61 protein-coding genes, 1 tRNA gene and 1 riboswitch (2 of these 63 running past the window's edge) are annotated in these 53,417 nt (G+C 68.9%); of the genes, 22 read left to right on the forward strand and 40 right to left on the reverse strand.

The window, feature by feature from the left end; genetic code table 11:
* From ICG51_RS01030 to ICG51_RS01040, 3 genes are all read right to left on the reverse strand, one after another.
* Positions 1-152 carry the start of an FMN-binding glutamate synthase family protein gene (locus ICG51_RS01030; RefSeq protein ID WP_190281142.1) on the reverse strand. Its footprint begins 1,489 nt before the window's first position, so the window shows 152 of its 1,641 coding nt (coding positions 1-152); the start codon lies at positions 150-152; its stop codon lies beyond the left edge, outside the window.
* 21 nt (positions 153-173) lie between these two features.
* Positions 174-260, reverse strand: a tRNA-Leu gene (locus ICG51_RS01035).
* 54 nt (positions 261-314) lie between these two features.
* Positions 315-1,178 (reverse strand): hypothetical protein, encoded by an 864-nt coding sequence (locus tag ICG51_RS01040; RefSeq protein WP_190281143.1) that lies wholly within the window; start codon positions 1,176-1,178, stop codon positions 315-317.
* 128 nt (positions 1,179-1,306) lie between these two features.
* Between ICG51_RS01040 and ICG51_RS01045 the strand changes: the two genes are divergently transcribed.
* A complete protein-coding gene (locus ICG51_RS01045) occupies positions 1,307-1,462 on the forward strand; it encodes a hypothetical protein (RefSeq protein WP_190281144.1) in 156 nt (51 codons plus the stop codon).
* Positions 1,463-1,483: 21 nt separating this feature from the next.
* On the opposite strand, the gene ICG51_RS01050 is transcribed toward ICG51_RS01045, so the two are convergent.
* The gene (locus ICG51_RS01050; RefSeq protein WP_190281145.1) at positions 1,484-2,110 is read right to left on the reverse strand and encodes a TetR/AcrR family transcriptional regulator; all 627 of its coding nucleotides are present in this window, start codon (positions 2,108-2,110) and stop codon (positions 1,484-1,486) included.
* An 11-nt stretch (positions 2,111-2,121) separates the two neighbouring features.
* On the reverse strand, positions 2,122-2,379 hold the full coding sequence (locus ICG51_RS01055) for an acyl-CoA-binding protein (protein WP_190281146.1): 258 nt from the start codon (positions 2,377-2,379) through the stop codon (positions 2,122-2,124).
* Between the two features lie 145 nt (positions 2,380-2,524).
* Between ICG51_RS01055 and ICG51_RS01060 the strand changes: the two genes are divergently transcribed.
* Positions 2,525-4,513: an SDR family oxidoreductase gene (locus ICG51_RS01060; protein ID WP_190281147.1), complete on the forward strand. Its 1,989-nt coding sequence runs from the start codon at positions 2,525-2,527 to the stop codon at positions 4,511-4,513.
* Positions 4,514-4,667: 154 nt separating this feature from the next.
* Here the strand turns inward: ICG51_RS01060 and ICG51_RS01065 are convergent, their stop codons facing one another.
* The gene (locus ICG51_RS01065) at positions 4,668-6,398 is read right to left on the reverse strand and encodes a M1 family metallopeptidase (protein ID WP_190281148.1); all 1,731 of its coding nucleotides are present in this window, start codon (positions 6,396-6,398) and stop codon (positions 4,668-4,670) included.
* Between the two features lie 200 nt (positions 6,399-6,598).
* Here ICG51_RS01065 and ICG51_RS01070 point away from each other — a divergent pair, with 200 nt between their 5' ends.
* Entirely contained in the window at positions 6,599-7,813 is a 1,215-nt protein-coding gene (locus ICG51_RS01070) for a hypothetical protein (RefSeq protein ID WP_190281149.1), read from the forward strand.
* Positions 7,814-7,903: 90 nt separating this feature from the next.
* Here the strand turns inward: ICG51_RS01070 and ICG51_RS01075 are convergent, their stop codons facing one another.
* A complete protein-coding gene (locus ICG51_RS01075; RefSeq protein ID WP_190281150.1) occupies positions 7,904-8,170 on the reverse strand; it encodes a DksA/TraR family C4-type zinc finger protein in 267 nt (88 codons plus the stop codon).
* A gap of 195 nt (positions 8,171-8,365) precedes the next feature.
* Between ICG51_RS01075 and ICG51_RS01080 the strand changes: the two genes are divergently transcribed.
* Positions 8,366-9,358, forward strand: coding sequence for a diguanylate cyclase (locus ICG51_RS01080; protein WP_223809654.1), 993 nt, complete (start codon positions 8,366-8,368; stop codon positions 9,356-9,358).
* An 81-nt stretch (positions 9,359-9,439) separates the two neighbouring features.
* Positions 9,440-9,985 carry a peroxiredoxin gene (locus ICG51_RS01085; RefSeq protein ID WP_190281152.1) on the forward strand — a complete coding sequence of 182 codons (546 nt, stop codon included), beginning with the start codon at positions 9,440-9,442 and terminating at the stop codon, positions 9,983-9,985.
* A gap of 40 nt (positions 9,986-10,025) precedes the next feature.
* On the opposite strand, the gene ICG51_RS01090 is transcribed toward ICG51_RS01085, so the two are convergent.
* The 6 genes from ICG51_RS01090 to ICG51_RS01115 form a co-directional block, all read right to left on the reverse strand.
* Positions 10,026-10,511 (reverse strand): YciI family protein, encoded by a 486-nt coding sequence (locus ICG51_RS01090; protein WP_190281153.1) that lies wholly within the window; start codon positions 10,509-10,511, stop codon positions 10,026-10,028.
* A 28-nt stretch (positions 10,512-10,539) separates the two neighbouring features.
* Positions 10,540-11,124 carry a DUF6151 family protein gene (locus ICG51_RS01095; protein ID WP_190281154.1) on the reverse strand — a complete coding sequence of 195 codons (585 nt, stop codon included), beginning with the start codon at positions 11,122-11,124 and terminating at the stop codon, positions 10,540-10,542.
* A 94-nt stretch (positions 11,125-11,218) separates the two neighbouring features.
* Positions 11,219-13,279 (reverse strand): M13 family metallopeptidase, encoded by a 2,061-nt coding sequence (locus ICG51_RS01100; RefSeq protein WP_190281155.1) that lies wholly within the window; start codon positions 13,277-13,279, stop codon positions 11,219-11,221.
* Positions 13,280-13,389: 110 nt separating this feature from the next.
* The gene (locus ICG51_RS01105) at positions 13,390-13,734 is read right to left on the reverse strand and encodes a RidA family protein (RefSeq protein ID WP_190281156.1); all 345 of its coding nucleotides are present in this window, start codon (positions 13,732-13,734) and stop codon (positions 13,390-13,392) included.
* A 74-nt stretch (positions 13,735-13,808) separates the two neighbouring features.
* A complete protein-coding gene (locus tag ICG51_RS01110; RefSeq protein WP_190281157.1) occupies positions 13,809-14,054 on the reverse strand; it encodes a helix-turn-helix transcriptional regulator in 246 nt (81 codons plus the stop codon).
* Entirely contained in the window at positions 14,054-14,539 is a 486-nt protein-coding gene (locus tag ICG51_RS01115) for a DUF2975 domain-containing protein (RefSeq protein ID WP_190281158.1), read from the reverse strand. Before ICG51_RS01115 ends, ICG51_RS01110 begins: the two co-directional genes overlap by 1 nt.
* A 99-nt stretch (positions 14,540-14,638) precedes the next feature.
* Here ICG51_RS01115 and ICG51_RS01120 point away from each other — a divergent pair, with 99 nt between their 5' ends.
* Together ICG51_RS01120 and ICG51_RS01125 are read left to right on the forward strand one after the other, a co-directional pair.
* Positions 14,639-15,559: an ABC transporter ATP-binding protein gene (locus ICG51_RS01120; RefSeq protein WP_190281159.1), complete on the forward strand. Its 921-nt coding sequence runs from the start codon at positions 14,639-14,641 to the stop codon at positions 15,557-15,559.
* 11 nt (positions 15,560-15,570) lie between these two features.
* Complete coding sequence (locus ICG51_RS01125; protein ID WP_223809482.1) at positions 15,571-16,335, forward strand: ABC transporter permease; 765 nt, start codon at positions 15,571-15,573, stop codon at positions 16,333-16,335.
* A 25-nt stretch (positions 16,336-16,360) separates the two neighbouring features.
* On the opposite strand, the gene ICG51_RS01130 is transcribed toward ICG51_RS01125, so the two are convergent.
* Positions 16,361-17,275, reverse strand: coding sequence for a M14 family metallocarboxypeptidase (locus tag ICG51_RS01130; RefSeq protein WP_190281160.1), 915 nt, complete (start codon positions 17,273-17,275; stop codon positions 16,361-16,363).
* 116 nt (positions 17,276-17,391) lie between these two features.
* On the opposite strand from ICG51_RS01130, the gene ICG51_RS01135 reads away from it, so the two are divergent.
* Positions 17,392-18,522 carry an NAD(P)/FAD-dependent oxidoreductase gene (locus tag ICG51_RS01135; protein WP_223809483.1) on the forward strand — a complete coding sequence of 377 codons (1,131 nt, stop codon included), beginning with the start codon at positions 17,392-17,394 and terminating at the stop codon, positions 18,520-18,522.
* 15 nt (positions 18,523-18,537) lie between these two features.
* Here ICG51_RS01135 and ICG51_RS01140 read toward each other — a convergent pair whose 3' ends face one another.
* From ICG51_RS01140 to ICG51_RS01150, 3 genes are all read right to left on the reverse strand, one after another.
* On the reverse strand, positions 18,538-18,771 hold the full coding sequence (locus ICG51_RS01140; protein WP_190281161.1) for a hypothetical protein: 234 nt from the start codon (positions 18,769-18,771) through the stop codon (positions 18,538-18,540).
* A 95-nt stretch (positions 18,772-18,866) separates the two neighbouring features.
* Positions 18,867-19,406 (reverse strand): cytochrome b, encoded by a 540-nt coding sequence (locus ICG51_RS01145; RefSeq protein ID WP_190281162.1) that lies wholly within the window; start codon positions 19,404-19,406, stop codon positions 18,867-18,869.
* Between the two features lie 63 nt (positions 19,407-19,469).
* Positions 19,470-20,378, reverse strand: a complete 909-nt coding sequence (locus ICG51_RS01150; RefSeq protein WP_190281163.1) for an acyltransferase — start codon at positions 20,376-20,378, stop codon at positions 19,470-19,472.
* A gap of 79 nt (positions 20,379-20,457) precedes the next feature.
* On the opposite strand from ICG51_RS01150, the gene ICG51_RS01155 reads away from it, so the two are divergent.
* Positions 20,458-21,309 (forward strand): MnmC family methyltransferase, encoded by an 852-nt coding sequence (locus ICG51_RS01155; RefSeq protein ID WP_190281164.1) that lies wholly within the window; start codon positions 20,458-20,460, stop codon positions 21,307-21,309.
* Between the two features lie 109 nt (positions 21,310-21,418).
* A complete protein-coding gene (locus ICG51_RS01160; RefSeq protein ID WP_190281165.1) occupies positions 21,419-22,240 on the forward strand; it encodes a hypothetical protein in 822 nt (273 codons plus the stop codon).
* A gap of 17 nt (positions 22,241-22,257) precedes the next feature.
* Here the strand turns inward: ICG51_RS01160 and ICG51_RS01165 are convergent, their stop codons facing one another.
* The 6 genes from ICG51_RS01165 to deoC all read right to left on the reverse strand — a co-directional run bounded on the left by ICG51_RS01165 (position 22,258) and on the right by deoC (position 26,455).
* Positions 22,258-22,872: an FmdE family protein gene (locus tag ICG51_RS01165; protein ID WP_190281166.1), complete on the reverse strand. Its 615-nt coding sequence runs from the start codon at positions 22,870-22,872 to the stop codon at positions 22,258-22,260.
* 18 nt (positions 22,873-22,890) lie between these two features.
* Positions 22,891-23,157: a DUF2249 domain-containing protein gene (locus ICG51_RS01170; protein WP_190281167.1), complete on the reverse strand. Its 267-nt coding sequence runs from the start codon at positions 23,155-23,157 to the stop codon at positions 22,891-22,893.
* A gap of 137 nt (positions 23,158-23,294) precedes the next feature.
* The gene (locus tag ICG51_RS01175) at positions 23,295-23,741 is read right to left on the reverse strand and encodes a hypothetical protein (protein ID WP_190281168.1); all 447 of its coding nucleotides are present in this window, start codon (positions 23,739-23,741) and stop codon (positions 23,295-23,297) included.
* Between the two features lie 59 nt (positions 23,742-23,800).
* Entirely contained in the window at positions 23,801-24,505 is a 705-nt protein-coding gene (gene deoD, locus ICG51_RS01180) for a purine-nucleoside phosphorylase (protein ID WP_190281169.1), read from the reverse strand.
* A 3-nt stretch (positions 24,506-24,508) separates the two neighbouring features.
* Positions 24,509-25,714 carry a phosphopentomutase gene (locus tag ICG51_RS01185; RefSeq protein WP_190281170.1) on the reverse strand — a complete coding sequence of 402 codons (1,206 nt, stop codon included), beginning with the start codon at positions 25,712-25,714 and terminating at the stop codon, positions 24,509-24,511.
* Positions 25,715-25,717: 3 nt separating this feature from the next.
* Positions 25,718-26,455, reverse strand: a complete 738-nt coding sequence (gene deoC / locus ICG51_RS01190; protein ID WP_190281171.1) for a deoxyribose-phosphate aldolase — start codon at positions 26,453-26,455, stop codon at positions 25,718-25,720.
* Between the two features lie 138 nt (positions 26,456-26,593).
* On the opposite strand from deoC, the gene ICG51_RS01195 reads away from it, so the two are divergent.
* Positions 26,594-27,436 carry a sensor domain-containing diguanylate cyclase gene (locus ICG51_RS01195; protein WP_190281172.1) on the forward strand — a complete coding sequence of 281 codons (843 nt, stop codon included), beginning with the start codon at positions 26,594-26,596 and terminating at the stop codon, positions 27,434-27,436.
* Positions 27,437-27,465: 29 nt separating this feature from the next.
* Here the strand turns inward: ICG51_RS01195 and ICG51_RS01200 are convergent, their stop codons facing one another.
* Complete coding sequence (locus ICG51_RS01200) at positions 27,466-28,194, reverse strand: hypothetical protein (protein WP_190281173.1); 729 nt, start codon at positions 28,192-28,194, stop codon at positions 27,466-27,468.
* 156 nt (positions 28,195-28,350) lie between these two features.
* On the opposite strand from ICG51_RS01200, the gene ICG51_RS01205 reads away from it, so the two are divergent.
* Positions 28,351-29,877 (forward strand): hypothetical protein, encoded by a 1,527-nt coding sequence (locus tag ICG51_RS01205; protein WP_190281174.1) that lies wholly within the window; start codon positions 28,351-28,353, stop codon positions 29,875-29,877.
* Positions 29,878-29,898: 21 nt separating this feature from the next.
* Here ICG51_RS01205 and ICG51_RS01210 read toward each other — a convergent pair whose 3' ends face one another.
* Positions 29,899-30,171 (reverse strand): hypothetical protein, encoded by a 273-nt coding sequence (locus ICG51_RS01210; RefSeq protein ID WP_190281175.1) that lies wholly within the window; start codon positions 30,169-30,171, stop codon positions 29,899-29,901.
* A gap of 422 nt (positions 30,172-30,593) precedes the next feature.
* Between ICG51_RS01210 and ICG51_RS01215 the strand changes: the two genes are divergently transcribed.
* Together ICG51_RS01215 and ICG51_RS01220 are read left to right on the forward strand one after the other, a co-directional pair.
* Entirely contained in the window at positions 30,594-30,827 is a 234-nt protein-coding gene (locus ICG51_RS01215; protein WP_223809484.1) for a hypothetical protein, read from the forward strand.
* Between the two features lie 14 nt (positions 30,828-30,841).
* Positions 30,842-31,042: a hypothetical protein gene (locus tag ICG51_RS01220; RefSeq protein WP_190281177.1), complete on the forward strand. Its 201-nt coding sequence runs from the start codon at positions 30,842-30,844 to the stop codon at positions 31,040-31,042.
* An 18-nt stretch (positions 31,043-31,060) separates the two neighbouring features.
* Here ICG51_RS01220 and ICG51_RS01225 read toward each other — a convergent pair whose 3' ends face one another.
* The 3 genes from ICG51_RS01225 to ICG51_RS01235 form a co-directional block, all read right to left on the reverse strand.
* Positions 31,061-31,603 carry a hypothetical protein gene (locus tag ICG51_RS01225; RefSeq protein WP_190281178.1) on the reverse strand — a complete coding sequence of 181 codons (543 nt, stop codon included), beginning with the start codon at positions 31,601-31,603 and terminating at the stop codon, positions 31,061-31,063.
* Positions 31,604-31,722: 119 nt separating this feature from the next.
* Positions 31,723-32,964: an MFS transporter gene (locus tag ICG51_RS01230; protein ID WP_190281179.1), complete on the reverse strand. Its 1,242-nt coding sequence runs from the start codon at positions 32,962-32,964 to the stop codon at positions 31,723-31,725.
* Between the two features lie 363 nt (positions 32,965-33,327).
* Positions 33,328-35,403: a GGDEF domain-containing protein gene (locus ICG51_RS01235; RefSeq protein ID WP_190281180.1), complete on the reverse strand. Its 2,076-nt coding sequence runs from the start codon at positions 35,401-35,403 to the stop codon at positions 33,328-33,330.
* A gap of 156 nt (positions 35,404-35,559) precedes the next feature.
* Here ICG51_RS01235 and ICG51_RS01240 point away from each other — a divergent pair, with 156 nt between their 5' ends.
* The 4 genes from ICG51_RS01240 to ICG51_RS01255 all read left to right on the forward strand — a co-directional run bounded on the left by ICG51_RS01240 (position 35,560) and on the right by ICG51_RS01255 (position 40,224).
* Positions 35,560-36,957, forward strand: coding sequence for a GGDEF domain-containing protein (locus ICG51_RS01240; RefSeq protein WP_190281181.1), 1,398 nt, complete (start codon positions 35,560-35,562; stop codon positions 36,955-36,957).
* A gap of 98 nt (positions 36,958-37,055) precedes the next feature.
* A complete protein-coding gene (locus tag ICG51_RS01245; RefSeq protein ID WP_190281182.1) occupies positions 37,056-38,300 on the forward strand; it encodes an efflux RND transporter periplasmic adaptor subunit in 1,245 nt (414 codons plus the stop codon).
* A gap of 3 nt (positions 38,301-38,303) precedes the next feature.
* The gene (locus ICG51_RS01250) at positions 38,304-39,506 is read left to right on the forward strand and encodes an FtsX-like permease family protein (protein WP_190281183.1); all 1,203 of its coding nucleotides are present in this window, start codon (positions 38,304-38,306) and stop codon (positions 39,504-39,506) included.
* Positions 39,499-40,224, forward strand: a complete 726-nt coding sequence (locus ICG51_RS01255; RefSeq protein WP_190281184.1) for an ABC transporter ATP-binding protein — start codon at positions 39,499-39,501, stop codon at positions 40,222-40,224. Before ICG51_RS01250 ends, ICG51_RS01255 begins: the two co-directional genes overlap by 8 nt.
* Here the strand turns inward: ICG51_RS01255 and ICG51_RS01260 are convergent.
* The 3 genes from ICG51_RS01260 to ICG51_RS01270 form a co-directional block, all read right to left on the reverse strand.
* Complete coding sequence (locus ICG51_RS01260; RefSeq protein WP_190281185.1) at positions 40,221-40,799, reverse strand: TMEM165/GDT1 family protein; 579 nt, start codon at positions 40,797-40,799, stop codon at positions 40,221-40,223. The genes ICG51_RS01255 and ICG51_RS01260 overlap by 4 nt on opposite strands.
* Positions 40,800-40,804: 5 nt before the next feature.
* Positions 40,805-40,977, reverse strand: a riboswitch (yybP-ykoY riboswitch).
* 103 nt (positions 40,978-41,080) lie between these two features.
* Positions 41,081-41,809, reverse strand: a complete 729-nt coding sequence (locus ICG51_RS01265; protein ID WP_190281186.1) for a hypothetical protein — start codon at positions 41,807-41,809, stop codon at positions 41,081-41,083.
* Between the two features lie 132 nt (positions 41,810-41,941).
* Entirely contained in the window at positions 41,942-43,051 is a 1,110-nt protein-coding gene (locus tag ICG51_RS01270) for an FUSC family protein (RefSeq protein ID WP_190281187.1), read from the reverse strand.
* Positions 43,052-43,344: 293 nt separating this feature from the next.
* Between ICG51_RS01270 and ICG51_RS01275 the strand changes: the two genes are divergently transcribed.
* Positions 43,345-43,824 (forward strand): VOC family protein, encoded by a 480-nt coding sequence (locus ICG51_RS01275; protein ID WP_190281188.1) that lies wholly within the window; start codon positions 43,345-43,347, stop codon positions 43,822-43,824.
* Between the two features lie 59 nt (positions 43,825-43,883).
* Here ICG51_RS01275 and ICG51_RS01280 read toward each other — a convergent pair whose 3' ends face one another.
* From ICG51_RS01280 to ICG51_RS01295, 4 genes are all read right to left on the reverse strand, one after another.
* The gene (locus ICG51_RS01280; RefSeq protein ID WP_190282300.1) at positions 43,884-44,714 is read right to left on the reverse strand and encodes an alpha/beta hydrolase-fold protein; all 831 of its coding nucleotides are present in this window, start codon (positions 44,712-44,714) and stop codon (positions 43,884-43,886) included.
* A gap of 81 nt (positions 44,715-44,795) precedes the next feature.
* Positions 44,796-45,161, reverse strand: coding sequence for a DUF6164 family protein (locus ICG51_RS01285; protein WP_190281189.1), 366 nt, complete (start codon positions 45,159-45,161; stop codon positions 44,796-44,798).
* Between the two features lie 73 nt (positions 45,162-45,234).
* The gene (locus tag ICG51_RS01290) at positions 45,235-46,134 is read right to left on the reverse strand and encodes an amidohydrolase family protein (RefSeq protein ID WP_190281190.1); all 900 of its coding nucleotides are present in this window, start codon (positions 46,132-46,134) and stop codon (positions 45,235-45,237) included.
* A gap of 106 nt (positions 46,135-46,240) precedes the next feature.
* Entirely contained in the window at positions 46,241-46,672 is a 432-nt protein-coding gene (locus ICG51_RS01295; protein WP_190281191.1) for a DUF4920 domain-containing protein, read from the reverse strand.
* Between the two features lie 143 nt (positions 46,673-46,815).
* Here ICG51_RS01295 and ICG51_RS01300 point away from each other — a divergent pair, with 143 nt between their 5' ends.
* Entirely contained in the window at positions 46,816-47,724 is a 909-nt protein-coding gene (locus ICG51_RS01300; RefSeq protein ID WP_223809485.1) for an SDR family oxidoreductase, read from the forward strand.
* Positions 47,725-47,811: 87 nt separating this feature from the next.
* Here the strand turns inward: ICG51_RS01300 and ICG51_RS01305 are convergent, their stop codons facing one another.
* The gene (locus tag ICG51_RS01305) at positions 47,812-48,858 is read right to left on the reverse strand and encodes a YihY/virulence factor BrkB family protein (RefSeq protein ID WP_190281192.1); all 1,047 of its coding nucleotides are present in this window, start codon (positions 48,856-48,858) and stop codon (positions 47,812-47,814) included.
* 72 nt (positions 48,859-48,930) lie between these two features.
* The gene (locus ICG51_RS01310) at positions 48,931-49,788 is read right to left on the reverse strand and encodes a PA4780 family RIO1-like protein kinase (protein ID WP_190281193.1); all 858 of its coding nucleotides are present in this window, start codon (positions 49,786-49,788) and stop codon (positions 48,931-48,933) included.
* Between the two features lie 89 nt (positions 49,789-49,877).
* On the opposite strand from ICG51_RS01310, the gene ICG51_RS01315 reads away from it, so the two are divergent.
* Together ICG51_RS01315 and ICG51_RS01320 are read left to right on the forward strand one after the other, a co-directional pair.
* On the forward strand, positions 49,878-50,600 hold the full coding sequence (locus ICG51_RS01315; RefSeq protein ID WP_190281194.1) for an rRNA pseudouridine synthase: 723 nt from the start codon (positions 49,878-49,880) through the stop codon (positions 50,598-50,600).
* Positions 50,601-50,858: 258 nt separating this feature from the next.
* A complete protein-coding gene (locus tag ICG51_RS01320; protein ID WP_190281195.1) occupies positions 50,859-51,521 on the forward strand; it encodes a glutathione S-transferase family protein in 663 nt (220 codons plus the stop codon).
* Between the two features lie 53 nt (positions 51,522-51,574).
* On the opposite strand, the gene ICG51_RS01325 is transcribed toward ICG51_RS01320, so the two are convergent.
* The 3 genes from ICG51_RS01325 to ICG51_RS01335 all read right to left on the reverse strand — a co-directional run.
* Positions 51,575-52,105 (reverse strand): riboflavin biosynthesis protein RibA, encoded by a 531-nt coding sequence (locus tag ICG51_RS01325; protein ID WP_190281196.1) that lies wholly within the window; start codon positions 52,103-52,105, stop codon positions 51,575-51,577.
* A gap of 253 nt (positions 52,106-52,358) precedes the next feature.
* A complete protein-coding gene (locus ICG51_RS01330) occupies positions 52,359-52,943 on the reverse strand; it encodes a helix-turn-helix transcriptional regulator (RefSeq protein WP_223809486.1) in 585 nt (194 codons plus the stop codon).
* A protein-coding gene (locus ICG51_RS01335) for a cytochrome b/b6 domain-containing protein (protein ID WP_190281197.1) crosses the window boundary here: on the reverse strand, positions 52,933-53,417 show its 3' portion. 271 nt of this gene lie beyond the right edge of the window; the window shows 485 of its 756 coding nt (coding positions 272-756); its start codon lies beyond the right edge, outside the window — the gene reads right to left on this strand; it ends in the stop codon at positions 52,933-52,935. Before ICG51_RS01335 ends, ICG51_RS01330 begins: the two co-directional genes overlap by 11 nt.

Genomic DNA, 53,417 nt, shown 5'->3' on the forward strand with positions numbered 1-53,417 from the left:
GTGCTCTTGCGTTGCAGCAGATCGGCGGTGCCGAGCGCCGCCAACGCGCCGAATCCCGCCACGCCCCACCACCAGTGCGGATCAGTGGTGGCCAGCAGCAGTGCCAGCAGGGCCAGGACAATGCTGGCCAGGTAGGCGGAGTATCGGATCACGGCGCTCCTTCGTCGTCAGGCTGGTGCCCGGAGTCGGGGTCGAACCGACATGGCCTTGCGGCCGAGGGATTTTAAGTCCCTTGCGTTTACCAGTTTCGCCATCCGGGCGGCACGGCAAAGCTTACGCGATCGTGCGGGCGGCTTCGTCGCCGCTGGTCCGGCCTATTCCAGTTGCGACTGCGCAAAGGCCGCGTCCAGCGCTTCCATCGCGTCCAGCGGCTTGGCCTGCGCGGCCTTTTCGTAGGCAGCAGCGGCAGCATCCTCGTTGCGGCGTTCGTCCAGCAACAGCAGCACGTTGCCGTGCTCGATATGGGCGATCGGCGAGGCGGGCGTCAGCTTCAGCGCTTCCCTGATGTGCTTTTCCGCCTCGGAGGCCTTGGCGCCGTAAGTCAGGCCGCCGATCATCGCGCCAATCTTGCCGATGATCTCGGCGTGGTACAGCGCCAGCGCGGTGTGTGCCTCGGCGTGCCTGGGCGCCAGCTCCAGCGCGGCGTCCAGCGAGGCGCGCACCTTGCCGGCGATGCCCTGTTTCAGCGCCTTGGCGATCGACAGGCCCTGGCTGTACCGACCCAGCGCGAACGCATGGCGGTAGTGGCTGTTGGCCTCGCCCGGCAGCGCCTTGATCGCCGCCTCCGCCAGCGCAGCCGCGCGCTCGAAGCGCTTCAGCTTCTCGTCCTCGTCATCGACCAGGTAAGTGGCGTGGATGCCGATGGCCTTCGCCGCCACCGAGGCGCCCACCGGCCCCAGCGCTTCGCCGGCCTCGAACGCGGCCTTGAAGTCGCCGCGATGGAAGGCTCGCCACGCTTCCTGCAGCGCCGTGGCGAGGGCGTCGGCATCGAGCTTCGGCGCGGCCTTGCCGGCCGCCTTCAGCAGCGCCGCGGCGCGCTTGGCATCGGGAAACGGCTCGCAGTCGCCGGCATGGAGCTTCGGCCAGGCCTTCTTCAGCGCGTCGCCGGCATGGGTAAAGCCCTTGGCGTCGAATGGAAATGCAGCCCAGGCGGAAGCGGCGGATTTCTTGCTGGCCATGCGCGATGCCCTGGTTGAGGTCCGGCGGCCAGCATCCCGCCAGCCGCGGGTCCTGACAAGGGGGCGATAGTGTGTTTGCTCGACCGCGCCGGCCCAGCCTGCGCACATCCGCCGCCCCGGAACACGCCATGCCAGCACGCCGGAAGCCCCCTTCCCGCCGCGCCCCAGCGGTGTTCTTCACGCCGACGCCGCGCCATCTGTGGCTGGCCGCGCTGGGCCTGCTGGCGACCGTGCGTCGGCTGTTGCCAACGACCGGCGCGCATCGCGGCAGGCCGCGCAAGTAGCGCGGCCCCGCGCCACCGCGCTCAGTCGAGGTAGGCGCTGGTCAGGGTGTTGAGGTGCACGCGCTCCGCGTCGCGCAGGAACGGCGCGATCAACATCATCACCTGCACGATTCCGTCGCGGATCGAGGCCTGTTCGTCCTTGTCGCCGCGCGCCGCCGCGTAGTTCATCCAGAAAGTGGCGATCACCAGCACGTTGGTGGCGGCCGCGTCCAGCTCGACGGCGGAAGCGCGCATCACGCCCGCCTGGACCAGCCCGCGCATCACCGTGTGGGCCTGCTCGTCGGCGCGTTTGAGGATTCGGGCGAAACGCAGGCGCAGGCGGCGGTTGCGACTGAGGATGTCGACCAGGTCGCGGTAGAGGAAGCGGTAATCCCAGATGCACTCGAACACCAGGTGCAGCTGCAGCCACACGTCTTCCAGTCCCGGCAACCGCCCTTCCGGCGCCGACAACGCTGCATCCATCCGCACTTCGTAGCCGGCGAACAGCTGCTCGATGATGTCGTCCTTGTTGCGGAAGTGGTAGTACAGGTTGCCCGGGCTGATCTCCAGCTCGTCGGCGATGTGGTTGGTGGTGACGTTCGGCTCGCCCTGCGCATTGAACATCGAGAGGGACGCATCGAGGATGCGCTGGCGGGTCTGCCTTGCCATGCCGGACTCCGTCAGGCGGTGAGCTTGCGGACCAGGTCCACGTAGTGCTGCATCGCCTGTTCCTGCGCGGTGCCCTTGAGCTTGGCCCAGGCCTCGTACTTGGCGGTGCCCACGAAGTCGAAGAAGCCGGGCTTGGGTCCGCTGACGTCGCCTTCCGAGCCCTGCTTGTAGAGGGCATACAGGCGCAGCAGCGTGTCGTTGTCGGGACGCTCGGTCAGCGCATGCACGTCCTTGGCGGCTTGCTCGAACAGGGCTTTCAGGTCGGCCATCGCGTATCCCCTAGCGTGAGGCGGCCATCTGACCATGCGTCCCGGCACCGGTCAATACGGCGGGGAATTGTCGCGCGCGCGCAGCTCTGGCAACGTAGCAGGCCGCGGGCGCGCAACGCGCCGGGCAAGCCTGAGGGGATGCGCAATGGCTTATTTCGTGACCGGCGGCACCGGGTTCATCGGCCGTTTCCTGATCGACAACCTGCTCAAGCGCAAGGGCACGATCCACGTGCTGGTGCGCAAGGATTCGATGAAGAAGTTCGAGGCGCTGGCGAAGCAGCGCGGCTGGGACCGCAAGCGCGTGCTGCCGGTGGCCGGCGAGATGACCGCGCCGAAATGCGGGCTGTCCGCCGCACAGCTGCGCGCGCTGTCCGGCAAGGTAAAGCACTTCTTCCATCTGGCCGCGATCTACGACATGGCCGCCAAACCGGACGCCCTGCATGCGGCCAACATCGACGGCACCCGCAACGCGCTGGACCTGGCCGTGGCGATCGACGCCGGGTGTTTCCACCACACCAGTTCGATCGCCGCCGCAGGCATGTACCCCGGCGTGTTCCGCGAAGACATGTTCGAGGAGGCCGAAGGACTGGACGATCCCTACCTGCGCACCAAGCACGACTCGGAAGGCCTGGTGCGCGCGGAGAAGCGGATCAGGTGGCGGATCTACCGTCCCGGCATGGTGGTCGGCCATTCGAAGACCGGCGAGATCGACAAGATCGACGGCCCCTACTACTTCTTCACCTTTCTCAAGAAGCTGCGGCAGGCGCTGCCGCCGTGGATGCCGACGCTGGGCATCGAAGGCGGCCGGGTCAACATCGTGCCGGTGGATTTCGTCGCCGACGCGATGGACCACATCGCCCACAAGCCGCGCCTGGATGGCCACTGCTTCCACCTGACCGACCCGGAGCCGCTGCGCGTCGGAGAGGCGATGAACACCTTCGCCCGCGCCGGCCACGCACCGGAGATGACCATGCGCATCGACGCACGCATGTTCGCCTTCCTGCCCGGCAGCGTGCGCATGGCGGTGGGCAGCCTGCCGCCGGTGCGGCGCTTTGTCGGCATGCTGCTGCGCGACTTCAAGATCCCGAAGGAAACCCTGAAGTTCATCACCTACCCCACCCGCTTCGACAACCGCGAGGCCGAACGCGCGCTCAAGGGCAGCGGGATCGCGGTGCCGCGGCTGGAGGACTACGCCTGGCGGCTGTGGGATTACTGGGAGCGCCACCTCGACCCCGACCTGTTCATCGACCGCAGCCTCAAGGGCAAGGTCCGCAACAAGGTGGTGGTGATCACCGGGGGTTCGTCCGGGATTGGTTTGGCCACTGCCGAGAAGGTGGCGGCGGCCGGCGCGGTCACGGTGATCGTGGCACGCGGCGAGGAAGAGCTGTTCAAGGCGCGCGATGCGATGAAGGCCGCCGGCGGCAAGGTATTCGCCTACACCGCCGACCTGTCGGACATGGCCGACTGTGACCGGCTGGTGGCGACGATCCTGCAGGAACACGGCCAGGTGGACGTGCTGGTCAACAACGCCGGGCGTTCGATCCGGCGTTCGATCGAGGCCAGCTACGACCGCTTCCACGATTTCGAGCGGACCATGCAGCTAAACTACTTCGGCAGCATCCGCCTGATCATGGGCTTCATGCCGTCGATGACCCACCGCCGCAAGGGCCACATCATCAACATCAGTTCGATCGGGGTGCTGGCCAGTTCGCCGCGCTTCGCCGCCTACGTCGCCAGCAAGGCCGCGCTGGATGCGTTCAGCCGCTGCGCGCAGGGCGAACTGTCCGGCAAGGGGATCAGCTTCACCACCATCAACATGCCGCTGGTGAAGACCCCGATGATCGCGCCGACCAAGATGTACGACAGCGTGCCCACCCTGACCTCGGAGGAAGCGGCCGACTTGGTGGTGAAGGGCATCATCGAGCGCCCCAGCCGGATCGCCACGCGCCTGGGCATCTTCGCGGCACTGGTCAACGCGGTGGCGCCGAAGGCCTACGAGGCGGTGATGAGCACCGCCTTCGAGCTGTTCCCGGATTCGGCCGCAGCCAAGGGCGACAAACAGGCGCTGCGCGACCAGACGCCCAGCCAGGAACAGATCGCCTTCGCCTCCCTGATGCGCGGCGTGCATTGGTAGGTAGGCGACCGAACCCGAGCCTCTCAAGCGTTGCCGCTCGTGGGGCACCCGCTTCTGGACACACGCCGTGGATACGGCATGCAGGACCTTCGGCGACATCCCGGTCGCCGATGGTCTCCGGATGCAGGCACACCGCGAGGGGCAACGCGCCCTGTCAGCGTTTCGCTGCAGCCGCCGCCTTCGCCCGCGCCGCGGCATCCTTCTGGTACTCGGCCATGTGCGGCAACTCGCGCAGCACCTTCGAGTGCGGGTCGAGGGTGAAGCTTTCGCCCGCGGCAAGCGTTATCCGGCCGCGCCCATCCGTCATCGGCACCTCCACGACGCGATCGCCCGCGCGCACCTGCACCGGCATCGGGAACGGCTTGTCGCCTTCGGTCTTCCAGCGCAGCTCGAGGCCACCGGGGTCGCGGGTGGCGACCAGCTCCGGCAGCTTCACCGAACGCAGGTAGACATCGAAGAACCAGCCGTAGTCCTTGCCGGTGATCCGGTTCACCAGCGCGACATAGTCCGAAGTCGAGGCGTAGCGCGGGCGGAAGTTGCCCGGCTTCGGCGCATCGGTGCTGTAGACCAGTTCGCGGGTGGCGCGGAAGAAGGCCTCGTCGCCAACCAGGCCGCGCAGGGTGTGCAGCATCAGTGCACCCTTGTAGTAGACGTCGTTGCCGGGCCCGCGGTCGGCGCTGGAGACATCCTTCTCCACCATGCTGCGGCCAGCGACCACAGGATGACGCAGCATCAGGGTGGCGCGCATCTTCATCAGTGCTGCCATGTATTCCATGTCGCCGCGCAGCCACTGCAGGTACAGCGGCTGCATGTAGGTCCCGTAGCCTTCGTGCAGCCAGAAGTCGTCCCAGTCGACGTTGGTCAGCTGGTTGCCGAACCACTCGTGGGCGAACTCGTGCTGCAGCAGCCAGTCGTAGCCGGTCTCCGCCTTTTTGTAGTCGTTGCCGTAGGCATTGATGGTCTGGTGCTCCATGCCCAGGTGCGGGGTTTCGACCACGCCCATCTTCTCGTCGGCGAACGGATACGGACCGATCACTTCCTCGAAAAAATCCAGCATCGGCGCGAACTCGGCGAACAGGCCCTCGGCCTTGGCCTTGTTGCCTTTCAGGTACCAGAAGCGCAGCGGGATGGTGTTGCCGAAGCGCGAGGTGTAGTCGGCCCGCAGCAGTTCGTAAGGACCGATGTTCAGGGCGATCGCATAGGTGTCGGGAAGCTTTGCGCGCCAGTGGTAGGTGCGCCAGCCATCGCGTTCGTCCATGCCCTCGGCGATCCCGTTGCCCGCCGCCACCAGGGGACTTGGCACGGTGATGTGCTGCACCACCTCCAGCGGCTTGCCCATCGGATGGTCGATGCAGGGCCACAGCAGGTCGCAGCCCTCGCCCTGCACTGCCGTGGCGATCCACGGCTCGCCGGTCGGGGCCTTGGCCCAGACGATGCCGCCATCCCACGGCGCCTTCTTCGCCTCGTGTGGCTGGCCGCCGTAGCGGATGCGCAGTTCCGCCTGCCCGCCCGCCGCCAGCGGCCGTGGCAGGTCCACCTGCATCCGCCCTTCGGGGTTGCGCCAGCGCGCGGCATCCACGGGCATGCCGTCGACCTCGACGCGTTCGATGGCGTAGTTGCGGTCCAGGTCCACCACCAGCCGCTGCACCTGTTGCGAGACCCGCAGGCGCAGGGTGGCATCGCCTTCCAGTCGTTTCTTCGCGGGATCAACGCGGAAAGACAGCTCGGCCTTTTCGATGACCGTGGCCAGCTGTTCGGGAGTGCGCGGCAGGCCGGTCGCCGCGGTGGTCGGCGTCAATCCCGGCTGCTGGGCAAGCGCGGCTACCGGCGCGAGGGCCGCGGCCAGAGCCAGGACGAGGACGGAACCATGGGCGTGGGCAGGCATTTGGAGCCTCCGGTGGGCGATCACCTAACATCGCACGGCGTGCCCCGCGGCGGGCCTGTCGTTGGTCATGCCGGGGCGAAACTGAATCCCTGCTGGCGCCCCCTTCGTCGAGGGGAAAACCTCAGCTTCGATTCATCGCGCAAACCGTTAACTGCAAGTGAGGGCGGCGAATGGTTCGCGCGCCGCGGAGAAAAGAAGCTATGAACCGCATCCCCAAGTCGCACACCCTGACCGCCGCCCTGCTGGGCCTCGCGCTCACCGCGGGCGCCGTGCTGCCTGCCGCTGCCCAGGACGGCAATGACCGCCGGGCTGAGCGCCAGGAGCGCCGCCTGCAGAAGGCCCGCGGCAACGCGAACGCGCCGGAACCCGCGGCAGCGGCGGAAACCCGCAGCGATCCGCCACGACGCTTCGAACGCGTCGAACGTCCCTCCCCCGCCCCCCGCAGCAGCGACGCGGAGCGCCGCGAGAACTGGGGTGAACTGGCCCGCCAGCAGCGCGAGCGGCAGGCCGCGCAGGATTCGCGCGGCCCGTGGCAGCAGCGCGAACGCGTACAGCCGCGTGCGCCCGAGCCGCGCATCGCCGAACAGCGCGAACTGCACCGCCCGCAGGCGGACGAGCGCCAGCTGGAACAGCGGCAGCGTCTTGCCGAGCAGCGTGATCGCCGGCGGGAATCCGAGGACCGGCAGCGCGAGCAGGCGGCCGCCAGCAGCCCGCAGGCGCGGGTCATCGCCGAAGCGCGGGAGCGCGAAGCCAGCCGCGATCGGCGTGACGATCGCAACGACCGCCGTGACTGGCGCGATGGCGACCGCGATGGCCGCGTGTCGCGCGATCAGCAGCGTCACCGGATCGAGGAACAGCGTCGCCAGCAGGCGCAGTGGCTGCGGGACGACGATCGTCGTCGCAGCGAGCATGACCGCCATCGCCACCAGCTGGAGCGCCAGCGCCGCAACGCGCAATACCGCTACCAGCAGGACTACTGGCGGCGCTGGCTGGCCGCACAGGCCCGCTGGAACCAGCAGCGCTTCGACTACGACCGCGACCCGTTCTTCTCCACCCCGTACAACTACCGCTACAGCTATGGCGGACGCTGGTACAGCACCAACAGCTACGGTGCCCAGATCCTGCGCGAGGCGGTGCGCGATGGCTACCGTGAAGGCTGGTATGCCGGACAGGCCGATCGCATGGACCGCTGGCAGTTCGACTACCGCAACAACTACGGCTGGCTGGACGGCAGCTACGGCTACGCTGGCCGCTATGTCAGCCAGAGCGACTACCGATGGTACTTCCGCCAGGGCTTCGAACGCGGCTACCGCGATGGCTACTACGGGCGCAGCCAGTACGGCCGTTACGACAATGGCAGCGCGATGATCCTGCCGGCCATCCTCGGCATGATCCTGTCCTTCAACATCGACTGATCCGCCCCTGTCGCGCACCACCCGACGCCCGGCCTCGCGCCGGGCGTCCTGTTTGCGCGCGGTGGCAACGGCGGCAGCCCGCGGACGACCTCAGCGCAGCTGGCTGTCCTTGCTGCCGCGACGGTTGTAGCCGGCAAAGGCCGCATCTTCGGCATCCTGCGCCTGCTGACAAGCCAGGCACAGGCGCACCCCGGGCACGGCCTTGCGACGGCCTTCCGGGATTGGCGCATCGCATTCCTCGCAGCGCTCCAGGGACGCTCCACTGGGCAGCCGGCTGCGCGCCCTCGCGATGCCGTCCTTCACGGTCGCGTCGATCTGCTCCTGTACCGCGCCATCGCCTGCCCAACCGGTGGCCATGCCTGCCTCCTTCCCGCACCCTTGTTGCCATCGAATCCCGACGATACACCGCTCCCGCTGGCGCGGCGGGAACAGCTCGCTCACACTTGCCACTGCGGCGCAGGGGGAATGATGGGCGAACACGGCAACCGACAGGCTCGGGACGGACTGGACGCGGCCACGCGTCTGGGCGATCTGTAACGTCGCACCTATCGCCTGCGCACGCTGGGGATGGGGCTGGGCCTGCTGCCTGTGGCGATGGTGCTGCAGGAACGCCACGCGGGCATCGCTGCCTGGGCATGGGCCTTCTTCTGCGGCCTGGTCTGGCCGCACCTGGCCTACAGGCTTGCCGCGCGCAGCCGCGATGCCTACCGCACCGAGCTGCAGAACCTGGTGATCGACTCGGCGCTGGCCGCCTCGCTGGTACCGCTGATGCACTTCAGCCTGCTGCCCTCGGTCATGCTGGTATCGGTGACCACCGCCGACAAGATCAGCAGCGGCGTGCGCGGACTGTGGCGGCGCTCGCTGCTGCCGATGCTGGCGGCGCTGCTGGTATCGGGTCTGCTGAACGGATTTGGGGTGGATGTCAGCACCAGCATGAACACCCTGCTGGCCTGCCTGCCGATCATGGTCATCCACACGCTGGCAGTCAGTGCCAGCAGCTACCAGCTGGTGCGCAGGGTACAGGCGCAGAACCTGCAGCTGGACAAATTGAGCCGCTTCGACAGTCTGACCGGGTTGGGCAGCCGCGCGCACTGGGAGGCCATGGCCTCCGGCCTGCTGCAGCCGGCCGGGCGGCCCGCGACCCTGATGCTGGTCGACGTGGACCGCTTCAAGGACACCAACGACCGCCACGGCCACGCCGTCGGCGACGATCTGCTGCGGGCGATCGCTTCCTGCATCCAGTCGGTGCTGCCGGCTGACGGCCACGCCGGCCGACTCGGTGGCGACGAATTCGTGGTGGCGCTGCCGCTACCCCCCGTCGACGCCGCGCGCATCGCCGAGAGCCTGCTGGCGCAGGTGCAGGCGCTGGAGTTCCCGCGCGCGCCCGGCCTGCGGGGCTCCATCAGCATCGGGCTGGCGGCTCCGCCCGCCGGCACCTGCGACCTGCGCGCATGGCTGGAAGCCGCCGATCGTGCGCTATACCTGGCGAAAGCCAACGGGCGTGGCCGCCTGCAGGTGTTCGCTGCCGGGCCGGGCGCTGCCTGACCCAGCCAGTGGGCGCGACACGCCCGCGCAGGAGAGCCGGAAACGGCGCTAAAGTGGCGCACCCCCCGTCAGGAACCCGCCATGCGCCGTCTCGCCGCTTCCGCCCTGCTGTTGATCTGCGCCACTCCGGTGTTCGCCGCGCTCAAGCCTGGCGCAGTGGCGCCGACCTTCACCGCGCCTGCCTATATGGCCGGCCAGCCGTACACCTTCGACCTGAAGGCCTCGCTGGCGAAGGGCCCGGTGGTGCTGTACTTCTTCCCGGCCGCGTTCACCCCGGGCTGCAACGCCGAAGCCGCAGCCTTCTCGCAGGCGATCGACAAATTCAAGGCGCAGGGCGCCAGCGTGGTGGGCGTGACCGCGGGCAATACCGAGCGCCTCGCCGAGTTTTCGAAGGACACGGAAAAATGCGCCGGCAAGTTCCCGGTGGCGGCCGATGAGGGCGCCAGGATCGCCAAGTCCTACGACGCCACCATGACGATGAAGCCGGACCTGTCCAGCCGTACGTCCTATGTCATCGGCAAGGACGGCAAGGTTGTCTTCGCCTTCGACTCGATGAACCCGAACCTGCACGTCAGGGAAACGCTGGCGGCGCTGGCGACGATGAAGACGAAGCGCGCCGGCAAGTAAGCGGATTGATGCAGCGCGGCGGCGGCCGCGCTGGCTTGCCTCAGGGTGTCGGGCGCACCAGCTTTTCGTGCAGTTCGCCAGTGAGCATGGTCGCGGCCGAGCCGTACCAGCTGTGGTAGTCGGCCACCATTTCGCCCTGCTGGATCACCGGATCGGTGGCGACCAGCGCTTTCGCTTCATCGATGTCGTCGGTGGCGAACACGAACAGGCCGCGCCAGTCGCCGGCGGCATCGCCGAACGGCCCCGCCAGCGCAAGCTTGCCCGCCTTCGCCAGCCGCTGGATGTTGGCCATGTGGCCGGCGAACATCGCCTTGCGCGCGTCAGCGTCCTTCACCGGCGTGGGCCCGGTACGCAGGATCACCAGCACGTAGCGGCGCATGCCGCGTTCGTCGGCGCCGGTGCGCTGCGCAAGCGCCGCGTCGTAGGCAAGAGCCGGTGGCGTGGCGTCTTGCGCGGCGGGTTCGGCCGCCCATGCGGCGCCGAAGGCACCGGTGGCGGCGAGCATCAGGGCAAGGAAACGGCGCATCGTGCGGCTCCTGTCGCGGGATTCTGCATCAAGGATCGAGGGACAGTGCATCGCGTTGCGTCCTGCCCAGCACCAGCGGCTCGCGCAACGGCAGGCCATCTGTGTCGAACAGCAACCTGTTGCGGCGACCGCGCAGGCGCGCCGAAAGCACGCCTGCGACTATGCGCAAAGTACCGGCCAGCCGGGCCAGGGGTGGCGAGGCGACCGGCACGGTTGCCGAGCCGGCATTGACCGCGATATGCCCACGCGGCCCGAATGCGCCCTCGATGACATCCGCTGGCTCCGCGATGGCGGATACAGGCACCCCGAGGTAATACAGCTTGGGATCGCGCGGGACGTTGCCCAGTGGCGTGCGGCAGCAGCTGGCGTACCAGCGCAGCAGCCCGCGCGGCCCCAGCGACATGCATGCCATTTTCTCGAAGCCGCGGGTGATCTGCAGCCCGTCCGGCGCCATCGCCAGGATGTCGGAGCCGCCGGCGACGTCCAGCAACCCGGCGCCACCCAGCCAGCGCGCAAACGCCCGACAGTCGCGGCAGTAGCAGCTCGCGCGCGCATGCACGCGGCGCGGATCGATCCGCCCCTCCACCGGGCCGCAGCGGCACGCCAGCTTCATTCCGCGCCATTCCCCGGGGATTTACCGGAGGCACAATAACGGAAACGGGCGGTCCCTGGGGCCCGCCCGTTCGGTGCTGCAGCCGGGTCGGCGCTTACCAGATCTGCACGCGCTTCTCCGGCGCCAGGTACATGGCGTCGCCCTGCTTCACCTCGAACGCCTTGTACCAGCCGTCCAGGTTGCGCAGCGGGCCGTTGGCGCGGTACATGCCGGGCGAATGCGGATCGGTCTTGAGCTGGCGCAGCAGCGTTTCGTCGCGGTACTTGCTCTTCCACACCTGCGCCCAGGCCAGATAGAAGCGCTGATCGCCGGTCAGGCCGTCGATCACCGGCGCCGGCTTGCCGCCCAGGCTCAGCTGGTAGGCCGTGTAGGCCATCGACACGCCGCCCAGGTCGCCGATGTTCTCGCCCATGGTCAGCCCGCCGTTGACGCACTGTCCTTCCAGCGGGCAATAGGCGTCGTACTGCGCGCCCAGTGCCTTGGTCAGCTGTTCGAAACGGGCGCGGTCCTCGTCGGTCCACCAGTTGCGCTGGATGCCGTCGGCATCCGACTTGCTGCCCTGGTCATCGAAGCCGTGGCCCATCTCGTGGCCGATCACGGCACCGATGCCCCCGTAGTTCACCGCGGCATCGGCGTGCACATCGAAGAACGGCGGCTGCAGGATCGCCGCCGGGAACACGATCTCGTTGAATGCCGAGTTGTAGTAGGCATTCACCGTCTGCGGGGTCATGCCCCACTCCTCGCGGTCGGTCTTCTGGCCGACGCGACGGTTCTGGTCGGCGCGGTTGAACTCGCGCATCGCCACCGCGTTGCCCAGCAGGTCGTCGGCCTTGATGGTGACGCTGGAATAGTCCTTCCACTTCGACGGGTAACCGATCTTCGGGCGGAAGCTGGCCAGCTTGCGGTAGGCCTCGGCCTTGGTCGCCTCCCCCATCCAGCCGATCTGCTCGATGTTGCTGCGCAGCGCGGTGCGCAGGTTCTCGACCAGCTGGTCCATCGCCGCCTTGGCTTCCGGCTTGAAGTAGCGCGCCACGTACAGCTCACCAAGTGCTTCGCCGAGGCCGCCGCGGCCACCGACCAGCGCCAGCGCCCGCTTCCAGTCCTCGCGCTGGGCCTTCTGCCCGCCCAGCACCTTGCCGTTGAACTCGAACGAAGCAGCATCGATCTCGCTGCTCAGGAGGTCGGCGTTGCCGTCGACAGCGTGGAACGCAAGATAGTCGCGCCAGGTGGCCAGCGGGGTGGCGTTGACGATGTCGATCACCGGCTGGATCACGTCCGGGGTGGTGATGTTGAGTTTGTCGGGCTGCGGCATGCCCTGCGCGCGCAACTGCGCGGCCCAGTCGTAGCCGGGGAACTTCTGCTGCAGCTCGGCATAGGTGAACTGGTTGTAGGTCTTGTCGCGGTCGCGCAGCTTGACCCGCTCCCACTGCGGCTTGGCCAGCGCGGTTTCAAGCGCCAGCACCGCTTCGGCACGCGCCTTCGCATCGGCGCCGCTGACGCCGGCAAAGCCCAGCATGCGCTGGATGTGCGCCAGGTAGGCCTCGCGGATCTTGACGAAGCGCGCGTCCTGGTTGAGGTAGTAGTCGCGGTCCGGCAGGCCCAGCCCGCCCACGCCCAGGCCCACCTGGTACTGGTTCGGGTCCTTGCGGTCGATGCCCACGCCCATGCCGAACGGCGCGCTGCTGCCGTCGATGCCGGCGTTGCCGAAGGCGGCAATCAGCTTGTCCTTCGAATCGATCTTCGCGATCCGGTCCAGCACCGGCTGCAGTGGCTTGATCCCGGCGGAATCGCGGCCGGCGCGGTCCATGAAGCTGGCGTAGAAATCGCGCAGCTTGCGGCCATTGCTGCCGGCGGCGAGATTCTTGCTGGCCAGCAGCTCGTCCATCAGCGCGCGGGTCTGCTCCTCGGCACGGTCGCGCAGCTGGTTGAACGAGCCGTAGTTGGTCTCGTAATCCTTGAGCACGTAGGTGTCGATCCACTGGCCGCTGGCGTAGCGGTTGAAGTCATCGCCCGGCTTGACCGTCAGGTCGCGCGCGGTGAGGTCGACACCGAAGCTGCCCAGCTGGGCCTTGCCGGAGGGCGCGGCGGCGGTGGCGGTGGAGACGGCGACAGTAAGGGCGCCGGCGATGCCGAGGCCGAGCAGGGAACGCTTCATGCGGGAGGTCTGGTGACGGAAGGAAACCCGAGAGTAGCCTGCATTCCCATCCGGCCGCGCGTGACTTTGGTTGGCCCGCGCGTGCGCTGCTTCGCGGTTGCGCGGCGGGATCAGACCACCGCGGTCACCACGATCTCCACCTTCCAGTCCGGATTGGCCAGCCTGGCTTCCACGGTGGCACGGGCCGGGGCCCGGCCCGGGGCCACCCACGCGTCCCACGCCCGGTTCATGCCGGCAAAATCGGCGATGTCGGCAAGGAAGATCTGCGCACGCAGGATCCGGGTCTTGTCGCTGCCGGCCTGCGCCAGCAGCGCATCGATGGCCTCCAGCACCTCGCGGGTCTGGGTTTCGATGTCGGCACCCGCGGTCTCCGGGACCTGCCCAGCCAGATAGGCGATGCCGCCGTGGATGCAGGCTTCGGACATGCGGGGGCCGGCGTCGATGCGTTCGATCATGGGGAATTCTTCCGATGCGGGGCACGCACCATCACCCAGCGCCGCGATGCGCGCAAGCCCCGCGGCGCGCACCCTCAGCCCTCGGCCTCCTCATCCGCGCCGCGCAGGTCGTCGGGGTCGAAGTCGTAATCGAGCAGGTCGCCCGGCACGCAGTCCAGCGCCGCGCACAACCGCGCCAGGGTACGGAAGCGGATGCCCTTGACCTTGCCACTGCGGAACAGCGACATCTGCGTTTCGCTGATGCCCACCGTGGCCGCCAGCTCGCGGGCGGTCATGCCGCGCCGGGCCAGCATCAGGTCCAGCGTGATCCGGACCGGCATCAGACGATCTCGTCCAGTTCGGCCTGGAGCGCGCGGGCGCTGTCGACCACCCGCGCCAGCAGCACCAGCGCCGCGCCGACCACGCCCAGCACGATCCCGGACAGGTCGAAATAGGCCACCCCGCCCTGCCCGCCCTGGATCAGGCGCGTCAGGTTGGTGATGGCGAACACGCTGAGCAGCGCGCCCACCAGCACGCCCACGCCGATGTGGCGGATCGCCCGCGCCACCGCTGCGTGAAACAGGCGGCCGGCGGCCAGGTCCCCCAGCGCCCGCTGCACCGCCCAAAGCGCCCACAGATAGCCCAGACCGGGCGACAGCCGGACCAGCATCAGCAGGGCCGTGCTGCCGCCGCCGGCGCCAGCCTCGCGCGTCCACGGCAGGGTGCTGGCGCCCAGGCCCAGCAGCAGCGCCAGCCCGGCAAAGACCAGCAGGGTGGCGGCGCGCAGCCAGCGGCACTGGTGGCGGAAGCGTTCGGGAAGCGCCATCGGCGGACTCTCGGCAGGCGGAGGAACTTTAAGCTTGACTTAAATCTTCTCCCATGTAAAAACTTTATGCGAGAGTTAAATTACGGGAGCACGACAACCATGTCATCCGCCATCGAAACCCGCGGCCTGAGCCGCCGCTTCGGAGACCGCCTGGCGGTCGACCGCATCGATATGCACGTGCCGGAGCGCAGCATCTACGGCTTCCTCGGCCGCAATGGCGCCGGCAAGACGACCACCATCCGCCTGCTGCTGGGACTGTTGCGCCCGGATGCCGGCCAGGCGCGGATCGCCGGCATCGACGTGGCGCGCAATCGCATGGCGGCCGCGCGCAAGGTCGGGGCGCTGCTGGAGGCGCAAGGCTTCCACCCGCATCTGAATGGACGCGAGAACCTGGACCTGAGCCGGCGGCTGCTGGGCCTGCCCGCGACCGAGGTCGAGCGCGTGCTGGAGGTGGTGGAAATGACGCCGCACGCGCGCCGGCGGGTCGGCGACTATTCGCTGGGCATGCGCCAGCGGCTGGGGCTGGCGCGGGCGATGCTGGGCGCACCGCCGGTGCTGGTACTGGACGAGCCCACCAACGGGCTGGATCCGGAAGGCATCGCCGACATGCGCCGGTTCCTGCGCGCGCTGCCGGAGCGGGCCAACGCGACCGTGCTGCTATCCAGCCACCTGCTGGGCGAGATCGAACAGACCGCCACCCACGTCGGCATCCTCAGCCAGGGCCGACTGGTGCTGGAAGGTGCGCTGGCCGACCTGAAGGCCGGGCTGGCCGCCGCGGTGGAAGTGGGCACGGATGCACCGGAGCGGGCCATGGCCATCGCCAGCGCCCATGGCTTCGAGGTCGAGCGCGCCGACGAGGCCGTGGTGGTGTACATCGCCGCGGACGAGGAGCCGCGCGACGCCACCGCCGCACTGAACCGCGCGCTGTGCGCGGCCGGCGTCCGGGTGCATGCACTGGCCCCGCGCCAGTGCAGCCTGGAAACCCTGTACCGCAACGCCGCCCAGCCGGCCTTGGCCTGAGGAGAATTCCGATGTCCACCCATACCTGTGTGTTCGCTCCCCCGCGCCTGCGCACCGCGCTGGCGGTCGAGGCCTACAAGCTCCGCCGGTCGCTGGCGCTGCTGCTTGCCGCGATTGCGCCGCTGCTGATCGCGGTTTTCATGTTCTTCAACCTCACCCGCTTCGACAAACCCGGCTCCTGGGCAATGGCGCTGCAGTCTTCCGCCGCGATCTGGGCGTTCTTCATGCTGCCGATGTGCACCACCGCGCTGACCGCGCTGATGGCGCAGGCCGAGCATGGTCCGCGCACCTGGGAGCACCTGCGTGCCCTGCCGGTGCCGCGCTGGCATCTGTACGCCGCCAAGGCCATCTGCGCGCTGGCCATGGTGGTGCTGATGAGCCTGCTGCTGGCGGTGCTGGCGCCGCTGGCCGTGCTGGCGGCCGGCTGGGCCAAGCCGGCCGCGGCGGTCGCCGATGCGCCCGATTTCGCCGCCTACCTGCTGCTGCTCGGGCGCATCTTCCTGGCCGCATGGCTGATGGTGGCGGTGCAGCTGTGGATGGCACTGCGCCATGCCAGCTTCGTGCCGGCATTGGCGCTGGGCATCGGCGGCACCTTCTTCGCCGTAGTCGCCACCTCGGCCAAGGTCGGCGTGCTGATGCCCTGGCAGACGCCTGTCAACCAGCTGGCCAGCGACCCCTCGCGCGCGGCCTTGGCGCTGGCAGTGGGTTTCTTCGGCGGCTGCGCCGCTTTCACGCTGATGCTGTGGCGGATGAGCCGCCGCGAGATGCCGGCCTGAGCCTGCCGCTTGTCCGCGCTGGCGCTCAGCGATGCGCCAGCGCGAAGTCCAGCGCCGCGCGCACCGCCGCCGCTTGGGCGTCGTTGCACTGCTGCGGGTTGGCGCGGGGGCTGTCGGGATAGACCTCGGTGGTGGTGACGAAGCGCGCGTCGGTGATGCCGGCGCACAGCCCGAGCGCGCGGCAGTCGTACTCGATCACGCCCGGCGCCACCACGGGGGAGCCGATGATGGTGCCGTCCGGGTCGGCCGGCGCGATGTGGGTCACCTTCGCCACCTCGGCGTTGATCGCCTGCTGGAAGGCCGGCTCCGGGCGGGCGCTGTCGGCGCACAGGTAGAAGCCGTCGGGGATCGTGCCGGGCTCGAACGGCTTGCCATCGCGCGCGGCCAGCGACGGGCGGAATTCGGTTTCGTCGCTGTCGGTGGTTTCGTGCAGGTCGATGTGCACCAGCACGCGATCGCCAAGCGAACGCAGCAGCGCCCACAGCGCGGCCGATTCGGTGGCCGGGCTGTCGGCACGGAAGTTGCGGTTGGGATCCAGCGCCTGTGCGTTCCAGCGGTGGATGCGCTCGTACGCCCACGGGCTGACGCAGGGCGCGACCAGCAAGTTGGCGCGGCCTGCATACCCGGCCGCGTGGCGCTCCGCGAACTGCAGCGCGCCGTGCACGCCGCTGGTCTCGTAGCCGTGCACCCCGCCGGTCACCACCGCCACCGGCAGTGCTTCGTCCCAGTTGCGGCTGCGCATCGCGAACAGCGGATAGCGGCCATCGGCGCCGCAGTCCACCTCGCCGTACTGCGCGACGTCGAAGCGGCTACGCAGCGCATCGATCCGGCCCAGCACCTCGTCGGCATAGCTGCGCTTCTTCGCCTGCAGCGCGCGCCACTGCGCTTTTTCCGCATCGCCCCAGGGCTGGCCCGGGGTGCCGATCGTGTATGCGTCCATCGCGTCTTCCCTGCAATCGAATCGATCCGCATTTTCGCACCTCGCGAGGGGCCGCGGCCGCGACTTCAATTCCGCTTCACGCACGCGCCATCGCCGGTTCGCGCCTGGATCCCATCTTGGGGGGCCTCCCTGCCACCGAGCACCCCATGTGGAATGCCAGCGAATTCGATTTCGACCTGATCGTGGTCGGCGCCAGTTTCGCCGGCGCTGCCTGCGCCATTGCCGCCGCCAGGCGCGGGCTGCGCGTCTGCGTGCTGGAACGCAAGCGCGACCCCGGCGACAAGCTGCGCACCACCGGCATCATCGTGAAGGAAGCGGCGGAACGCACGCTGTTGCAACGGATCCCGGCGTCGCTGACGCGCCGCACCGAAGCGGTGCGCCTGTACGCGCCCAGCCTGAAGCAGGTGGCGCTGGCCGCGCCCGGCTGCTACTTCCTGACCACCGACACGCCGGCGGTGATGCGCTGGCTGGCCGGGCAGCTGCGCGAACACGGCGCCGAGTTGCGACTGGGCTGTGCGTTCACCGATGCGGCGCGCATCGACGGCGGCTGGCAGGTGCAGGGCGTGGGCCGCAGCCGCTATCTGGTCGGCGCCGACGGGGCGCGTTCGCGGGTGGCGCGGCGCTGCGGACTGGGGGAGGTGCGGCAGTTCCTCTACGGGATCGAGTACGAGTTTCCGGGTGCGAAGCTGGCCGATCCCGAGGCCCTGCACTGCTTCATCAGCAAGCGCTATGCGCCCGGCTACATCGGCTGGCTGGCGCAGAACCCACGCGGCGTGCAGGCGGGCCTGGCACTGCGCCACGATCCCGCCAACGCGCGGGTACCGGACATCGACGGCTTCCTGCTGCGGGTGGGCATCGCCGGCGGCCTGCCGCGCCACCTGCGGGCCGGCCATACCCGCGCGGGGCTGATTCCCTGCAGCGGGCCGGTGGACTGCATCGCCCGCGACGGCGCCATGCTTGTCGGCGACGCGGCCGGGATCGTCTCGCCGGTCACGGCCGGTGGGATCCATTCGGCATGGGAGCATGGCGACGCGGTCGGCGCCGCCATCGCCGCGCACCTGCGCGATGGCGGCCCACCGCCGGAAGAGGTGGCCATCGATGCGGCGCCGCGCTTCCGCGCCAAGCGCGCGTTGCGCTGGATGTACGACCGCCTCCAGTTCGACTGGCCGTTCGACCTGCTGCTGCATTCACCGCCGTTGCGCTGGGTGGCCGAACAGGTGTACTTCCACAGGCGCGGCGCCGGCTGAGCGCGCAAGCACCGCTCAGCCGCTGCAATCGCCACAACACAGCGAAGCTAGCTGCTCCACTTCGGCGGGCGGATAGCCCGCCTGCGCCAGCACCGACGCCAGTTGGTCGCCGCTCATCCACACCGTGGCGCGCAACGCGCCATCGGCGGGGTCGCGGTCCACGATCGCTGCCGGATCAACCTCGTGCAGCGCATCGTCGATCACCGCCATGTCCGGCGCATCCGCCGCCAGCCGGATCCTGAATTCCATGGGCATCTCCAACGCGCGCCACCACGGCGCCATCGGGGCATCCTGCGCCGCGCCGGCCTGCCCCGCCCTGACGGAGGTCAAGCCACTACATCCGCTTACAACATCCGCTTCAGCGTGTCGTCGCGACGGAAGGCGTGGTGCCAGATCGCCGCCAGCACGTGCAGGCCGATCACCCAGTAGAACGCTTCGCCGATGGTGCCGTGCAGGTCTTCCAGCGTGTGCGCCAGCGCTTCGTTCTCGGGCAGCAGCGCCGGCAGCGCCAGCCCGGTGAACGGGATCATCACCGCCTTGCCATCGCTCCATGCGGTGGCCATGCCCAGCAACGGCATGACGATGAAGAACGCATACAGCGCCAGGTGGATCAGCTTCGATGCCAGCGCGCTGAAGCGGTCCAGCGGCGGCGTCACCGGCGGCGCCGGGTTGCGCACGCGACCGGCCAGCCGCCACCACACCAGCAGGAACACCGCGATGCCGACCCAGAAATGCCCCTGCACCATCGCCGCGCGCCCGTCGCTGCCGCGCGGGAACAGGCCGCGCTGCTCGATCAGCAGGTAAGCGGCAAGGATCAGCAGCGCCATCAGCCAATGCAGGCGGCGCAGGACGGGGGCGTAACGCGGGCGGGCGATGGCGTTCATGGCGCGGCTCCTGCAGTGATGACCGGACTATGCGCCGGTCGGGCATGGAAGTCTTGACTTCGATCAATTACGCCCATCGCCCGGCGCGGCTGAGGTAGCCCCTAGCAGCGCGGCCAGATCCTCGTCCTTTTCGCGCCACAGGCCGTTCATCCACTGCTGGAAGCGCACCCGGAACTCGCGATCGCCCTGGTAATCGCCCCCAACCAATTCGGTCGGGATCGGCCGCTGCCGCACCTGCACCCGCACCTCGGGCACGCGGTCGGCCAGCAGGTCTACCAGCGAAGGCCGCCCGGCCGGATAGGCGATGGAGACATCCAGGATCGCGTGCAGGCCCTCGCCCATCGCGTCCAGCACGAACGCCACCCCGCCGGACTTCGGCTTGAGCAGGTGGCGGTATGGCGAGCCCTGCTTGGCATGCTTGTCGTCGGTGAAGCGGGTGCCTTCGACGAAATTCATGATCGCCACCGGAATCGCCCGGAACTTGTCGCAGGCACGGCGGGTGGCTTCGATGTCGCGCCCGGCCAGCGCCGGGTTTTTCGCCACCTGCCGCGGCGTGTAGCGGCCCATGAACGGGAAATCCAGCGCCCACCATGCCAGTCCCAGCAACGGCACCCAGAACAACTGGCGCTTGAGGAAGAAACGCAGCAGCGGGATGCGCCGGTTGAACACCTTCTGCAGCACCAGGATGTCGACCCAGCTCTGGTGATTCGCAAGCACCAGATAGTGGCCATCGAGCTGCAGGTCGGCGTCGCCACGCAGGCTCAGCCGGGTACGGGTGAAGGTATCCCACAGCCAGTTGTTGAAGCCGATCCAGCTTGCCGCAAGTCCGGTCAGCAGCGGATTGCAGGCGGCGCGCAGGCGCGGCAGCGGCAGCACCACCTTCAGCAGCGCGATAGCGAGCAGCGGGATGACGTGCAGCACGGTGCTGGCGGCGATCAGCAGGAACAGCAGCGCAAGACGGAACGGCAGCATCGGTGGGCAAGGCGACGGAACCAGCGCTCATTGTCGCGGAAAACCAGGCGATATTTCAGCCCGCCGGTATCATGCGCGCATGTCCACGCCGAACGCGCCGCGCTATGCCGGCCCCCTGCTCACGCGCGCCACGGGCGACGCACTGACCGCCGCGCATGCGGCCGGCCACGCCACCTGGCGGGGGTCGCTGGACCTGGGGCGCAGCCACGGCGAGGCGCAACTGGGCGCCGAACACTGGCATTGGCAGGACATCGCCTACCCCTACCCCGGCAAGCTCAAGGACCGCACCCTGTACTGGTGGGACGGCGATGCATTCGCACCGGTGTCGCGCTACGCCGGCAAGCTGATCAAGCTGGTGCCGACCGACTGGCAGGTGCCGACATTCGAGATCGACGGCATCAAGATGCTGCCCACCTTGAAGGAATCGCCGCTGGACGACGCGCGCCGCAAGGTGGCACTGGTGCAGCCTGCGGGCAAGACCGTGCTGGATACCTGCGGCGGGCTGGGCTATTTCGCCGCCTGCTGCCTCGACGCCGGGGTGGCGCGCCTGCAGTCGTTCGAGAAGAACGAGGACGTGCTGTGGCTGCGCACCATCAACCCGTGGTCGCCCGATCCCGAGGCAAGCGGCGGGCGCCTGCAGCTGGCCCATGCCGACGTATCGCAGGCCATCACGACGCTGCCTGACGCGGCGTTCGATGCCGTCCTGCACGACCCTCCGCGCTTCGGCATCGCCGGCGAACTCTATTCGCTGGCGTTCTACCAACAGCTGGCGCGGGTGCTGCGCAAGGGCGGGCGCCTGTTCCACTACACCGGCAGCCCCAACAAACTGACCAGCGGGCGCGACGTGCCGCGCGAAGTGGCAAAGCGCCTGGAAACCGCCGGCCTCAAGGCGGAACTCGCGCTGGACGGCGTGCTGGCGGTCCGGCGCTGACGCATCGGCACCGTTCACGGCGTAGGCAGGACGTCACCCTGCCCGCCGGCACTGCCGGGGCTGCACCGGCCCGGCTGGAATAGGCATCCGCCTCCCACGCCCTGATCCCATGCGCGCACGCCATATCGTCCTGTCGTTTGCCCTCGCCTTGACCGGAGGCACCGCCGGCGCCGCCAGCCCCGTCCGCGTGAATCCCGCCGACCTGCATCTGGACAGCCTGCGCCCGGCGACGATGACCTATCTCGTCTACATGCGCGGCGGCGCCGGCAGCGGCATCAAGCGCACAATGCTGGCCACCAGCGAGGTCAGGCGCGAACGGCACGCCGGCCAGGACGCTTGGGTGATCGAGCAGCACTGGGAGGACGAGAGCGGCACGGTCCACACCGCCCGCACCGTGCACGCAGCGAAGGATGCGGCAACACTCTCGCAGACCAGCAGCTGGACGCGCCCGGACCGCCGCCTGAGTACCGTCGTCGAACCGGCAAGCGGACGCGGCAGCATCGAAGGTGACCTGCCCGAGGCCTCGCGCAAGGCCATGGAAGCGGGTTTCGCCGCGATGCGGGGCGGCTGGTGGATGAACTGGCATTCCGACCTCACCCTGCTGCCGCTGCTGCCCTATGAAAAGGGCGGCACGCTGCGCATCCGCCTGTTCGACGTCGGCATGGCCGCACCGATGGACGTGGACTACACGGTGCTGGGCGAACGCACGCTGACGGGCGCCGATGGCCGGCGCCACGACTGCTGGCTGGTGGAAACCGAAAGCGGCAAGCCCGGCAGCGGCAATTTCCAGCGCTTCTGGATCGACAGGGCCAGCCGCGTGGTGGTGAAGGAAGAGGACGTGTTCAACGGCATGTACCGCTCGAAGGTGCTGCTGGACGTGCCGGCCACCATCGAATTCCCGCTGCCCCCGGAAGCCGCCGCGAAGGGCTAGGTCCTCGTCGCTGGCCTTCAGGCGCGGCGCTCGACGCGGATCACCGCCGGATCGTCGGGATGCTCCAGCAGCAGCCGGCGCACCCTGTCCTGCCAGACCGAACCGAACGCCGCTCGCTCCTCGCTGGTGGCATCGGCGGCCAGCGCGCGCACCATGAGCTCGCGCAGCTGAGGCGCTGGCGGGATGCTGGAAAGATCCATCGACAGATGGACGGTGTCGCCAGTGTCGGCACGCCGGAAGCTGGCGATGCTGCTGCGGTCGCCACCGCCGTAGCGCAACAGGTTGTGGCGGGCATACTGCCCGCCGATGCCATGGAAGCCGTTGTTGGCAGCGGCGCCGGTGATGAGGGTGAATACCTGCGCGATGACCCCGGTGGTGCCCTCCACTTCCGCCGCCCCCATGGTCACCACCACGCCGCCGCGTTCCGGCACCGCGTCCGGATACAGCGCGCGCAGACCGGTGCGTGCCATCAGGTAGGCGCCGGCCACCGTGGGGCAGGAATGCCCGGCCAGCCGTACCGCATCGGGGTAGCCGTACTCGATCAGACCGTCGTCCGCCGCCCCCAGCAGTTCGGCCAGCGGGTCGCGCACGAGCAGCCGCGGCGCGTGCGAATAGAAAGCGGGCAGGTGCATCGACAGCCTCTCCTGTGATTACTCTTCCGGCAGGCCGGTGACCCCGAAATCGATCACCACGCCGGCCTGGTCGCGCTGGCGGTATGCCACCGTGACATGTTCGCCGAAACGCTGGCCGATCTGGCCCAGCAGCGGGATCGGATCATGATCGTTGATGAAGCGCATGGTTTCGCCGTTGCGCAGTGCACCCAGCGCGCCGAAGATCGCCGAATGGCGGAAGCGGCGGGCGATGCCGCGCGCATCGAACACATGGACGTTGGGCTCGGGATCGAGATGCATCGACATGGGAATGACTCCTGTTTGCAATGAACAGGGCCATGCTACGCCGCGCCCCAGGCATCGCCTTGACCTGTGTCAGGCGATGCGGAGAGCGGCAGGACGGATCCCGATCCCCGCACCTGCGAGAGCAGACGACGTCCGGTTCAGGGCTTGCAGTCGGCTGCGCTGCGCACGCAGCGGTTGCCGTACACGCACCAGGAATGGCCAGCCGCGCACTGGTCGGAATTCGCCGCCGAGGTACGGCACAAGCCGCTGACCGGTTCGCAGGTGTAGCCGGAGGCGGCACAGTCGTTGCTGGCACCGGCACTGCTGGCGCTGCGCGTGGGCGTCTCGCAATAGGCATGCACCAGGCTGCCGCCCTTGCTGGTCCAGGCGGCAAGCGTGGTCCGCAGGCTGCCGTTTTCTTCGCGCAACTGCTGGTTCCTGGCGCGTTCCTGTTCGTACTGGGTCTTGTAGTCGATCTCGATCGATGCGGCGACCCGCGGTGCCACCATTGGCCGCAGCACCGGTGCGGTCTGGGCGGCCACCGGCGGCGACAGGCCAGGCAGGGCACACAGGGACAGGATGAGGGCGGCGATCAGTCTGCGCATCGGTATTCCCCGGTGAGCGCACCTGGCGTGCGCAGCGCGAGCATAGCGCCGCGCAGCGGTCATGCGTCGGTGCAGGCCAGCGCGAGCCGGGCCACCCGCGCGAGCCCCTGCTCCCGTTCCTCAGGCGGCATGCTGGCGCCGTTGTCGAGATGGTCGCTGACGGCCAGTATCGCCAGCGCGGCGAACCCTTCGCGCATCGCCAGGCCATACAGCCCTGCCGTCTCCATCTCCACGCCGTGGATGCGGTGCCGGCGCAGATGCGCCAGCAGCTGCGGGTCGCCGTCATAGAAGCAGTCGGTGCTGAAAACATGCGCCAACCGAGCCTGGATGCCCTGCGCGCCGGCGGCGTCCACCGCGGCGCGCAGCAGCCCGAAATCCGCGCAGGTGGACAGGTCATGGCCGCCGAACTGCATCCGGTTGAAGCGTGAATCGGTGCTGCCCGACTGCGCCAGCAGCACGTCGCCGACGGCCACCTCGCCAACTCCGCCGCAGGTGCCGACGCGGATGATCCGGCGCACGCCATAACTGCGCACCAGTTCGGTCACGTAGATCGCGGTGGACGGAATGCCCATGCCGCCCCCCATCACCGTCACCGGCCTGCCCTGCCATTGGCCGGTATAGCCCAGCATGTTGCGGCGCGCGTTCACCTGCACCGGGGCCTCGAGCAGTTCCTGCGCGAGGAAGCGCGCCCGTAGCGGATCACCCGGCAGCAGGACCGTGTCGGCGATCGCGCCGACGCCAGCTTCGATATGCGTTGTACTCATGGATCAGTCCGTCAGGAAGCAGCGGCCCGCCGCCAGCGGCGGCAGGCCCAGATGGGTGGCGATGCCCTGGCCGAGGTCGGCAAAGCTGGCGCGCCGGCCCAGCGCGCGCGGCGCCAGTCCGGGACCGAACGCCAGCAGCGGCACGCGTTCGCGGGTGTGGTCGCTGCCCGGCCAGCTGGGGTCGCAGCCGTGGTCGGCGCTGAGCACCAGCAGATCGCCGGGGCGAAGCGCCGCCAGCAGCTCCGGCAGGCGCGCATCGAAATGCTCCAGCGCCGCGGCATAGCCGAGGGCATCGCGCCGGTGGCCGTAGACGCTGTCGAAATCGACGAAATTGGTAGCGACCAGATCGCCCTCGCCCGCCTGCGCCAATGCCGCGAGCGTGGCATCGAGCAGCGCATCGTGGCCGCTCGCCAGCAGCGCCCGGCTCACGCCCCGTGCGGCGAAGATGTCGCTGATCTTGCCGACCGCATGGACCTGCCCACCCTGCGCGCAGACCGCATCCAGCAGGGTCGGCCGCGGCGGCGGCAGCGCGTAGTCGTGGCGGTTGCCGGTACGCCGGAAGTCGTCGGGGCCGTGACCGATGAACGGCCGCGCGATCACCCGGCCGATGTTGTACGGCGCCAGCAACGCGCGCGCGATCCGGCAGACCTGGTACAGGCGCTCCAGCCCGAACGCCTCCTCGTGTGCGGCGATCTGGAAGACCGAATCGGCCGAGGTATAGACGATGGGTTTGCCGCTGGCGATATGCGCCTCCCCCTGTCGCGCGATGATGTCCGTGCCCGACGCATGGCAGTTGCCCAGCACCCCGGGCAGCCCGGCGTCTTCGACCAGCGCCTGCAGCAGCGCCGCCGGGAAGCTGTCCTGCGCCGCCTCGAACAGGCCGAACGGCTCGTGCAGCGTCACCCCGGCGCTTTCCCAGTGGCCGGACGGCGTGTCCTTGCCGCGGGCGCGTTCGTCCATGCAGCCCCACAGCGCCTGCGCGGCTGGCATGTCCTCGAAGCCGGGGGCGGTGCGCCCGCTGGCCAGCGCATGCGCCTGCGGCAGGCCGAGCCGGGTCAGATTCGGAATGCGCAAAGATCCGCGCGGCGCGTGCCCGCAGGCGTCGGCGATATGGCCGAAGGTATCGGCGCCGGCATCGCCATAGTCGGCCGCATCCACGGCGCCGCCGATCCCCAGCGAATCCAGCACCAGCCAGATGGCGCGGGCCACGGTTCAGCCGTCCAGCTCGGCCAGCAGCGCATCGAACAGCGCGCTGGCGCCAATGCGGAAGCGCGCCGGTGTCACCCAGTCCGCACCCAGCCGCGCCTGCGCCAGCGACAGGTAGACCCGCGCATCGGCCAGCGTGCGGATGCCGCCCGCCGCCTTGAAGCCGCAGCGTCCACCGCGCGCGGCGATCGCATCCAGCATCACCGCCGCCGCCTCGGGCGTGGCGTTCACCGGCACCTTGCCGCTGGAGGTCTTGAGGAAGTCCACCCCGGCATCCAGCCCCAATTCGCAGGCCTGCCGGATCAATGCCGGCGTGCCCAGCTCGCCGGTCTCGAGGATCAGCTTGAGCGCGATGTCCGGCCCGCAGGCGCCGCGACAGGCCTCCACGCCGGCGCGCGCGCTCGCCACGTCGCCCGCCTGCAGTGCGCGCCAGGGCAGCACCAGGTCGATCTCGTCGGCGCCGGCGGCAATTGCGCGGCGTGTTTCCCGCGAGATCCGCTGCGGGTCGTCGGCACCCTCGGGGAAGTTCACCACCGTCGCCACCTTCACCGCCGTGCCCGCCAGCGCCTCGCGGGCGGTGGTGATGTGCTCGGGATAGATGCAGACCGCCGCCGGCAGCCCGTGCGCGCTGCGTGCGGCCGCGCACAGCGTGCGGATGCGTGCGGGCGTGTCGTCCTCGCCCAGAGTGGTCAGGTCTAGCAGGCCGAGCACGCGCGCGGCAGGAAACGGTTCGGTGGAAGACATGGCGGGCCCGGTTGCGGATCTTCGCCAGTCTAGGCCGCGCGCTCCGGCCGGGCCTTGATCTGCAGCAAGTTCGCGGCCCGCAGGCGCGACCTGTAGGATTTGGATTACAGTCCGCCGCCCGCCTCAGATGCGCTCTCCATGACCCCAGGCCTGCCCCCGCTATCGCAAGTCCTGGACCTGCTGCCAGATGCGGTCTGCATCGTGGACGAACGCGGCCACCTGCTGTTCGTCAACGCCGCCTTCGAGCGCCTGCTCGGCCACGCCGCCGATGCGGTGCACGGCCGCCTGCTGTTCGACTTCATCCACCCGGACGACCGCGACGCCACCGAGCGACAGGCGCGCGCGCTGATGGCCGGCGGCGGCGAGCGCCATTTCCGCAATCGCTACCTGCACCGGCAGGGCCACGCCGTGGACCTGCTGTGGTCGGCGCACTGGCTGCCCGAACAGCGCCTGCGCATCGGCGTGGCGCGCGAGATCGGCGAACTGCGGCGCGCCGAACGCGAGCTGGAACACCACGCCAACCACGACCCGCTGACCGGACTGGCCAACCGCCGCCGGCTGGAGCAGGCGCTACGCAACGCCTTGGGCGATGCGGCTGAAAGCGGGGGCCAGGTATCGCTGCTTTTCCTCGACCTGACCGGCTTCAAGCAGGTCAACGACCGCGGCGGCCACGAGGCCGGCGACCGCGTCCTGTGCGAGGTGGCAAGGCGGCTGCAGCAGGGCGTGCGCCAGGTCGATCTGGTCGCGCGTGTCGGCGGTGACGAATTCGTGGTGCTGCTGCCCGGCTGCGACGCCGAACATGCCCGCGGCATGGCACAGCAACTGTGCCAGCAACTGCGCGTGCCGTGCACGCTGGGCGATGGCCCGCTGCGGATGCACGCCAGCATCGGCATCGCCACCTTCCCGGCCGACGCCCAGACCCCGGAAGCGCTGCTCGCGCACGCGGACAAGGCGATGTACGCCAGCCGCGTTTGCCGCTGAGGCGCTGAGGCGCTGAGGCGCTGCCTGCGTCAGCGGATATTGGAGACGGAGTTCTTGGCGGTATCGTGCCTGGTCCTGAGCACCCCGCCCTGCACGCTGAACACCAGCTCGACCTTCACCTTCGGCGGCGCAGCCCGCACTTGCGTCTTCAAGGTGTCCTTCAACCCGCTGCCGGCGCGCTCGGCGACCACTACCAGCAGGTAGTCGCCGTCGGCCAGCGGCTGGGTGATGTCGAAGGCACCAGCCGAAGCACGCCGGCTGGGCAGCGGCGCAGGCGCAGACTCCTCCGGCACCGGCTTTGCGGCAGGTGCCGCCATGCGCCCGCTGGCGGCGTAGGAGGCAGCTGCGGCCCCGCCACCCTGCCCCGCCAGCGATGACACGGCCGCCGAAACGATGCTGCCGCCCGGTAGCGCGCCGCCCAGCAATGCCTGCCGTCCCGCCGGATCCAGCGGCGACATCCGCAGCGCGCCCAGGTCCGCACGCACGCCGTCGCCCCCCGGCAACGCGATGAAGCAGGCTTCGCCGCCGCAGCCGATGTCGATCTTCAACGTCGCGCCCTGCGCCAGCGCGCTGCCGGCGGCGTGCAGCCCGGCGTTGACCTTCTCACCGAACGTCGCGCCCTGGGTCTGCCTGGCCACCGTCACGTTCATCGAAATGCGATTCGGCATCGAACCGTTGATGCCATTGATGCCACTTGCCGCGCTGGCGGGCAATGCCAGCGCCAGCGCCACTACGCCGATCGGAAGGAACGCCTTCATGTCGCCACCCGGGTCTGCCTGACTGTGGGCGAGACTACGCGCGCACCGGCGGCAGGCGTCAAGCACCGTTCGTCGCTGGCCGGTCCCGGATTGGGGGGCCGTTCACCTGTCCGGGGGATTCACAACGACCATGCGGCCACGCCGCAGGAGCGCGCGATGCCCAGGATCGAACGGCCCTTCTTCCCCATCATCTACGTCCGCGGCTATGCGATGACGCGCGACGAGATCGTACAGACCACCTCGACGCCCTACATGGGATTCGAGGCAGGTTCCACCAAGATCCGCCAGGCGCAGGACGGTAGCATCGTCAAGTTCGTGTTCGAGTCGCCGCTGGTGCGGTTGATGAAGGACTACGGCTATCGCGACGTCTATGCCGCCGGCGCGGAACAGGCCGACAAGCTGCCAGCGCGCAGCGTCGTCATCCACCGCTATTACGACGAGGCCGACCCCGCCTTCGGCGCCGGCAAGGCACTCTCCATTCCCGAAGCGGCGGCGGCGCTCGGCCGCCGAGTCGCGCAGCTGCGCGACAGCGTCTGCGGCAACGACGCGGCAGCGCGCAAGGCGTTCCGCGTGTATCTGGTCGCACACTCGATGGGCGGACTGATCTGCCGCTGCCTGCTGCAGAACCCGGACGTCGCCAGCGCCGACGTACGGGCGCTGGTGGACAAGGTGTTCACCTACGCCACACCGCACAACGGCATCGAACTGGGCGGCATCAACGTGCCCAGCTTCCTGTCGATGAACGACATGAACAATTTCAGCCGCCCGGTGATGGCCAAGTACCTGAAGGTGCCCAAGGACAGGGTCAACACGCTGGGCGACTCGGGGTTTCCGCCCGAACGCTTCTTCTGCCTCGTCGGCACCAACAGCCGCGACTACGCGGTGGCGCACGGCCTTTCCTCGCTGGCCGTCGGGCAGATGAGCGATGGGCTGGTGCGGATCGAGAACGCCTACGTGGCCGGCGCCCCGCGTGCGTTCGTGCATCGCAGCCACAGCGGCTATTTCGGCATCGTCAATTCCGAAGAGGGCTACCAGAACCTCGCACGCTTCCTGTTCGGCGACCTGTGCGCCACCGGCAGGCTGGATATCGAAGCGCTGCCCTTCCCGCCCGAGATCGAGCGCGCGCGCAAGGCCGGCAAGAAAATCGAATCGTCGTACTACATCGAAGCCACGGTGGCCCCGCGCGGCGCCTACACCTACGACCTGACCGCGCGCACCAAGGGCCAGGAGAGCGCGGTGCGGCGGCAATATTCGGAGTTGTTCGACAACGACGGCAATCTGATCCGCAACGCCCGCGCGCCCACCCTGTTCTCGGTGTTTCTCGACACCTCGAAGATCACCGCCGGCAGCGAGGTGGCGTTCTCGATCGAGCTGGCGGTGTCGAACGCCGGCTACGAGGTCGACGGCGCGCTGTTCCTGAAACAGCACATCCCGGGCGAATACCTGTTCCGCAACACGCTGGTGCTGTTCGCCAAGCAGGACGAAAGCGGCGAGTGGAAGCTGCGCTATGTCTGGGCCGACGAGCATTGGGCCACCGGGCCCAAGACCGAGGCCGAGGTGCTGGCCCTCGGCAAGAAGGCCATCGGCATCGCGCAGCAGGCGCCCTCCGCATTCTCGATCCCGATGACGTCGCCGAAAGGGTTCCGCGCGGCGCTGCAGATCGCGCTGTCGGCCTGGACGTGAAGGCGCGCGTCGATGCCGCGCTCAGACGTGGAGCGCGGTCAGCGATGCGTGCAGGTGGGCGGTTTCCAGCATGTGGCGAAGCCGCGCCTCGACCACCCGCAGGTCGCCCAGCTGCTGCGGCGCATACAGGGTGTAGATCGGCCGGTTGCGTTGGCCCTCGGCGGGCTCCTTCCGGCTCACGCCGATATCACCCGTTCCGCTGGCCTGCGACCACAACCGGCGCAATGCGTGTGGCCCGATGCTTTCGTCCTTCCCGAGCGTGAAGGTGAACATTGCGATCTGATGGCTTGACATGCGGACACTCCTTGCGGTTCTGGAGTATGCGCTTTCCGGCAGGCCCGGCCCGGCGCATCTTCACGCAGGATTTCCGGCCACGCATGGCGGTCCCTGCCACATTGGAGTAGGATGGCGCAAGGCCCCCGCGCCATCGCGCGTTCGTCCGACGCCAGCGCGTCGCGCGTCTCGCTCCCTTCCACACGTCCTGCAATGCTTGCGGGGCGGCTTTCGATTGCCCCTGCGGGCGCCCGCTGCGATCAACGCCGCGCGGCTCCGCAAATCCTGCGCAGATCCGCGCGTCAAGCCTGCTTGCCGCCGCGAGGGGCACACCTCCAACACGTCGCGAGCACTTGCCCGCGCCGTCCGTTCACGCCATCAAGCCACAGGAGGCCCGCATGCCACGCCCCAGGAAAGCAACCGAAACCCAACCGCAGCAATCGTTGCCCCCGACCAAGACCAGCCACCTGTTCCAGGGGCGCAAGCCGGCGGAGCGCGGCGGCGTGCTCACCCGCGAGCGCATCGCCGAACACATGGACGCCTTCCGCAAGGCCGGCGGCACCATCGAGGTGCTGGGCACCACCCGCGCCCTGCAACGCATCGGTCTGCCCGCAGAGGCCCAACCCGCACCGCAGATCGCCCCCGCTGCCGGGCGTACGCGCAAAACCACCCGCTGACCCAGGAGTTTCCGTTGGCAAAGCCAAACTATGCGTTCGAAAAGCGCCAGCGCGAGCTGGCCAAGAAGAAGAAGCAGGACGAAAAGGACGCCCGCAAGCGCGAAGCCCGCGCCGCAGAGGCGGGGCCTGAATCCGCAGCGGAGCCTGCCCCGTCAGCGACAGCGGCACCAGCCCAGCCCGGCCCGCGCGTGCATCTGCGCAAGTCTGCCGAGTGAACTGGCGCCAGGCCGGGGTCAGCGTGCCGCGTAGCGGAACAGCGCCCCGGCCAGCAGCCACGGCATCGCGAAACAGGCCGTCAGCGCCAATTCGCGTTCATTGAAACCGCCAACGGCCAGCGCGATGCCCACGGCGGCCAGTTGCGCCAGCGCAGCAGCAAACATCGCATTCGCCATGCCTGCAGCACGAAAGCGCGCCAGCAAGCTGCCCAGCCCGGCGATGCCCAGCACGCCTGCAAACATCAGGTTGGCGATATTGCCTTCGCTGCCCAGCATGCCCACCGCCAAGTTGACCCAGATGGTCAGGAATCCGGCCAGCACCGCGATGCCGAAGCCGGCGCGATAGGCCGGCGGCCCGCCCAGCCGGGCGCCGAATTCGTAGAGGCCGCAGACTGCGGTCAGCAGCACGCCCATCACCGCGAAATCCAGCGCCGTCCAGTCCACCCCGGCCTGCGGATACAGCCGCATCGCCAGCGCCGGCAACAGTAGCAGGCAGGCCGCGCCACCCCAGACGAAAGGGCGCAAGCTGTTGCTGCGCGTGGCGCCGTTTTTTCCGGTCATCGTGGTTCCTTTCATCGCCCCTGCTCCCGCATTGCGAGTGGATAGTGACGGAGAGCATCCCTTCTATGGATGGTCGCGGCATGGTGCCCCGGTGAAGCCGATGCGAAGTGCCTTCCGGGTCAACCGGCGTCGTCTTCCAGCATGCGTTCGCGGCAGGCCTGCCAGCTGCCCGCCACCATCACCAGCGCGCAGAGCCCCAGGAACGCGAACGGCAGCCCCCAACCACCGCTGCGGTCGTGCAGGAGGCCGAACAGGATCGGCCCCGCGCAGCTGAGGGTGTAGCCCACGCCCTGCATGAAGCCGGACAGCTTGGCCGAACCGGCCGGCGTACGCGTTCGCAGGTTGATCAGAGTCAGCGAAAGCGGAAAGGTGCTCGGCCCGATGCCCAGCAGCACCACCCACAACACCGGCGCGGCCATCGGCGCCAGCAGCAGGCCGGGAAAAGCGAGCGCATAGGCCAGCGCGCAGGCCAGCACCAGCGGGAACGGGTTGCGCATCCGCACGGCCACCGCCGGCATGGTGAGCGCGCTTCCAAGCCCCAGCGCCGCGAACAGTGCGACCATCGTGCCGCCGAATGCCGGGCTGGCACCGGCTTCGGTCATCAGCTTTGGCAGCCAGGTGAACATCGAATAGGTGATCAGCGAGGTCATGCCGAACATCAACGCCATGCCCCAGGCCAGCGGCGAACGCCACGGCCGCAGGTGCAGGTCGGGCCGCGCCAGTTCGGGCGCAGCGTCCCCTGCCTGCACCGCGCGGTCGTGCAGCGGCGCCAGCACCGGATCGCCGTGGCGCTCGCGCCAGAGCACGCCAAGCCAGACCAGTCCCGCGGCGACCGCCGGCAGTGTCCACACGCCCATCGACACGCGCCAGCCTGCCGCATCGGCCAGCGGCACGGCCAGCAGCGCCGGCGCAATGGTGCCTACCTGCAGCAGGGTCAGGTACAGCGTGCTGACCGTGCCCACCCGCTGCGGGAAATAGCGCTTCACCAGCGGCGGCAGCACCACGTTGCCCATGCCCATGCCGGCCAGCGCGACCACGCAGCCGGCGGCCAGCGCCAACGCCCCGCCCGCGAACGCACGCGAAGCCAGCCCGGCTGCAGCCAGCGCCATCGACAGCAGCGCGGCCTGTTCCAGGCCGATGCGGTGGGCGATGCGCGGGGTGGCCACGCCGAACACCGCGAAGGCGGCGGTCGGCAGCATGCCGAACAGCCCGACCACGGCAGGCCCGAAACCGAAACGGGTGCCGAGCAGGTCCAGCAGCGGCGTCAGCGACGTGACCGCGGTGCGCAGATTGAGGGCGGACAACAGGATGCCGGCGAGCACCAGCGCGCGGCCGGTCCACGGGGAGGCGGAGGAAGGCATGTCGGAATTATCGCAGACGCAGCCGCGCACCCCGCCCTGGCTACGCGCCGCAATGCACCCATAATCGGCGTTCCCTCAGGCGCCCTGCATGATCCAATCCTGCACGCTGCTCCAGCTCCCTGCGGCCGCACGGCATGGCCTCGAGCTGCGTACCGACGTGAGCAAAACGCAGCTGCCCCGGTCGACCCCCCGGGGATCCGCGCACAGGGGATTCCAGCTGCGTGCGGTAGAGGCCGGCGTCTTCGGGAACGTCGCGGCCATGGCCGGCGGCGAAATCCGCCTCAAGAGGAGTGGTGCTCATGCGGGCATGGCAGGTCCAACGCATGACGCACCGGATGCACGAGACGACGGAGGGCCGGACGATCAGTATCCTGTTGACGCCGCGACCACTCCCGGCCCAAGGACCCTGGCCAGTGCCACCTGGCCCGCCGCTTCCGCAGCCGCCAGATCGGCGGCCGCCGCGACCAGCCCGCCGGACACCCGCTCTTCCACGCAGACCGCCCGATTGCGGCCTTCCCGCTTGGCCACGTACAACGCGGCGTCCGCCACATGCACCGCGTCCTGCCAGTGCGCCATCGCGGCGGCCGGCAGGGTGGCGACACCGGCGGAGACGGTAACCGGAAGGGTACGATCGTCGACCGCCACCGGATGGCTGGCCACCGCCTGCAGCACTCTCTCGACCAGCGTGGCCGCGCCGCCAGCGTCCGTTCCGGGCAGGACCAGCACGAACTCCTCGCCGCCCCAGCGCACCACCGCATCCTGCTGCCGCACCAGCGCTCGAAGGCGGGCGGAGACCGCGACCAGCACGGTATCGCCGGCCGGATGGCCGAACAGGTCGTTGACCTGCTTGAAATGATCGAGGTCGAGCATGACGATGCTGACGAACGGCTGGCGCCGACGCTGGTTCGCCGGATCCTCCCCCACCGGCCCGCCATGCGCCATCAGCGCCTCGAAGTGGCGGCGGTTGTAGCTGCCGGTCAGCGGGTCGCGGGTGGACTGTTCGGCCAGCGCCGCGTTGGTGCGGCGGAGGGAGCGGTTGATGCGCCGTGCCCGCCGCAGCCACTGGCCCAGCAGGACCGCCGCCAGTGCCATGGCGACGGCCAGCGCACCCCACATCCATCGCTGCGCAGAACGCGCCTGCATCAACGCCTGCTGGCGTGCATTTTCGCTCGACAGCCGGGTGATCTCGCGCTGGTTGCGCTCCGATGCGAACTGCTCCTGCAGTGCGAGCACCTCGCGGGTACGCGCCTGGTCGACCAGCGATTTCTCGTAGCCAGATACTTCATGCAGGGCGGCCACCGCCTCGCGCCAGCGTCCGGCGCCTTCCAGCACGGCGATCAGTTCCTGCTGCATCCCCACGACGTGTTCGCGGTTGTCCATCCGCTTGGCGATCGCAATCGCCTCGCGGATCCGGGCCAACCCCTCGTCCACCCGCCCCAGCCGCGCCGTGGCGATCCCGACATTGGTCAGCGCGATCGCCAGGCTGCGCTGCTCGTCCAGCCGCCGCGCCAGCGCTTCGGCGCGACGGGCGTAATCAAGTGCGCGCTGGGGGTCGCCGCGGTACAGGAAGTAGTCGGCGAGGTTCGACTGGGTGAGCATCTCCACTTCGGACAGCGCGGGATTGCCGCGTGCCATCTCCAACGCGGCCATGAGCGCGTCGCGCTGGGCTTCGCGCGCGCCCTGCAGCGACTGCACGTGACCAAGATTCAGGTAGGCGTAGGCCAGCTGGTAGCGATGGCCGATCCGCTTTGCCAGCGCAATCGCCTCGTCGATCTGGGACTGCGCGCGGGCGAAGTCGCCCAGGCTGGCATTGTCCAGCGCCAAGGTCACCAGCAACTCCACCCGCGCCGCATCATTGCCAGCGGCTTCCGCGGCGCGCAGTCCCGCCACCGCATCGGCCACCGACCGGGCGAATTCCCCCGCCAATCGGTAGGAACGGGCGCGGACCGCGCGGAAGTGGACAACCAGATCCGCGGGAGGGGCGCTGCCCATGATCGCCTCGGCCTCGTCCAGCAGCTGCAGCGAGGGTGCCGCGCCCTTGCGGGTCAATTCCCATTGGCTTTGCAGCACCTTGGCCTGCGCGGTGCACGGACCACAGCGCTGCTCCTGGCCGAGCGCGGTCAGCGCCGCCCGCGCGGCCTCCAGTTTCCCCGCGTCGTCGGCCGCCGCAGCGAGGATGCCCAGTGCGGCGTGGTATCGGCGCCGCGCCTCCACCGGCGCGGCGGCACCGGGACGATCGGGAGCAGCCTCAAGACGCCGAATCACCGCCAGGGGGTCGACATAACCGCGGGTGCGCAGGTCGGCCAGGATGTCTTCGACACGGTCATACGCCTGCTGCGTCCGGGATCCGGCCTGAGGCACCGGATGCAACTGGGTCTGCGACCAGACTGATCCAGCGGCCAGTAGCATCACCCCCAGCACCACCCGAAGCCTCGCCAACCATACGGTTTCCCTGACCACACCTGCTCCCCGCTGATGACCGACCGCCGGCGCTTGCGCGCGCATTGTTGGTCGAATCCTACCCGCATCGCAGCAGGCGCGGGCCGCAGGGGAGTCGTTTCGCCTTCCGCCCTGGATTCTGCCAACATCCGGCCAATGAGCGCGCCGCCGAAGTCCAATGCCAAAGCACAAGTCGCCGCCGCGAACGCGATGACGAAACTCGCGCCGATCGCTGCCTGGACGATGCTGGTCGTGGCGTCACTCGTCCTGCTCGGCTGGTGCTTGCAGATCCCGGCGCTGACCCGGCTGATGACGATCGCCCCGAGCATGAAGGCCCCCACCGCGATCGCCTTCATAGCGAGCGGCCTCGCCCTGCTCGGGTGCGCCCGGGTCGGGCGCGGCGGCCTTGCGTGCGTTCTGCCGAATCTGCTGGTGCTGCTGATCGGCAGCCTTTCGATACTGGAGCACACCAGCGGCGCAACCCTCTTCATCGACCAGCTGTTCGCCGATCCCGAAGCCCTCGCCCGGGGTAATCCGCCCGGGCGGATGCCACAGATGACCGCAATCGGCCTCGTGTTGCTGGCTGCACAAGGATTGCTGGTCAGCCAACAGCGGGCGCCACGCCTGTGCCACCTGCTGGCCGGCGTGCTGCTGTCGCTGGGTGCATTCGCCCTGACCTTGGCGGGTTACAGCTACCAAATGGGGGTCATCCAGATGCTGCCGGTGTCGCCGCCAACCGCCATCCTGTTCCTCCTGGCGACCCTGGGCTGGCTGGTCCTGCAGCAACCCATGGGCATCATGCGGGTGGCTTTTGCGGACAGCCCCGGGACCGTGCTGCTGAAGAGGGCCGGCATACCGGCGCTGCTGATGCCGCCGGTGCTGGCAATCGCCATCCGCGCAGCAGAGCACCTGCTGGACTGGACCCATACGGAGGTGGTCGCCGCCGTCGGCTACCTCAGTGGCGTGGGCGCCTGCGCGATGGTCGTCGGCATGGCCTGGCTGCTGCACCACCTCGATGAGCAGCAACAGAAGGCGCGCCGCTTCCACGATGCGGCCTATACCGACGCGCTGACCGGGGTGACCAACCGCCGTGGCTTCGACGAGGCCATCGAGCATCTGCTGCAGGGACATCGCGGGACCGACCACGGGTTCACCATGCTGATGCTCGACCTGGACCACTTCAAGAATTTCAACGATGACTTCGGCCATCTCGCTGGCGACGAGGCATTGCAGATCACCGGCCAGATCCTGCTCGAGTCCCTGCGCCCGCAGGACATCGCAGCGCGGTTTGGCGGCGAGGAATTTGCCGTGATTCTTCCTGGGACGGAAATGGCCGGCGGGCGGCGGGCGGCTCAGCGGCTGCTGCAGGCCTTCCGGACTCATGATTGGCCGTATCGCAAGGTCACCGTGAGCATCGGCATCGCCAATTCCCATCCAGACGACACCGCTGCCACGCTGATCGCGCGTGCCGACGAAGCGCTGTATGCAGCCAAGTCGGGCGGTCGCGATCGGGCCTGCGAGGCCGCCGTCGGTCCGCCCGCATCCGGGCTTTAAGGGCTGGCGGGCATGATGGCATGCGGCGCATCCGGATCGGATCTCCGTCGCGTAACAACCCGCTGTGCCAGAACATCACCTCCCAACAGAACCCCACCATGCCCGCCGCCAAGCACCGCAAACGATGGCTCGCCGCCCTGCTTCTCGCCTGCGTGGTGGGCGCTGCCGCACTCGGCATAGCCGTCCTGCGCGGACCGCTGCTGCCCGGCTACGAAGTGCAGGCGGGGCCCTTGGTGCAGAACGTGGTGGCCACCGGCCGGGTGGCCGCCGCGTCGCGGGTGCAGGTTGGCCCGGAAATCACCGGACTCGTGTTGGAGCGCCGGGTGATGGACGGCGACCGGGTGGCACCGGGCGACGTGCTGGTGGTGCTGCGCGCACGTGATCTGGAAGCCCGCCGCGACCAAGCCCGCGCCGCGCTGGCCGCGCTGCGCCAGGCGGAACGTCCCGACGCCGAGGCACGGCTGCGCCAGGCCCGGGCGCAGCTCGCGCAGGCCGAACGCGACCACGCGCGCCGCCGCGAACTGGGCGCGCGCCAGCTGGTGGCGCGCGAGAGCGTGGAGCAGGCCGCGCAGGCCGTGGTGGCCGCGCGCGCCGCGGCCGAGCAGGCACGGCTGGCGGTGGACGCCCTGGCCGGCGGCGGCGCCCGCGAGGCGCAGGTTCGCGAGGAACTTGCGGCCGCCGAGGCCGCCTTGGCGCGCGCGGTGATCCGCGCCAGCGTCGCCGGGACCGTGCTGACCCGAGGCGTGGAACCCGGCGACACCGTGCGCCCAGGCGACGTGCTGCTGGAGATCGCTGCCGACGCGCCGGGCGAGATCCTGCTGCCGGTGGACGAAAAGAACATCGCGCGCCTGCGCGTGGGCCAGCGCGCCACCTGCATCGCCGATGCGTTTCCGGGGCGAGCGTTTGCCGCCACCGTGCACCACATCGCGCCGGCCGTCGATCCGGCACGTGGCACCGTGGACGTGCGCCTGCGCATCGACCCGAAGGCCGGCTTCGTCCGCCAGGACATGACCGTCACCGCCACCCTGCTGACCGGCGAGCGCGAGCGCGCGCTGGCGGTGCCCAACGATGCGCTGCTCGACGCCCGCGACGGCAGTGATCGCGCTACGGTCCTCCTCGTGCGCGACGGCCGAGTGCGCCGCACCGCCGTGACGCTGGGCCTGCGCGCGCTGGCGATGAGCGAAGTGGTGGCGGGCCTGCGCGCCGGCGACCGCGTGCTTGCCGCCAGCGCGCTGGCCGCCGAGGCGCTACCGGCCGACGGCGACCGCGTGCGCATCGAGGGCCAGCCCCTGCCCACCGGCGATTCCGCCACCCGCCGCGAGCTGCCGGTGAAGTTCAACTGATCGATGTGGATCGAAACCACCATCGCCATGCGGTTCCTGCGCCAGGGGCGCGGGCAGTCGCTGCTGATCCTGTTCGGCATCGCCGTCGGGGTGTCGGTGATCGTGTTCGTCACCGCGCTGATTTCCGGGCTGCAGGCCAACATCATCGAGCGCACGCTGGGCACGCAGGCGCATATCCGGGTGGAAGCGCCGGATGAAGTGAACCGCATTGCGCCCGCTCCAGCGGGCACGCTGCAGCTGGTGCTGGAAGATCCCCGCGCGCAGGTGCTGCGCACCATCGTCAATTGGCCGCAAGTGCGCGACGTGCTGGACCGCATGCCCGGCATCACGGCGGTGTCGCCGGTGGTGTCCGGCCCGGCATTCGGGCGGCGGGGCGCGGCGGTGGAATCCGTCGCGCTGGTTGGCGTGGACCTGCCCCGCTACCTGCGGGTGATCCCGCTGGACCGCAACATGGTGGACGGCCGGCTGGACCTGGCCTCCGGCAATGCCGTGATCGGCCGCCAGCTGGCGAAGGACCTGGGCCTGCGCACCGGCGGCAAGCTGCGCATCGACGCCGGCAAGGGCCGCGAGGCCATCGTCAACGTTGCCGGCATATTCGAGCTGGGCGTGCGCGATCTCGACGCGCGCTACGTCTATCTCGACCTCAAGCAGGCGCAGTCGCTGCTGGCCCTGCCCGGCGGGGTCACCGTCATCGACGTCACTGTAGCCGACCTGTTCGGCGCCGACCGCAGCGCCGCACGCATCCGCGGGCTGACCGGCCTCAAGGCCGAGAGCTGGATGGAGACCAATGCCCAGCTGATGAACGCGCTGAGCTCGCAGAGCATGTCCACCCGGATGATCAGCGTGTTCGTGGCGATGTCGGTGGCGCTGGGCATCGCCAGCGTGCTGGCGGTCAGCGTGACCCAGCGCACCCGCGAGATCGGCATCCTGCGCGCGATGGGCACGCGGCGTGGGCAGATGCTGCGCGTGTTCCTGGTGCAGGGCGCGGTGCTGGGGCTGGTCGGCTCCCTGATCGGCGCGCTGGCGGGCCTGGGGCTGGTCGGTGCGTTCAACAGCTTCGGCCCGAAGCTGTTCTACATCCCGCTGCCGCCGGCGCTGATCCCGGCGGCCATGGCGCTGGCCACGGTGGCCGGCGTGGTGGCCGCGGCTGTGCCCGCGTCGCGCGCGGCCAAGCTGGACCCGGTGGAGGCCATCCGCCATGCCTGACCGGCGCGAGGTGCTGCGGCTGGAAGGGCTGCGCAAGTCCTACAACATCGGCCAGCCCAACGAAGTCGAGGTGCTGCACGGCCTCGACCTGCGCGTGGACAGCGCCGACTTCGCCGCGCTGGTGGGGCCCTCGGGCTCGGGCAAGAGCACGCTGCTCAACCAGATCGGCCTGCTGGATTCGCCCACTGCCGGGGAGCTCTACCTGCTCGGCCAGCCCACCCGCACGATGGACGACGAGGCGCGTACCGCCGCGCGAGGCAAGCACATCGGCTTCGTGTTCCAGTTCCACCACCTGATCGGCGCGTTCACCGCGCTGGAAAACGTGCTGATGCCGCTGATGGTGGCGCACGGCAAGCCCGACCGCGAAGCGCTGGATCGCGCCCGCGGGCTGCTGGCCGACGTGGGGCTGGAAAATCTGGCCGACCGCAAGCCCGACCAGCTTTCCGGCGGCCAGCAGCAGCGCGTGGCGATCGCCCGCGCACTGGTCACGCGGCCGGCCCTGCTGCTGGCGGATGAGCCCACCGGCAACCTCGACACCAAGACCGCCGCCGACGTGTTCGCCCTGCTGCGCCGCTTCAACGAACAGTTCGGCTGCGCCGTGCTGGTGGTCACCCACGATCCGCGCCTGGCCGAATCCTGCGACCGCACCATCACCCTGGTGGACGGGCGCATCGATGGCGACATGGCGGGCGGTGGGGCGGCGGGCGCCAGGGGCTAGAACCCGAGCCCCGAGCCGGCGCCGAGCAAGGTGGCAACCCCGAGCAGCGCGAAGATGCCGGCGGCGATCGAATGCACCAGCTTCATCGGGATGCGGTTGGCCAGCTTGTCGCCGATGAACACCGCCGGCACGTCCGCGATCAGCATGCCGAGCGTGGTGCCGATGACGACCAGCAGCGGCGTCGCGTAATGGGCGGCCATCGCGACGGTGGCGATCTGCGTCTTGTCGCCCATCTCGGCCAGGAAGAAGGTCACCAGCGTGGCGCCGAACACGCCGAATTTGCCGGCGATCCGGGTTTCCTCTTCCTCGATCTTGTCCGGAATCAAGGTCCAGATCGCCATGCCGATGAACGACAGGCCCAGCACCCAGCGCAGCACCTCGGGCGTCAGCGTCGCGGTGATCCACGCCCCCAGCGCACCCGCGAGGCCGTGGTTGACGATGGTCGCCGCGAGGATGCCAAGGATGATCGGCACCGGCTTCTTGAAGCGCGCGGCGAGAATGAAGGCGAGCAGCTGTGTCTTGTCGCCGATCTCGGCGAGCGCGACGACCCCGGTGGAGACGAGGAGTGATTCCATGGACTTTCCAGGGCCGGGCAACGGACACATGACCACGGCGCATCCCCGGCCATCTCGGAAGCGCAGTGGTCAAAGGTCTTGCCAAGCATGGGAACCGCCCGCGCCATGGCCTGTGGGCCAAGTGTGTTGACGTGGGCCTCTTCGCGACGAAGAGCGGCTACTCCCCAATGACCCGGGCATTTTACATGGCTTGGCCGCCGGCCAGCCAGAGCAGAGCAGAGCAGAGCAGAGCAGAGCAGGATGATCCTTGCACCCGCCCCCGTGACGCAGCCAAGCGGGCCCTATTCCCCGAGCGCGGGATCCAGCAGCAGCAATGCAGCAGCCGCGGCTGCGAAGTACACCCGCTGCTCGGGGTCGATGGCATTCGCCAGGTGCACGCGGCCAGCATTGACCACGTCGACCACCGCCAGCGTCTGTCCGCCGCTGGCGATGCGGTAGCCAGTGGGAATACCCGATCGCCATTTCGCACCTTGGTAGTGGGACAGGCTTTCGATCGCGTAACTCCCCCACGGCGCGTCCAGGGTGCCAGCCACTCCCAGCCCATCGGGTTGCAGCGTCATGCCCTGCACCGGCATGCCTTCCAGCTTCAGGCCACAGACCATCAGCTCCCCGTCCAGCGCGGTCAGGTCGACCTCCACCCGCCGTACCGCGGAGCCGGCGCCCGCCCATGTCGTGCGGGTCAGGCACTGCACCTCCACCGGCGGCTGGTCACGCGCCACCAGGGTGAAGGCATGGCGCTGGCTGGTCCGACGCACCGCGACGCTACCGAACGGGATCGACCAGGAGAATGTCGCGCCTTCGCGCATCTCCAGCGCGCTGTACGGACCGATGCGGATGGGCTCGTTGAACCGGCGCGGCGAATGCCCCGTCACCGCAAGGGCGGTGGCCTGCGCCGCGAAGCCGTCCGGCAGGCGCGCCTGCAAGGTGCCGCAGCCAGCCGTCAGCACGGCGCCGGCGAGCAGAATCCCAGTGGCGGCCCCCCGCTTGGCGGGGGAAAAGGTTGCGGGCATGCGGCGCTCCAGTGCGGGACGGACGGAGCCTAGCCCGCTACGGGAATGAATCCGCATGCCATTGGTGTGAGCAATCGCGTCCGTTCAGCCCGCGGCAGGCCTGGAGGCCGCCGCCACGGCGGCGGGCGGACATCAGCGCTCCGGGCGCAGGCGTCGCGGCACCAGCGCGCGCAATGGCCGCGCAACCCACCCGCGCAGTTTAGGGCTGTGCAGCCATACGCCCGCGAGCAGGCCGACAAGGCAGCCCAACACGGTATCCGTGAAGCGCGCGCGGACCAGCGCCCCCACCGCGACATGGCGGTCCAGCGTCGCCGCCTCGGCCAGCAGGATGGTCAGCGGCGTGATGAACACCACCGCCAGCCCGTAGTGGCGCACCACCAGCCATTCCACCAGAACAGTCAGCGCCATCACCGCGCCGGCGATACGCCAGGGATCCAGCGGCGAGGACAGCAGCGCAAACGCAACCAGCAGACCCACCGCGGTCCCCGCCACGCGCTGCAGCTGCCGGTTCCAGACCCCGCGCAGGGACACTCCCTGCACCACCGCCAGGCAGCTCACCGGCACCCAGTAGGGCCGCGGCAAGCGCAGCAGTTCCGCCAGCAGCAGCGAGATGCCGACGGCTGCCGCAATCACCACCGCGTCCACCACCACGAAGTCGAAGCTTGCCGGACGTCGCTCAGGCACCGGCGATGCAGGCCAGCGCGCCAGCATCGCCAACGAGTACGCGAACGCGATCAGGGTTGCGAGCAGCACCCCCAGGAACAGCGCGCCCAGCTGCGCAGTCAGCAGCGTCGCAGCCATCGGCGTATACGCACCGATCGCGGCCGCCATGACGAAGAACAGCGGACCCGGCGGGGCCAGCCGGTAATAGCGGGCAACCATCGTCACCAACAGGGCGACCAACGCCAGCAGCGGCACCCGCATCGCCGCCAGGCCCGAGGCCTGCACGCCAAGGCCGAGGGTGTAACAGGCCGTGAGCGCGAAACCACAGGCCATCAGCGTGACCATGCGGTGGTGCATCGGGGTCTCGGGCAGATACAGGAACACCAGCCCACCGAGCGATCCGGCCAGCCCGGCACCGACGTTTCCCAGCGCCACCCCGGCCAGCAGCGGCAGGCCGCTGGCCAGTGCGGCGGCGAGCGGCATCGGCCAGCGCCGGCGCGTGGCCTGGAGCGTCGCATGCTGCCGCCATTCCGCGTGCAGCAGGCGGCGCAGCGCATGCAGGTGTGTGCGCGGACTCATGCCGTGACTGTCCGCGCGGACCGCACTGGACCTGTTTCTGCTGCTGGGGATTGCATGGCCGGCGGGTGGTTGCGGAATCAACCATCGAGGCTAAGTCCCCGCCCTGCAAGCAGCAAGTCTCGCCGGGTCCCGACCGACGTCCTCTTGCGATGCACCTGCTGTCAGGCCGGTTCCCGCCGCAAGCAGGCGCCGCGGCCGACACGCGTCGCGATCCGAGACATGCCCGTGGCATCACTGTCGAAATCCGGCCCCGCCGTTCGTCGTACCAGCACATACACCGGAGGGCAATTGCCATGATCCCGAAAAACACCATCTGCCTGTGGTACGACGGCGAAGCACTGGAAGCCGCCACGTTCTACGCCGCCACCTTCCCCGACAGCGCCGTGGGGCGGGTGATGCGCGCACCGGCGGACTTTCCCTCGGGCCGGCAGGGCGACATCCTCACCGTGGAGTTCAGCGTGCTCGGCATTCCCTGCGTGGGCCTCAACGGCGGGCCGGCTTTCAGGCACAACGAAGCCTTCTCGTTCCAGGTCGCCACCGACGACCAGGCGGAAACCGACCGCTACTGGGACGCCATCGTCGGCAACGGCGGCGAGGAAAGCGCCTGCGGCTGGTGCCGGGACCGCTGGGGCGTGTCGTGGCAGATCTCGCCGCGCGTCCTGCTGGAGGCCATCGCCGATCCCGATCCGGCCGCGGCCAGGCGCGCATTCGAAGCGATGATGACGATGCACAGGATCGACATCGCCGCGATCGAAGCGGCGCTGCGCCGCTGATCGGAGAATGTCCTGCCAGTCCCATACCGCCGCATGCAACAAACACCTGAGTGAGGTGCTTATTCCGGAGGGTACATGGCCGGCAAAACTTCAGGGGCTAGTGCGCGATAAATCGTCTGGTGGCTCAGATCGGTGCGAGCCTGTACCTGCCACTTCAGTCCCGATAGTGCTGCGGCTCGGAGTGAACGCTCAAGCACCTGCACTTCCCGACCGATCATTTCCGGTTCCGCCCACCCCACGTAGAGCCGGGCTTGAATATCCGAATGCGCATCCAGCCATGCTGACGTATCGGCCGCCAGCCTTCCACCGTCCCACCACAGACTCGGGTCAAGCGCGATGAACGTGTCGAACAGCCCCGGCGATTGAAACAGCGTTTCAACGACGAATAGTCCTGCAAGCGATTCACCAATGATTCCGCGCTGTCCATTGGTGGGATACGAAGCCTCGACGAACGGGATCAGCTCGCGCGCGATGAAGCCTCGAAACTGCGCAGAGCCGCCGATCACCGCCGCAATTTCGCGATCTGCGGCCACGGATGTCGGGCCGGTCATGTCCCGTCGCCGCAGAGTGTTCTCGATTCCAACCAGGATCACCGGCGCCATCCGTCCTTCCCGGATGGCGGTGTCAACGGCGGTAGCCACATGCGGAAAGTCCTCCGCCACCCCGCCATCAGGCATATAGATCACGGGATAGCGTCGACCAGCCTGCTGGGGCGGCAAGTACACATTGATCTGCCGGACTTCTCCCAAGACCGTGGAGTCAAGGGCAAAAGAAGCATGCGGTGGTGCCGTCTCGATCACAGACCTTCCCGCGCATGCCCCCAGCACCAACATAGTCAAAAGCGCGGTGACCCAGCGCTTTCCTGCCCAACCAGCAAGTTGCATGAACATCTCCTTCACTTTGGAGCCGAATCGTACGGCACGGCAACTTGTTGATTCGCGTGCAGGCCGACACGACTGCCATGGTCGGCCTCAGCCGCGCAGCAGTATCATCGGCAGGGCGAACAAGGCCAGGGTGAACAGGATGCCGATGACGACCAGCGCCACGCGTCCCGGCTCTGCGCGCACGACCGACCAGAACGTCTCCACGGTGCCCTCGCGCTCGGCAGCCTCGCGCTCGGCGCGGGCGCGCTGCTGGCGCTCCTGCTGGTAGGTGGCCAGCAATTGCTTCGCTGCCGCGAACCCGGCCTCATCGCGCAGCCAGATCCCGCCGAAGGAAATCCCCCAGCGGCTGGGCCTGGTTTCGTAGTACCTGACCCCGTGCTGGTCGAGCAGCGCACGTACTTCGTCAGCCTCGTCGTCAGGCACGTTGCGCAGATTCATCAGCAGTTTCGCCATGCCGCGAGGATAGCAGCCGCGCCCGCGGCCCAGCGCGGGCGCGTACCTCCACGCAATGCCGACAGCGCGCGATCTACCTGTCGATACGCAGGAACCGCGCCGCGTTGTCATGGAAGATCGCGCGCTTCTGCGCCGGGCTCAGGAATGGGGCACTGTCGACGCCCTCCACCGCCTGCGTGATCGCTTCCGGCCAGACCATCTGGTCGGAGCCGAACATCAGCCGGTCGCCCATCCCGGCGGTCACCAGCGCCTGCAGGTAATCGTGGAATTCCTGCCGCGGGATGATCCAGTTGATCACCGACAGGTCCGCGTGCACCTGCGGGTACATGTAGAGGATGGCCTTGGTTTCCTGCAGGTAGGGCCAGCCGGCATGCATCAGCCACACCCGCAGTTTGGGATGGCGCTTGAGCATCGGCTCCAACCGCATCGGGTTGCCGAGGTCGACGCTGAAGCCCGGGCAGCAGCCATACGGCGTGCCCGGCGGCGCCAGGCCGGTGTGGATGCCAACAGGGATGTCGAGTTCTTCGGCCAGCGCGAGGTAGGGTTCGAACCACACATCGCTGGGGTTCAGCCCGTGGTACTGCGCCCCGATCTCCCCCATCACCTTCAACTCGCCATTGGTGAACGCCTTGCGCAACACCTCGACCGGCGGCAGGGGCGTGCGCCCGTCGTCGAGGAACGCGCCGGCCCAGATGGTGTTGTCGCCCCCCGCGCGCCGCATGCTGGCCATGGCCGCATCGGAGCCGCTGACCAGCCCCAGCACGATGCCGTGCTGGCGCATCCGCTCCAGGGTCAGGCGCTCGCGCTCGGCATCGGAATTGGCCGTGGTCGGCTTGCCGGTGGCCGGATTGGGCGCGCCGGGCGCCGCCGGCCCGACGTGCAGATGAACATCGATGATCGGCCCCGAGTACGACTGGGCGAACACGGGACCGCAGGCCAGAGCCAGCAGCAGGATCAAGCCGGGAGGACGCATCTTGTCTCGCTCCTTCGCAGGGACTCCCGACAGGCAACGCGAAGTCCGACGGCAGGTGGCCACGCCCTCCGCCATGCGCGTACCGGAGGCGCCATCCCGACCCCGACTACGGCACGCCGACCAGCCGGACGCCGTCCGCGACGATGCGGTACTCGACCGGATCGACCGCCAGGCCCTTGCCGCCGTCCTCGGCAAAATGTTTGACCTGCTCCGGGCTCAGCTGTTTGCGCGCCAACACGCCGTGGACCACCGCGCTACCACTGGCATCCTTGGGCAGGAAGAAATCGTCGTTGCCGAACATCACCCGCGCCGTCTGGCCCTCGTGCTCAAGCACCATCCAGCAGCCCTTGGCCTGGCAGACCTCGGTGATCCGGCCACTGAATCGGCCGGGCTTGCCGGCATGGGTATCGAACGCGGCGACGGCCTGCGACACCGGTACCGCCACGCCGTCGGCGAAGGGCTTTCCATAGGTGGAAAGGCTGCCGGCGTGCGCGAACAACGCGGCGGTGGAGAGCAGGCAGGTGGTGAGCAGGCGCATGGCGGGTACCGTGTCGGCGGCGGAATGGGCTGTCGACCATAGCGGAACCGCCGCCTGCCAACCACCGGCAATGCTGGCGGCAACGCGACCTTCCGTCATCCCGTTGTGCCATGCTGGCCGAGGTACCCATCGGAGCGCCCGACATGGCCAGCAAGAAAGCGGTTTCCCCCGCCAACAACTCCGCGGACGAAAAGGCGGCCAGCGCGGCCGCCATGGCGGCTTCAGCCGGCAAACCCCGCCCCGCGGCACGCGCGAAGATCGCGCACACACCGCACCGCTTCGACGGCAAGGTGGTGGTCACCACCGGCGCCGCCGCGGGCCTGGGCCGCGCCACCGTGCTGCGGCTGGCGCTTGAAGGCGCCACGCAGGTGCTGGTGGACCTGAAGAAGGACGGACTGAAGCGGGTACAGAAGGAAATCGAGGCGCTCAACCCACGGGCGAAGACGCTGCTGGTGACCGCCGACGTGTCCAACCCGGACGACGTCCACGCCTACGTGAAGAAGACGATGAAGGCGTTTGGTCGCATCGACGGCTTCTTCAACAACGCGGGCATCGAGGGGCGGCAGAACCTGACCGAGGATTTCGGCGGCAAGGAGTTCGACCGCGTCATCGGCGTGAACCTCAACGGCGTGTTCTATGGCATGGCCGAAGTGCTGAAGGTGATGCACCAGCAAGGCAGCGGCAGCATCGTCAACTCCGCGTCGGTGGGCGGCATCCGCGGGGTCGGCAACCAGTCCGGCTACTCCGCCTCCAAGCACGGCGTGGTGGGCCTGACCCGCAACTCGGCGGTGGAGTACGGGCAGTACGGCATCACCATCAACGCGATCGCGCCGGGCGCGATCATGACCGATATGGTCGAGAATTCTCTGCGGCAGATGGCCGGCGATGACTGGGAAGCCGCCGGCAAGCAGTTCGTGAGCGTCAACCCGATGCAGCGCTTCGGCCGGCCGGAGGAAGTGGCGGCGGTGGTGGCGTTCCTGCTGTCCGGCGAAGCCAGCTTCGTCAACGGGCTGGTGGTCACCATCGACGGCGGCCAGTCCTACAAGTATTGAGCAACAGCCCGGCTCGGCGGGTGTCGCCAGCGACACCCGCCAGCACGAGGTCCGCATCCGCGCACCACCGACACCGCACCGGTGGTCTTAGCCTGCTGCGGCCGCCGTGCCGCCACCCCGCTTCTTCACCGCGCGCGCCTTCGTCCTGGCCTTCGCCCGCTCGTCCACCACCGCGGTGAACAGCGCGCCGACGAAGATGATCAGCGCCGCGTAGTAGATCCACACCAACGCCAGCACCAGCGTGCCCATCGCGCCATAGGCCGAGCCCGGATCCGCACGCCCGAGGTACCAGCCGATCGCCGCACGCCCGAACAGGAACATCGCCGCCGTCGCGGCACCTCCCCCGATGGCGCGTTTCCAGCCAACCCGGCGATCCGGCAGGTAGTGGTACATCAGCGCAAACGCGAGCATGTACACCAGCCACGCCGCCACCTGCGCCATCAGCGGCAACACCCAGTCCACCCGCGCGAACATCAGTTCCAACGCCGTGTTGAGGGTCAGCGACACCACCAGCAGGAAGCCCAGCGCCAGCACCAGCCCCAGCGAGAACACCCGCTTGCGCAGCCACGCCAGCGGCCCGGGTAGCGCAGTCGCATCGGTCCGGAACACCTTGTTGAGCACGTCCTGGAGCTGGGCAAATACCGCGGTGGCGCCAACGAACAACAGGCCCAGGCTCCACCAGCCGGCAATCGATCCCGTATCCGGGCGATCGCGCGCGTTGTCGACGATGGTGCGCGCCACCCGCTCCGCGTCCGTGCCCACCAGCAAAGCGATCTGCTGCATCACGGCCTCCTGCGCGATCGGCAGGATCGACGTGGTGAACCACACCAGGATCAGCAGCAGCGGCGCCAGTGACAGAATGGCGTACAACGCCAGCGCCGCTGACTGCGACATCAGGTCGGCATCGATGAAGCGGCGCAGCAACGCCACCGGCAAGCTGCCGCGCGCCTTGCGGATGAACGCCTCTACCGCGGGCCGGCGGGTCGACACGCCACTGCGCGCGCGCGAAGCGGTGGGCTGGGTGGGGTCCAGCTTCTCCGCCACCTTGCCGGGCTTCGCGGCCTTGGCGAGCTTGCTGGCCCCACGCCTGGCTGGCGAGATTGCGGATTTCGGGTGGGTGCGTCGCTTCGGCATGCGCGGTCCGTGGCAGGAACACCCGCGCACCATGCCCGCTGCGGCGTGAAGGCGGAATGGTGCCGTGGCTGGCTAATCCTGCTCGGCCGCTGCCTCGCGGCCCTGCTGCCGGATCAACGCTTCCTCGCGCGCGTCGTTGATGGCATGGCGCACGCCGTCGAGGTCCGGGGCGGATTCATCATGGGCGAACACACCGGTGAGCTCGCTGTCCGGCCGCAGTTCACCGGCTTCGTAGAGCGCCCACATTTCCTCGCCATACCAGGTGTCCAGCAACTCCGGCGCCCACGCGCCGAGGCTGGCGGTGAGATTGTTGACGTCCCGCAGCAGCATGGTGCGGGCGGCATTGTTGCCGGCGGCGCTGACCACCTGCGGGAAATCGATGATGACCGGGCCGTCGGGGGCGACCAGCACGTTGTATTCGGACAGGTCGCCATGGATCAGACCCACGCAGAGCATCTTCACCACCTGCCGCACCAGGAAGCGGTGGAAACCGCGGGCCAGCTCCGGCGACAGTTCCACCTCGCCCAGCCGCGGCGCGGAATGGCCGTCGGCGTCCACCACCAGCTCCATCACCAGCACGCCGTGGAAATAACCGTACGGCTCCGGCACGCGCACACCGGCATCCCGCAGCTGGTACAGCGCGTCGACCTCGGTGTTCTTCCACGCGGTCTCCTGCTGCTTGCGACCGTATTTCGTGGCCTTGCCGATCGCCCGCGCCTCGCGGCTGCCGCGCACCTTGCGCCCTTCCTGGTACTGCACGCGCTGCTGGAAACTGCGCTGCGCCATGTCCTTGTAAAGCTTCGCGCAGCGGATGTCGTGGCCGGCGCGCACCACGTACACGGCCGCTTCCTTGCCGCTTTTCAGCGGCCGCAGCACTTCATCGATCACGCCGTCGTCGATGAGCGGCTGCAGGCCTGGGGGGGTCTTCATTGCATCCTTTGGGAAAGACCGGGATCGTGACCCGGCCCGCTAGATTGCCTCATCGCTACACTGGCTGTCCCTTTTTCCGGCAACACCGCATGTCCGATTCCGTACGACTGGCCAAACGCGTGGCCGAGCTGGCCGCCTGCTCGCGCGCCGACGCGGAGCAATACATCCGCAACGGCTGGGTGCAGGTCGACGGGTGCGTGGTCGAGAATCCCGCGCACGCGGTGTCCCGCGAGACAGTGACGCTGGATGAGGAGGCGCGGCTGGAGGCCGTAGAACCGGCCACCGTGCTGCTGCACAAGCCGGTGGGCTACGACACCATCAGCGGGCCCAACCCCGCCGCCGCCCTGGTGCAGCCCGGCACCCGCTGGCCCGAAGACCCTTCCGGCGTGCGCATGCTGGAGCGCCATTTCCACCGCCTGACCCCGCTGGTGCCCCTGGATATCGACGCCAGCGGCTTGATGGTACTGACCCAGGACGGGCGGGTGTGGCGCCGCCTCACCGAGGACGGCGACGGGATCGAACAGGAATACGTGGTCGAGGTCAGCGGCGACATCGCCCCTTATGGCCTGCGCAAGCTCAACCACGGCCTGCACTACAACGGCCGCGCGCTGCCGCCGTGCAAGGTCAGCTGGCAGAACGAAGTACGCCTGCGTTTTGCCCTGAAGGGCGTGCAGGGCGGGCAGCTGCGCGACATGTGCGCGCAGGTCGGGCTGGAAGTGGTGTCGATCCGCCGCCTGCGGATCGGCAAGATCCCGCTGGCGAAGATGCCGGTGGGCACATGGCGCTACCTGCCGGTGGGCGAGCGGTTCTAGGTCCCCTGCTGACCGGGCCGGCAGCCCGCTGCCGCCAACCGGATTGACCTGTTGCGCCCGCCATCGGGCGCATACTCCGTCGGCCGGCTGCAACCGCAGCCGCACCCCCGCACAGCCAAGGAGACGCACGTGAGTAAGGGCATGGATCAGAAGAAGGAACAGAAGAAGAAGCCGGCCAAGACGATGAAGGAAAAGAAGGCCGAGAAGAAGGACAAGAAGGCGACCAAGGGCTTCGCACCCACCTGAGTGGAGCACCGTATGGCCGCCACCCTGCCCCGTCTGTACCTGCACCCGTTCTCCTCGTATTGCCAGAAGGTGCTGGTGGCGCTGTACGAAAACGGTACGCCGTTCGAATACCGGCATCTGGAGGAAGGCGACAACGCCGCCGAGCTGGCGGCCCTGTGGCCGATCAAGCGCTTCCCGGTGCTGGTGGAGAACGGGCGCAGCGTGCTGGAAGCCAGCTGCATCATCGAATACCTGCAGCTGCACCATCCCGGGCCGGTACGGCTGATCCCGGACGATCCCGATGCCGCGCTGGAAGTGCGGATGCTGGACCGGTTCTTCGACCAGTACGTCTCCACCCCGCAGCAGAAGTTCGTCTACGACGCCTTGCGCCCGCAGGACAGCCGCGACCCCCACGGCGTGGGCGAGGCCGCGGCGATGCTGGACAAGGCCTATGCTTGGCTGGATGCACGCATGGAGGGTCGCAGCTGGGCTGTCGGGGAGGCCTTCAGCCTGGCCGACTGCGCCGCCGCTCCCTTCCTGTTCTACGCCGACTGGACCCATCCCATCGGCGACCACTTGAGCCATGTGCGCGCTTACCGGGCCCGCCTGCTGGCGCGCCCCTCGTTCCAGCGGGCGGTGGATGAGGCACGGCCGTACCGGCATTACTTCCCGCTGGGCGCACCGGCACGGGACTGAACTCGCCCCCCGCGCCGCGGTGGCTCGTCATATCGGCAAAGCCGGTACGGCTCCTACAGCGTGCGCGTGACTTCGCCGCCGCGCTCGGCAAGGAATCGCGCGGCCTCCCGCTGCTGCTGCATCGACAAGGCGTGCACCACCACCGCGCTGCGACCCGCGGCGATCGCCTGGCGCACCGCTTGGATATAGCGGTCATGGTCCGGACGCAGTGTCACCAGCCCGCCCAGGAACAAACCGCCAATCGCGCCATACAGCACCCACCACCCCGCCGCGGCCCACGGCGAACTGGCCACATGGGGCAGGCCCATCAGCAGCATCACCGCGAACACCACACCGCCGGCAGCGGCGCCAAACAACGCCATTTTCACGTGCGCGCGGACGATGGTGCGCCAGATGTTGCCGCTCTCCGGCTCCAGCTTGATATCGGTATCGGCGGTACCGGGCGTGATCAGCTTCACCTGCGCCGGCTTGAAGCCCAGCTGCTCCACCAGCGCCGCCGCGGCGAAGCGCGCAGAGGCGCTCATCGGGAATATCGCCGCCAGCTTGCTGTTGGAGACTTCTGCGGTCAGCGGGTTGTCGGACATGGCCAGCTCCTTCTTTCGGGCCCGTCCTTCCTATAGCAACCGATTGGTGCAGGCCGCGTCATCGCGCAACTTGCCCTTCAGCTTTTCATCACGGGGATCGCCAGTGCGGTGATGACGGCGTCCCAGCCGTCCCTCCAGCCAGTGGCAGGGGGTGCGCCGACGGACGAAGCATCGCCAGCGGCCACAAGGCATGCCCAGCCGCTTGCAACCAATGGGGGGCCCGGAAGCACCCGCGAAGACCCGCAAGGCGCGTTCAGCTGGCAATGCCAGCGTCGGCCAGGGTGTCGGCCGGCGGCAGCAGAAGGTCCTCGAGGAAGAACGCCGACAGCTCCGTACGCCCGGCCAGACCCGACTTGGCATAGACCGCGGCGGACTGCGCGCGCACGGTTTTCTCGGCGGTGCCGCGCAGCGCGGCGATGTCCTTCAGGCTGAGGCCCTTCAGCAGCAGGAAGGCGACTTCCTTCTCGGCGACCGACAGCTGCCACTGGTCCAGCTGGCGGTCGATGGAACGCGCCAGCCCTTCCACATGCAGGCGCGCCTGCGCCTGCCACGCCGCAGCCTGCTGGCGGTAGGCGGACAGGTCGCGGGCCTGCGTCGCCAGACGACGCCGCAGGCGCAGAGTGTCGCGCAGCAGGTAGGCGGCCCCGGCGACCGCCGCGATGCCGGCAGCGATTTCCAGCGCCACGTGCCAGGCGGAAGCGCCCTGGACCAGGTCGGTGCCGACATCGAACGCCACCAGCGTGGCGATCAGCAGCAACGTGCCGACCATCACGCCACGTTCTTGCAGGCTCAGCGGCCGGCTGGGCGTGTCGCCACTTCCGGCCAGGTCAGTCGTCATCTGCTTCGTCTTCGGCATGCTCACCCGCTTCACCACGCCCGGCATGGGCCTCGTCCGCATCGCCAGCTTCACCCAGCACCAGGCGGGTGCCGAACAGGTCCAGCGTGCCGGTGGCCGGCTGGTAACCGTTGGCCAAGGATCCACCGGCAACCACCAGCACGGCAAGCAGCAGCAAGGCAACGAAGGGGCGCGCCGGAACACTGGCCTCATCCGCAGGCAGGTCGCGCTTGCGGCCGGACAGCATGCTCAGGGGCAACCCGTCACGGTGGCGCAACACGTGCACCAGCAGGCCGGCCACATGCAGCAGGGCCACGACCAGGAAGGCATTGGCGGCCAGTTCATGCACTTCTTCCACCCACTCGGGCCCCGTCCCGCTGGCCATGGCCAGGCCGGTGCCGCCCAGCCCCAGTGCAAGTGCCAGCATCGCCAGCGCCGCCCAGCTGGAGGCCGGGTTATGGCCGGCCCAGCGGCGCC

The organism is Thermomonas sp. XSG (genome assembly GCF_014678725.1).
Classification (GTDB): Bacteria; Pseudomonadota; Gammaproteobacteria; order Xanthomonadales; family Xanthomonadaceae; genus Thermomonas.

Excerpts from the sequence above, each read along its gene's own strand:
- ICG51_RS01040 (WP_190281143.1), bottom strand. The coding sequence starts at position 1,178 with ATGGCCAGCAAGAAATCCGCCGCTTCCGCCTGGGCTGCATTTCCATTC.
- ICG51_RS01045 (WP_190281144.1), top strand. The coding sequence starts at position 1,307 with ATGCCAGCACGCCGGAAGCCCCCTTCCCGCCGCGCCCCAGCGGTGTTC.
- ICG51_RS01050 (WP_190281145.1), bottom strand. The coding sequence starts at position 2,110 with ATGGCAAGGCAGACCCGCCAGCGCATCCTCGATGCGTCCCTCTCGATG.
- ICG51_RS01055 (WP_190281146.1), bottom strand. The coding sequence starts at position 2,379 with ATGGCCGACCTGAAAGCCCTGTTCGAGCAAGCCGCCAAGGACGTGCAT.
- ICG51_RS01060 (WP_190281147.1), top strand. The coding sequence starts at position 2,525 with ATGGCTTATTTCGTGACCGGCGGCACCGGGTTCATCGGCCGTTTCCTG.
- ICG51_RS01065 (WP_190281148.1), bottom strand. The coding sequence starts at position 6,398 with ATGCCTGCCCACGCCCATGGTTCCGTCCTCGTCCTGGCTCTGGCCGCG.
- ICG51_RS01070 (WP_190281149.1), top strand. The coding sequence starts at position 6,599 with ATGAACCGCATCCCCAAGTCGCACACCCTGACCGCCGCCCTGCTGGGC.
- ICG51_RS01075 (WP_190281150.1), bottom strand. The coding sequence starts at position 8,170 with ATGGCCACCGGTTGGGCAGGCGATGGCGCGGTACAGGAGCAGATCGAC.
- ICG51_RS01085 (WP_190281152.1), top strand. The coding sequence starts at position 9,440 with ATGCGCCGTCTCGCCGCTTCCGCCCTGCTGTTGATCTGCGCCACTCCG.
- ICG51_RS01090 (WP_190281153.1), bottom strand. The coding sequence starts at position 10,511 with ATGCGCCGTTTCCTTGCCCTGATGCTCGCCGCCACCGGTGCCTTCGGC.
- ICG51_RS01095 (WP_190281154.1), bottom strand. The coding sequence starts at position 11,124 with ATGAAGCTGGCGTGCCGCTGCGGCCCGGTGGAGGGGCGGATCGATCCG.
- ICG51_RS01100 (WP_190281155.1), bottom strand. The coding sequence starts at position 13,279 with ATGAAGCGTTCCCTGCTCGGCCTCGGCATCGCCGGCGCCCTTACTGTC.
- ICG51_RS01105 (WP_190281156.1), bottom strand. The coding sequence starts at position 13,734 with ATGATCGAACGCATCGACGCCGGCCCCCGCATGTCCGAAGCCTGCATC.
- ICG51_RS01110 (WP_190281157.1), bottom strand. The coding sequence starts at position 14,054 with ATGCCGGTCCGGATCACGCTGGACCTGATGCTGGCCCGGCGCGGCATG.
- ICG51_RS01115 (WP_190281158.1), bottom strand. The coding sequence starts at position 14,539 with ATGGCGCTTCCCGAACGCTTCCGCCACCAGTGCCGCTGGCTGCGCGCC.
- ICG51_RS01120 (WP_190281159.1), top strand. The coding sequence starts at position 14,639 with ATGTCATCCGCCATCGAAACCCGCGGCCTGAGCCGCCGCTTCGGAGAC.
- ICG51_RS01125 (WP_223809482.1), top strand. The coding sequence starts at position 15,571 with ATGTCCACCCATACCTGTGTGTTCGCTCCCCCGCGCCTGCGCACCGCG.
- ICG51_RS01130 (WP_190281160.1), bottom strand. The coding sequence starts at position 17,275 with ATGGACGCATACACGATCGGCACCCCGGGCCAGCCCTGGGGCGATGCG.
- ICG51_RS01140 (WP_190281161.1), bottom strand. The coding sequence starts at position 18,771 with ATGGAATTCAGGATCCGGCTGGCGGCGGATGCGCCGGACATGGCGGTG.
- ICG51_RS01145 (WP_190281162.1), bottom strand. The coding sequence starts at position 19,406 with ATGAACGCCATCGCCCGCCCGCGTTACGCCCCCGTCCTGCGCCGCCTG.
- ICG51_RS01150 (WP_190281163.1), bottom strand. The coding sequence starts at position 20,378 with ATGCTGCCGTTCCGTCTTGCGCTGCTGTTCCTGCTGATCGCCGCCAGC.
- ICG51_RS01155 (WP_190281164.1), top strand. The coding sequence starts at position 20,458 with ATGTCCACGCCGAACGCGCCGCGCTATGCCGGCCCCCTGCTCACGCGC.
- ICG51_RS01160 (WP_190281165.1), top strand. The coding sequence starts at position 21,419 with ATGCGCGCACGCCATATCGTCCTGTCGTTTGCCCTCGCCTTGACCGGA.
- ICG51_RS01165 (WP_190281166.1), bottom strand. The coding sequence starts at position 22,872 with ATGCACCTGCCCGCTTTCTATTCGCACGCGCCGCGGCTGCTCGTGCGC.
- ICG51_RS01170 (WP_190281167.1), bottom strand. The coding sequence starts at position 23,157 with ATGTCGATGCATCTCGATCCCGAGCCCAACGTCCATGTGTTCGATGCG.
- ICG51_RS01175 (WP_190281168.1), bottom strand. The coding sequence starts at position 23,741 with ATGCGCAGACTGATCGCCGCCCTCATCCTGTCCCTGTGTGCCCTGCCT.
- deoD (WP_190281169.1), bottom strand. The coding sequence starts at position 24,505 with ATGAGTACAACGCATATCGAAGCTGGCGTCGGCGCGATCGCCGACACG.
- deoC (WP_190281171.1), bottom strand. The coding sequence starts at position 26,455 with ATGTCTTCCACCGAACCGTTTCCTGCCGCGCGCGTGCTCGGCCTGCTA.
- ICG51_RS01195 (WP_190281172.1), top strand. The coding sequence starts at position 26,594 with ATGACCCCAGGCCTGCCCCCGCTATCGCAAGTCCTGGACCTGCTGCCA.
- ICG51_RS01200 (WP_190281173.1), bottom strand. The coding sequence starts at position 28,194 with ATGAAGGCGTTCCTTCCGATCGGCGTAGTGGCGCTGGCGCTGGCATTG.
- ICG51_RS01205 (WP_190281174.1), top strand. The coding sequence starts at position 28,351 with ATGCCCAGGATCGAACGGCCCTTCTTCCCCATCATCTACGTCCGCGGC.
- ICG51_RS01210 (WP_190281175.1), bottom strand. The coding sequence starts at position 30,171 with ATGTCAAGCCATCAGATCGCAATGTTCACCTTCACGCTCGGGAAGGAC.
- ICG51_RS01225 (WP_190281178.1), bottom strand. The coding sequence starts at position 31,603 with ATGACCGGAAAAAACGGCGCCACGCGCAGCAACAGCTTGCGCCCTTTC.
- ICG51_RS01230 (WP_190281179.1), bottom strand. The coding sequence starts at position 32,964 with ATGCCTTCCTCCGCCTCCCCGTGGACCGGCCGCGCGCTGGTGCTCGCC.
- ICG51_RS01240 (WP_190281181.1), top strand. The coding sequence starts at position 35,560 with ATGAGCGCGCCGCCGAAGTCCAATGCCAAAGCACAAGTCGCCGCCGCG.
- ICG51_RS01245 (WP_190281182.1), top strand. The coding sequence starts at position 37,056 with ATGCCCGCCGCCAAGCACCGCAAACGATGGCTCGCCGCCCTGCTTCTC.
- ICG51_RS01250 (WP_190281183.1), top strand. The coding sequence starts at position 38,304 with ATGTGGATCGAAACCACCATCGCCATGCGGTTCCTGCGCCAGGGGCGC.
- ICG51_RS01255 (WP_190281184.1), top strand. The coding sequence starts at position 39,499 with ATGCCTGACCGGCGCGAGGTGCTGCGGCTGGAAGGGCTGCGCAAGTCC.
- ICG51_RS01260 (WP_190281185.1), bottom strand. The coding sequence starts at position 40,799 with ATGGAATCACTCCTCGTCTCCACCGGGGTCGTCGCGCTCGCCGAGATC.
- ICG51_RS01265 (WP_190281186.1), bottom strand. The coding sequence starts at position 41,809 with ATGCCCGCAACCTTTTCCCCCGCCAAGCGGGGGGCCGCCACTGGGATT.
- ICG51_RS01270 (WP_190281187.1), bottom strand. The coding sequence starts at position 43,051 with ATGAGTCCGCGCACACACCTGCATGCGCTGCGCCGCCTGCTGCACGCG.
- ICG51_RS01275 (WP_190281188.1), top strand. The coding sequence starts at position 43,345 with ATGATCCCGAAAAACACCATCTGCCTGTGGTACGACGGCGAAGCACTG.
- ICG51_RS01280 (WP_190282300.1), bottom strand. The coding sequence starts at position 44,714 with ATGTTCATGCAACTTGCTGGTTGGGCAGGAAAGCGCTGGGTCACCGCG.
- ICG51_RS01285 (WP_190281189.1), bottom strand. The coding sequence starts at position 45,161 with ATGGCGAAACTGCTGATGAATCTGCGCAACGTGCCTGACGACGAGGCT.
- ICG51_RS01290 (WP_190281190.1), bottom strand. The coding sequence starts at position 46,134 with ATGCGTCCTCCCGGCTTGATCCTGCTGCTGGCTCTGGCCTGCGGTCCC.
- ICG51_RS01295 (WP_190281191.1), bottom strand. The coding sequence starts at position 46,672 with ATGCGCCTGCTCACCACCTGCCTGCTCTCCACCGCCGCGTTGTTCGCG.
- ICG51_RS01300 (WP_223809485.1), top strand. The coding sequence starts at position 46,816 with ATGGCCAGCAAGAAAGCGGTTTCCCCCGCCAACAACTCCGCGGACGAA.
- ICG51_RS01305 (WP_190281192.1), bottom strand. The coding sequence starts at position 48,858 with ATGCCGAAGCGACGCACCCACCCGAAATCCGCAATCTCGCCAGCCAGG.
- ICG51_RS01310 (WP_190281193.1), bottom strand. The coding sequence starts at position 49,788 with ATGAAGACCCCCCCAGGCCTGCAGCCGCTCATCGACGACGGCGTGATC.
- ICG51_RS01315 (WP_190281194.1), top strand. The coding sequence starts at position 49,878 with ATGTCCGATTCCGTACGACTGGCCAAACGCGTGGCCGAGCTGGCCGCC.
- ICG51_RS01320 (WP_190281195.1), top strand. The coding sequence starts at position 50,859 with ATGGCCGCCACCCTGCCCCGTCTGTACCTGCACCCGTTCTCCTCGTAT.
- ICG51_RS01325 (WP_190281196.1), bottom strand. The coding sequence starts at position 52,105 with ATGTCCGACAACCCGCTGACCGCAGAAGTCTCCAACAGCAAGCTGGCG.
- ICG51_RS01330 (WP_223809486.1), bottom strand. The coding sequence starts at position 52,943 with ATGACGACTGACCTGGCCGGAAGTGGCGACACGCCCAGCCGGCCGCTG.